At 42.4% G+C, this 57,671-nt stretch carries 43 protein-coding genes, 1 tRNA gene and 2 rRNA genes (2 of these 46 running past the window's edge); 27 read left to right on the forward strand and 19 right to left on the reverse strand.

The genetic code is table 11. The features are described from left to right. On the forward strand, positions 1 to 1,243 hold the 3' portion of the coding sequence (locus NOS7524_RS21800; RefSeq protein WP_015140646.1) for a dipeptide ABC transporter ATP-binding protein. Its footprint begins 413 nt before the window's first position; only the last 1,243 of its 1,656 coding nucleotides appear in the window; its start codon lies off the left edge, out of view; its stop codon occupies positions 1,241 to 1,243. Positions 1,244 to 1,364: 121 nt separating this feature from the next. On the opposite strand, the gene NOS7524_RS21805 is transcribed toward NOS7524_RS21800, so the two are convergent. Further along, positions 1,365 to 2,300 carry a hypothetical protein gene (locus tag NOS7524_RS21805; protein ID WP_015140647.1) on the reverse strand — a complete coding sequence of 312 codons (936 nt, stop codon included), beginning with the start codon at positions 2,298 to 2,300 and terminating at the stop codon, positions 1,365 to 1,367. A 520-nt stretch (positions 2,301 to 2,820) separates the two neighbouring features. Here NOS7524_RS21805 and NOS7524_RS21810 point away from each other — a divergent pair. Both NOS7524_RS21810 and lysS read left to right on the forward strand, forming a co-directional pair. Next, complete coding sequence (locus NOS7524_RS21810; protein ID WP_015140648.1) at positions 2,821 to 3,369, forward strand: GNAT family N-acetyltransferase; 549 nt, start codon at positions 2,821 to 2,823, stop codon at positions 3,367 to 3,369. Positions 3,370 to 3,479: 110 nt separating this feature from the next. Then, positions 3,480 to 5,006, forward strand: a complete 1,527-nt coding sequence (lysS, locus tag NOS7524_RS21815; RefSeq protein WP_015140649.1) for a lysine--tRNA ligase — start codon at positions 3,480 to 3,482, stop codon at positions 5,004 to 5,006. A 231-nt stretch (positions 5,007 to 5,237) separates the two neighbouring features. Here the strand turns inward: lysS and NOS7524_RS21820 are convergent, their stop codons facing one another. The 7 genes from NOS7524_RS21820 to NOS7524_RS21850 form a co-directional block, all read right to left on the reverse strand. After that, positions 5,238 to 6,044, reverse strand: coding sequence for a Tab2/Atab2 family RNA-binding protein (locus NOS7524_RS21820; protein ID WP_015140650.1), 807 nt, complete (start codon positions 6,042 to 6,044; stop codon positions 5,238 to 5,240). 248 nt (positions 6,045 to 6,292) lie between these two features. Continuing rightward, positions 6,293 to 6,874, reverse strand: coding sequence for an RdgB/HAM1 family non-canonical purine NTP pyrophosphatase (gene rdgB, locus NOS7524_RS21825; RefSeq protein ID WP_015140651.1), 582 nt, complete (start codon positions 6,872 to 6,874; stop codon positions 6,293 to 6,295). Between the two features lie 83 nt (positions 6,875 to 6,957). Beyond that, entirely contained in the window at positions 6,958 to 8,394 is a 1,437-nt protein-coding gene (locus tag NOS7524_RS21830) for a phosphoglucomutase/phosphomannomutase family protein (RefSeq protein WP_015140652.1), read from the reverse strand. A 244-nt stretch (positions 8,395 to 8,638) separates the two neighbouring features. Further along, positions 8,639 to 9,139 carry a hypothetical protein gene (locus tag NOS7524_RS21835; RefSeq protein WP_015140653.1) on the reverse strand — a complete coding sequence of 167 codons (501 nt, stop codon included), beginning with the start codon at positions 9,137 to 9,139 and terminating at the stop codon, positions 8,639 to 8,641. Positions 9,140 to 9,144: 5 nt separating this feature from the next. Beyond that, positions 9,145 to 10,290 carry a ParM/StbA family protein gene (locus NOS7524_RS21840; protein ID WP_015140654.1) on the reverse strand — a complete coding sequence of 382 codons (1,146 nt, stop codon included), beginning with the start codon at positions 10,288 to 10,290 and terminating at the stop codon, positions 9,145 to 9,147. Between the two features lie 223 nt (positions 10,291 to 10,513). After that, positions 10,514 to 11,131 (reverse strand): DedA family protein, encoded by a 618-nt coding sequence (locus tag NOS7524_RS21845; protein ID WP_015140655.1) that lies wholly within the window; start codon positions 11,129 to 11,131, stop codon positions 10,514 to 10,516. Between the two features lie 266 nt (positions 11,132 to 11,397). Further along, complete coding sequence (locus NOS7524_RS21850) at positions 11,398 to 12,480, reverse strand: Gfo/Idh/MocA family protein (RefSeq protein ID WP_015140656.1); 1,083 nt, start codon at positions 12,478 to 12,480, stop codon at positions 11,398 to 11,400. A 559-nt stretch (positions 12,481 to 13,039) separates the two neighbouring features. On the opposite strand from NOS7524_RS21850, the gene queC reads away from it, so the two are divergent. Then, positions 13,040 to 13,714: a 7-cyano-7-deazaguanine synthase QueC gene (gene queC, locus NOS7524_RS21855; RefSeq protein ID WP_015140657.1), complete on the forward strand. Its 675-nt coding sequence runs from the start codon at positions 13,040 to 13,042 to the stop codon at positions 13,712 to 13,714. Between the two features lie 100 nt (positions 13,715 to 13,814). Here queC and NOS7524_RS21860 read toward each other — a convergent pair whose 3' ends face one another. Together NOS7524_RS21860 and NOS7524_RS21865 are read right to left on the reverse strand one after the other, a co-directional pair. Next, positions 13,815 to 15,164 (reverse strand): hemolysin family protein, encoded by a 1,350-nt coding sequence (locus tag NOS7524_RS21860; RefSeq protein ID WP_015140658.1) that lies wholly within the window; start codon positions 15,162 to 15,164, stop codon positions 13,815 to 13,817. Positions 15,165 to 15,326: 162 nt separating this feature from the next. Beyond that, positions 15,327 to 16,031: a hypothetical protein gene (locus tag NOS7524_RS21865; RefSeq protein ID WP_015140660.1), complete on the reverse strand. Its 705-nt coding sequence runs from the start codon at positions 16,029 to 16,031 to the stop codon at positions 15,327 to 15,329. Positions 16,032 to 16,234: 203 nt separating this feature from the next. On the opposite strand from NOS7524_RS21865, the gene NOS7524_RS21870 reads away from it, so the two are divergent. Beyond that, positions 16,235 to 16,307 (forward strand) — tRNA-Ile (locus NOS7524_RS21870). Between the two features lie 128 nt (positions 16,308 to 16,435). On the opposite strand, the gene NOS7524_RS21875 is transcribed toward NOS7524_RS21870, so the two are convergent. Continuing rightward, positions 16,436 to 16,870 (reverse strand): hypothetical protein, encoded by a 435-nt coding sequence (locus tag NOS7524_RS21875; protein WP_015140661.1) that lies wholly within the window; start codon positions 16,868 to 16,870, stop codon positions 16,436 to 16,438. Between the two features lie 101 nt (positions 16,871 to 16,971). Between NOS7524_RS21875 and pyrE the strand changes: the two genes are divergently transcribed. From pyrE to NOS7524_RS21900, 5 genes are all read left to right on the forward strand, one after another. Next, complete coding sequence (gene pyrE / locus NOS7524_RS21880; RefSeq protein WP_015140662.1) at positions 16,972 to 17,589, forward strand: orotate phosphoribosyltransferase; 618 nt, start codon at positions 16,972 to 16,974, stop codon at positions 17,587 to 17,589. 252 nt (positions 17,590 to 17,841) lie between these two features. Further along, positions 17,842 to 18,615, forward strand: a complete 774-nt coding sequence (locus NOS7524_RS21885; protein ID WP_041555417.1) for a DUF502 domain-containing protein — start codon at positions 17,842 to 17,844, stop codon at positions 18,613 to 18,615. Positions 18,616 to 18,725: 110 nt separating this feature from the next. Next, positions 18,726 to 19,355, forward strand: a complete 630-nt coding sequence (gene nusB / locus NOS7524_RS21890) for a transcription antitermination factor NusB (RefSeq protein WP_015140664.1) — start codon at positions 18,726 to 18,728, stop codon at positions 19,353 to 19,355. 340 nt (positions 19,356 to 19,695) lie between these two features. Beyond that, a complete protein-coding gene (gene ftsY, locus NOS7524_RS21895; protein WP_015140665.1) occupies positions 19,696 to 21,327 on the forward strand; it encodes a signal recognition particle-docking protein FtsY in 1,632 nt (543 codons plus the stop codon). Between the two features lie 1,003 nt (positions 21,328 to 22,330). Further along, entirely contained in the window at positions 22,331 to 23,722 is a 1,392-nt protein-coding gene (locus NOS7524_RS21900; RefSeq protein WP_015140666.1) for a PP2C family protein-serine/threonine phosphatase, read from the forward strand. A gap of 37 nt (positions 23,723 to 23,759) precedes the next feature. On the opposite strand, the gene NOS7524_RS21905 is transcribed toward NOS7524_RS21900, so the two are convergent. Next, the gene (locus NOS7524_RS21905) at positions 23,760 to 24,764 is read right to left on the reverse strand and encodes a DUF2278 family protein (RefSeq protein WP_015140667.1); all 1,005 of its coding nucleotides are present in this window, start codon (positions 24,762 to 24,764) and stop codon (positions 23,760 to 23,762) included. A gap of 29 nt (positions 24,765 to 24,793) precedes the next feature. Further along, positions 24,794 to 25,420, reverse strand: coding sequence for a hypothetical protein (locus tag NOS7524_RS21910; RefSeq protein WP_015140668.1), 627 nt, complete (start codon positions 25,418 to 25,420; stop codon positions 24,794 to 24,796). 100 nt (positions 25,421 to 25,520) lie between these two features. Here NOS7524_RS21910 and psbP point away from each other — a divergent pair, with 100 nt between their 5' ends. Then, the gene (gene psbP, locus NOS7524_RS21915; RefSeq protein WP_015140669.1) at positions 25,521 to 26,066 is read left to right on the forward strand and encodes a photosystem II reaction center PsbP; all 546 of its coding nucleotides are present in this window, start codon (positions 25,521 to 25,523) and stop codon (positions 26,064 to 26,066) included. A 73-nt stretch (positions 26,067 to 26,139) separates the two neighbouring features. Next, entirely contained in the window at positions 26,140 to 26,739 is a 600-nt protein-coding gene (locus NOS7524_RS21920; protein ID WP_015140670.1) for a Maf family protein, read from the forward strand. A gap of 137 nt (positions 26,740 to 26,876) precedes the next feature. Here NOS7524_RS21920 and NOS7524_RS21925 read toward each other — a convergent pair whose 3' ends face one another. Further along, on the reverse strand, positions 26,877 to 27,398 hold the full coding sequence (locus tag NOS7524_RS21925) for a peptidoglycan-binding domain-containing protein (RefSeq protein WP_083882663.1): 522 nt from the start codon (positions 27,396 to 27,398) through the stop codon (positions 26,877 to 26,879). 891 nt (positions 27,399 to 28,289) lie between these two features. On the opposite strand from NOS7524_RS21925, the gene NOS7524_RS21930 reads away from it, so the two are divergent. From NOS7524_RS21930 to fabG, 6 genes are all read left to right on the forward strand, one after another. Next, positions 28,290 to 31,004, forward strand: coding sequence for a dynamin family protein (locus NOS7524_RS21930; RefSeq protein WP_015140672.1), 2,715 nt, complete (start codon positions 28,290 to 28,292; stop codon positions 31,002 to 31,004). A gap of 633 nt (positions 31,005 to 31,637) precedes the next feature. After that, positions 31,638 to 32,966, forward strand: coding sequence for a hypothetical protein (locus NOS7524_RS21935; RefSeq protein ID WP_015140673.1), 1,329 nt, complete (start codon positions 31,638 to 31,640; stop codon positions 32,964 to 32,966). Between the two features lie 749 nt (positions 32,967 to 33,715). After that, positions 33,716 to 34,165 carry a hypothetical protein gene (locus NOS7524_RS21940; RefSeq protein WP_015140674.1) on the forward strand — a complete coding sequence of 150 codons (450 nt, stop codon included), beginning with the start codon at positions 33,716 to 33,718 and terminating at the stop codon, positions 34,163 to 34,165. Positions 34,166 to 34,615: 450 nt separating this feature from the next. Further along, positions 34,616 to 34,834, forward strand: coding sequence for a hypothetical protein (locus NOS7524_RS21945; RefSeq protein WP_015140675.1), 219 nt, complete (start codon positions 34,616 to 34,618; stop codon positions 34,832 to 34,834). A gap of 202 nt (positions 34,835 to 35,036) precedes the next feature. Continuing rightward, positions 35,037 to 36,428, forward strand: a complete 1,392-nt coding sequence (locus NOS7524_RS21950) for a carotenoid oxygenase family protein (RefSeq protein WP_015140676.1) — start codon at positions 35,037 to 35,039, stop codon at positions 36,426 to 36,428. Positions 36,429 to 36,845: 417 nt separating this feature from the next. Then, positions 36,846 to 37,541 (forward strand): 3-oxoacyl-ACP reductase FabG, encoded by a 696-nt coding sequence (gene fabG, locus NOS7524_RS21955; RefSeq protein ID WP_015140677.1) that lies wholly within the window; start codon positions 36,846 to 36,848, stop codon positions 37,539 to 37,541. 161 nt (positions 37,542 to 37,702) lie between these two features. Here fabG and NOS7524_RS21960 read toward each other — a convergent pair whose 3' ends face one another. Next, entirely contained in the window at positions 37,703 to 38,854 is a 1,152-nt protein-coding gene (locus NOS7524_RS21960) for a homospermidine biosynthesis protein (protein ID WP_015140678.1), read from the reverse strand. Between the two features lie 251 nt (positions 38,855 to 39,105). On the opposite strand from NOS7524_RS21960, the gene NOS7524_RS21965 reads away from it, so the two are divergent. After that, the gene (locus NOS7524_RS21965; RefSeq protein WP_015140679.1) at positions 39,106 to 39,579 is read left to right on the forward strand and encodes a lipocalin-like domain-containing protein; all 474 of its coding nucleotides are present in this window, start codon (positions 39,106 to 39,108) and stop codon (positions 39,577 to 39,579) included. A 523-nt stretch (positions 39,580 to 40,102) separates the two neighbouring features. Then, positions 40,103 to 40,780 (forward strand): cob(I)yrinic acid a,c-diamide adenosyltransferase, encoded by a 678-nt coding sequence (gene cobO / locus NOS7524_RS21970; protein WP_015140680.1) that lies wholly within the window; start codon positions 40,103 to 40,105, stop codon positions 40,778 to 40,780. Between the two features lie 43 nt (positions 40,781 to 40,823). Here cobO and NOS7524_RS21975 read toward each other — a convergent pair whose 3' ends face one another. Both NOS7524_RS21975 and NOS7524_RS21980 read right to left on the reverse strand, forming a co-directional pair. Next, positions 40,824 to 41,462 (reverse strand): hypothetical protein, encoded by a 639-nt coding sequence (locus tag NOS7524_RS21975; RefSeq protein ID WP_015140681.1) that lies wholly within the window; start codon positions 41,460 to 41,462, stop codon positions 40,824 to 40,826. Between the two features lie 599 nt (positions 41,463 to 42,061). After that, positions 42,062 to 42,358, reverse strand: a complete 297-nt coding sequence (locus NOS7524_RS21980; protein ID WP_015140682.1) for a hypothetical protein — start codon at positions 42,356 to 42,358, stop codon at positions 42,062 to 42,064. A gap of 480 nt (positions 42,359 to 42,838) precedes the next feature. Here NOS7524_RS21980 and NOS7524_RS21985 point away from each other — a divergent pair, with 480 nt between their 5' ends. Together NOS7524_RS21985 and dxs are read left to right on the forward strand one after the other, a co-directional pair. Continuing rightward, on the forward strand, positions 42,839 to 43,522 hold the full coding sequence (locus NOS7524_RS21985; protein ID WP_015140683.1) for an S-layer homology domain-containing protein: 684 nt from the start codon (positions 42,839 to 42,841) through the stop codon (positions 43,520 to 43,522). A 443-nt stretch (positions 43,523 to 43,965) separates the two neighbouring features. Next, positions 43,966 to 45,873, forward strand: a complete 1,908-nt coding sequence (dxs, locus tag NOS7524_RS21990; RefSeq protein WP_015140684.1) for a 1-deoxy-D-xylulose-5-phosphate synthase — start codon at positions 43,966 to 43,968, stop codon at positions 45,871 to 45,873. Between the two features lie 113 nt (positions 45,874 to 45,986). On the opposite strand, the gene NOS7524_RS21995 is transcribed toward dxs, so the two are convergent. Further along, complete coding sequence (locus NOS7524_RS21995; protein ID WP_144050901.1) at positions 45,987 to 46,802, reverse strand: M15 family metallopeptidase; 816 nt, start codon at positions 46,800 to 46,802, stop codon at positions 45,987 to 45,989. Between the two features lie 340 nt (positions 46,803 to 47,142). Between NOS7524_RS21995 and mnmG the strand changes: the two genes are divergently transcribed. Together mnmG and NOS7524_RS22005 are read left to right on the forward strand one after the other, a co-directional pair. After that, complete coding sequence (gene mnmG / locus NOS7524_RS22000) at positions 47,143 to 49,065, forward strand: tRNA uridine-5-carboxymethylaminomethyl(34) synthesis enzyme MnmG (protein WP_041555420.1); 1,923 nt, start codon at positions 47,143 to 47,145, stop codon at positions 49,063 to 49,065. A gap of 227 nt (positions 49,066 to 49,292) precedes the next feature. After that, positions 49,293 to 50,654 (forward strand): hypothetical protein, encoded by a 1,362-nt coding sequence (locus NOS7524_RS22005; RefSeq protein ID WP_015140687.1) that lies wholly within the window; start codon positions 49,293 to 49,295, stop codon positions 50,652 to 50,654. 924 nt (positions 50,655 to 51,578) lie between these two features. Here the strand turns inward: NOS7524_RS22005 and NOS7524_RS22010 are convergent. Then, complete coding sequence (locus NOS7524_RS22010) at positions 51,579 to 52,781, reverse strand: phosphoglycerate kinase (protein WP_015140688.1); 1,203 nt, start codon at positions 52,779 to 52,781, stop codon at positions 51,579 to 51,581. Positions 52,782 to 52,871: 90 nt separating this feature from the next. Between NOS7524_RS22010 and NOS7524_RS22015 the strand changes: the two genes are divergently transcribed. From NOS7524_RS22015 to NOS7524_RS22025, 3 genes are all read left to right on the forward strand, one after another. Continuing rightward, positions 52,872 to 53,279, forward strand: coding sequence for a universal stress protein (locus tag NOS7524_RS22015; RefSeq protein WP_015140689.1), 408 nt, complete (start codon positions 52,872 to 52,874; stop codon positions 53,277 to 53,279). Positions 53,280 to 53,737: 458 nt separating this feature from the next. After that, positions 53,738 to 55,225: ribosomal RNA gene (locus NOS7524_RS22020) — 16S ribosomal RNA — on the forward strand. A gap of 275 nt (positions 55,226 to 55,500) precedes the next feature. Next, positions 55,501 to 57,671, forward strand: a 23S ribosomal RNA gene (locus NOS7524_RS22025) (it continues 649 nt past the right edge of the window). The 16S and 23S rRNA genes sit together here, the layout of an rRNA operon.

A 57,671-nucleotide genomic window follows, 5' to 3' on the forward strand; every position in this document is an offset into this window, starting at 1 on the left:
TTTAGAAAAGGTGAAGATTCCCGCTAGTCGTTGGAATCAGTACCCCCATGAGTTTAGCGGTGGGATGCGTCAACGGGTAGCGATCGCCCTCGCTTTACTCCTCAATCCTAAATTAATTGTCGCCGATGAACCCACCACCAGCTTAGATGTCACCGTCTCCGCCCAAATTTTACAAGAATTAACCCGCCTGTGCAGTGAAGAAAATATGGCGTTGCTGCTCATTTCTCATGATTTGGCAATGGTGGCGGAATATTGCGATCGCATTGGGGTGATGTACCACGGCAAAATGGTAGAGATGGGTGCTACAGATGCTGTGTTTAGAAACCCTCAACATGAATATACGCGATCGCTCCTGCAAGCAGCATTACATATTCAATCTGTCGATGAGATAGCAACTGAAGATGTTTCCCAGTCCCCAATCCCTAGTCCCCAATCCCCAATCCTGAGTGTTACGGAACTAAAGCAGTATTACACTATCGAACCGAGTTTTATCGAACGACTGTTTAAAGCAGAAAGTCAAACCATCAAGGCTGTAGATGGAATTAACTTGGAATTGTATCCAGGGGAAATTTTAGGATTAGTGGGTGAATCTGGCTGTGGTAAAAGTACACTATCACGGACAATATTACAGTTAATTCGTCCCACATCTGGTAAAGTTGAGTTTTTAGGTAAAGACTTAACTCAGCTCTCACGTCAAGAAGTGCGCGCTTCCCGGCGACAAATCCAAATGGTGTTTCAAGATCCCCATGCTTGTCTCAACCCAGCGATGACAGTAGGGCAGAGTATTGCTGATCCTTTATTAATCCACAATTTGGCTAATGCAGGCGCAGCCAAAGAACAGGTGTTGTGGATGTTGGAGAAAGTCGGGCTAACACCACCGGAATTATATTACCAACGTTATCCATCAGACTTGTCTGGGGGACAGCAGCAACGGGTGGCGATCGCTCGTGCTTTAATTACTCGTCCTAAACTAATCATCTGTGATGAACCTGTGAGTATGTTAGATGCGAGTGTACAGTCGCAAGTGCTGGATTTGATGTTGCAATTAAAAGACGAGTTTGAGTTAACCTATCTGTTTATTACCCATGACTTGTGGTTAGCCAGATTTTTGTGCGATCGTATTGCCGTCATGCACGGTGGTAAAATTGTCGAACTTGGCCCGACTAAACAAATATTTGCCAATCCACAACACCCATACACTCAAACTCTCTTAGCTGCTGCACCCTTACTAGCACGCACTTAAAATATCAATTGATCACCCCAGTTATTTGAAAAAACTGGGGTTTTTCCACCCTCAACTAAACCATATTGAGCTTTCAAATTACCATCAAAATTCTCCCAATCCCCAATATCCAGTTCCTAGTTCAATCACTGCCTGCAATTAATTTCCTTTTCTCTCTACTTGAACCATATAGTTCTACAAATCTTTTAAAAAGTAACATATTAGCTTGTCTGGGAAACCTACTTACTTTAAATAAATGCTCTATATCGATTTCAGCTAAATTACGTAAATAAGGTAAATCTTCAAAGAGAGTTAAACAAGACGCAAAATGTAATAGGATTTGCAATATTGGTTTAGGCCATTCGAGGTCACTATAAATTTCTATAAATAATTGATGTTCTTTCTCATTTAATGGAAAAGCATAAAATATTACAATTATCCTTTTGTTATCGTAGACTGGAATGCTCAATTCAATAGTATATGGAGTATGTAATATTAAATCCACCTCAACTATAGGTTGTCTCCAAATTCTCAAAGCATTCATGGGAGAATCTAAAAGGGTTTGAAATTTAATGATTCCACCAATATTAGTAGGTCGAAAATCACTAACATTCAAAATTTTCAAATTGTTTAAACTAAAATTATGAACAGTTTCTAAATGTTTCAGATTTAAGAGATGATAAATTTGGCAGAGATAAGGGAAAGGTAAAATATACTCCTGGCTAATCATATGTCTTTTTTTGAGATCAAACTTATTAGTCTGAGCTAGACATGAACAGCCATGATATTGGTTGATACCAGTATTTTCATCTAAATTATCTTCTGGTTTGAGATATAACCAAACTAGAAAAAAGAAAGATGTTGTAAAAATCTGCAAGATTTCTGTTGCTGATAAATACCCATCAGCAAACGCGGCCATACTTCTATCAGTAATCCCAAAAAGCCAGGACGGAATCCCAAAAACCCAAACACCTGTTTTAAACTTATTGATGAATTGATAAAATTCAAATTCTACGGCAGTATTTTCGCTTTGCTTCTCTTGGTGCTTATCATGATCTCTAAAGGTTTTGATAGACATGGAGAATCCTAAGTAAAGATTCATTACCATTCCCATCTTATTTAGAGATAATCTGATAACACTCTGCCTCTAGCTGTAAAGTATGGTGGAAAATATTCTTGTTGAATCCCAAAAAAAAGACAAAATTTTAGGACTTTAGAGAGAGTAAATTATCACTTATCTATTAGTCTATAGTTATATCTTTTGACTAGAGACCTATCATTATGGGGAACACCAAAAAATAAATTATCCCCAATTGACTATATAGTAGGGTGCGTCAGTACGAATAATTTCTAGGTATATCAAGGATTTCTCTGACTGACGCACCCTTGTATGTGAGAAGAAGTAGTAGACCATCGCGCTATAAAATCGCAGTGAATGAAGATAAATTATACTGTACACACGTAAACTACCTATGCTGTTGCCTTAGCAATCCCTTGAGAAGCACCCGTAATAATTACTGTGGGAGACATAGAATTATTACTGTGAACAATGTATTATTTGTGAATGTTTGATCAAAATTCTCTGCAAAACGGCAGTAATGACCATCCGTCATGCGAATGAAACTGATTTGCCTGCAATAGTGGCAATATATAATGCTGCAATCCCTAGCCGTCTCGCAACTGCTGATTTAGAGCCTGTTTCCGTAGAAAGTCGCCGTGCTTGGTTTCAAGCGCGATCGCCTAACTTACGTCCCCTGTGGGTAATTGAACAACAGGGAGTCATAGCAGGCTGGCTGAGTTTCCAATCATTTTACGGACGACCGGCTTATCATACCACTGCCGAAATTAGTATTTATATTGCTCCAGTTTTCCATCGGTGTGGTTTAGGAAAACAACTATTAGCCACAGCCATTCACGAAAGTCCCAAATTAGGTTTAAAAACCTTATTGGGCTTTATTTTTGCTCACAATCAACCCAGCTTAAAACTATTTCAATCCTTCGGCTTTCAACAGTGGGGACATTTACCCCAAGTAGCAAACTTGGATGGAGTGGAACGAGATTTAATCATTATGGGACTACGGATTGGGGAATTGGGCGCAGGAGAGCAAAAATCAGTAAACAGTGAACAGTTATCAAGTGACAGGTAACTGTTAACGCCTATTGCCTATTGCCTATTGCCCAATAACTATTGACTCCCACCCACACCGTCTACTTTTCCAGCATTTATAATTAATCTTGCCCTATTTAGTTCGTTACCATGTCGGAAGAAGATATCCGTGCCGCCAGGCTGGAGAAAGTAGAACAACTCAAGCAGCTAGGGACTAACCCCTACGCCTATCGTTGGGAATCTACCCATCATGCAGCCCAATTGCAAGAAAAATTTGCCGATTTACCCAGTGGCGAAGAAGTTGAATTAGAAGTAGCCATTGCTGGACGCATTATGGCGCGTCGGGTTTTCGGTAAATTGGCTTTTTTCACCTTGGAAGATGAAACAGGCACAATTCAGCTGTATTTGGAGAAAAATCGTATCCAGGAAAATATGGCAGAGGTTGATGCCGATGCCTTCAATCATCTCAAGCAACTCACAGATGTAGGGGACATCCTCGGAGTTACAGGTACTATCAAACGGACTGAAAAGGGCGAGTTATCGGTTTACGTCAAACAATACACCATCCTCACTAAATCCCTTCTGCCCCTACCCGACAAGTGGCATGGGTTGACGGATGTTGCCAAGCGATACCGTCAACGCTACGTTGACTTGATTGTTAACCCCGAAGTCCGCCAAACTTTTCGTCGTCGCGCCCAAATTACGGCGGGTATTCGTCGCTATTTGGAACAACGAGATTTTTTAGAAATTGAAACGCCAGTTTTGCAAAGTGAAGCAGGCGGTGCTGATGCACGTCCGTTCATCACCTACCACAACACCCTGGAAATGGAGTTGTATCTGCGAATTGCCACAGAACTCCATCTCAAACGGTTGATTGTGGGTGGTTTTGAAAAGGTGTTTGAACTGGGGCGAATTTTCCGCAATGAGGGAATTTCAACACGGCACAACCCCGAATTTACCTCAATTGAAATTTATCAAGCCTACGCCGATTACAACGATATGATGGCGCTCACAGAAGGTATTATCACCACTGTGGCGCAAGAAGTTCTCGGCACACTGCAAATTACCTACCAAGGTGAAACTGTAGACTTAACACCACCTTGGCGGCGGGTGACAATGCACGATTTAGTTAAAGAATCTACCGGCTTAGATTTCAACTCTTTCCCAACTTTGGCAGAAGCTAAAGCAGCTAGTAAAAATGCTGGACTGACAGGTATAGAAGATGTAACTTCAATTGGCAAACTCTTAAATGAAGCCTTTGAACAAAAGGTAGAAACCAACTTAATTCAGCCTACCTTTGTGATTGACTATCCTGTAGAAATTTCACCACTCGCCAAACCTCACCGTTCTCAGCCTGGCTTGGTGGAACGCTTTGAGTTATTTATAGTTGGGCGGGAAACTGCCAACAGTTTCTCAGAATTAACTGATCCCATCGATCAAAGAGAACGCCTAGAAGCACAAGCCGCGCGGAAAGCTGCCGGGGACTTAGAGGCTCAAGGTGTGGATGAAGACTTCCTTGCTGCTTTGGAATATGGTATGCCACCCACTGGGGGCTTAGGTATTGGGATTGATCGGTTAGTCATGTTATTAACTGATTCTGCTAGTATCCGCGATGTCATTGCTTTCCCCTTACTCAAGCCAGAAAAATCAGAACCTGCCCCAGAATCAGCACCTTAGTCAATCGAAGGCAGAAGGCAGGAGGCAGGAGGCAGAAGGAGGAAAAAGCCACCCACAAGGGGGAGCTAGTCTCGTGGGCGGGTTTCCCGACTTAAGAGAACTGGCGTTCGGGCTTGAACCCAACAAGCAGTTTTCTTCCTTTCTACCCTCTGCCCTCTGCCCTCTGCCTTTCTTTTGTCAATAGTCGTTAGCAAATTATCAAAACCTGGAGAAACTTGACATTTTCAGTTTCTACAGGTTTTTATCTTCAGCTTGCAATAACCAAAAACCACTGTAAGTCATACCAGAATCATCAGGTTGTACTATCAGAAAATGTAGTCCTCGGCTTTGCTGTTTGCGCTGTTCATAAACTTTCGCCGCCGCCGCTACTTCTGCATCTTCAAAAGTCACAACAATCCATCTATCTGCTAAACCTGCTTCTAGTACCAAACCATCCGGCGCACCAGCTATGTAATTAAGTGATACAGGACGGGTTTGTTGTATCCATTGTGCCAAACGTAGCGATCGCCTACCGCCATAAATGATGACACCAGGAACGGCAATTGTGGAAGCTAAACCCAGGTTAATCGGTTGCAGGGATTCTGGCACAGACAACATGGGAATGGGGCGATCGCTAAATAAATCGACAAGATCACCAGCAGCAATTGTGGCAAAACGCCACTCTTCCCCCCATAAGTTGTCAGGTAATGGCGCTGGGGGTGGCTTATCTATAGCTATAGGATATTTTTTTTCCTGCAACCATTGCTTTAAAGCTGAAGTGCGGCGCTGAGGTTCGACAGTGATACCTAAATTTCGCCCAGCCACTTCCATTAAACTTAAAGATTGAGGACGAAACACCTGTATAACATCTGGTAGGTTTTCACCAGCCGCCTGTTGAATTTGAGCAGTTAACCAGCTAGAATTCGCCTCCGATTGGAAACAAGTGGCAACATATTCAAAGCTGCGATTGACATTACAAATCAACAATTCCCATAGCGCCTGTCCTGCTGCATCTTGTTGGGGACTACGATAAAAATCAGCTTGCCAAACCAGACTCATCTCATACCCCCAGAAGACTCCCGTCACAGTTTACTAAAAAACGAATTAACGCCGTGTGCAACTTTCTCTCAAACCTAACCCCCAACCCCTTCCCTACAAGGGAAGGGGAGCAAGAATCAAAGCCTCTCTCCTTGCAGGGGAGAGGTTTGGAGAGGGGTTTCAAAAATAAGTTGCACATCGCGTAAATTATGTTGATTTTACGATCAACACCGCAATTCGTAACGATGCTCCCGCCACGCTCGTTGTTCTTACTCAAAGGGACATAATGTTTCTAGTTGGGGAAGTAAAGCGGCAAAAGCCTTACCACGATGACTAACTGACTTTTTTAACTCCGGTGTCATTTCGGCAAAAGTCAATTGCTTGTCGGGGACGTAAAAAATTGGATCATAGCCGAAACCACCATCACCACGGGGTGCATGAAGAATTTCACCGGGACAAATACCTTCGGCTTGGATAGCAATATTACCATCAGGAGAAGCGATCGCTACTACACACACAAACTGAGCTTTGCGGTTAACTTCACTACCTAATTCTCTGAGTAATCGCTCAATCCGATCTGAGTCGCTAGTACCGTAACGGGCAGAATATACCCCTGGTGCGCCATTGAGGGCATCTACTTGTAAACCAGAATCATCTGCGATCGCCCAGTTTCCCGTAGCTTGAGCAATTTGTGAGGCTTTCAGGCAAGCATTCTCAGTAAAGGTGTCACCTGTCTCTTCAATTTCTAATTCTTCCGGCTTGAGTTGTAATTCCCAGCCAGTATCTTTGAGGTAAGCTTGCATTTCTCGCAACTTACCAGGGTTACTTGTAGCTACTATGAGGATAGTCATTGCTTAATAGTTTATAGGGATTGGGGATTGGGGACTGGGGATTGGGCTAAAATCTCCCCCGCTCCCCTACTCCTCTACCGTCTTCACTCCGCCCAGTCTTTAGCCCAAGCTAGGGTTTTATGCACTTCTTCAATGGTGGCGGCTTCGCAGTAGAGGCGTAAAACTGGTTCTGTGCCACTGAATCTGATCATTAACCAACTATGATCAGCGAGGCGGAATTTGTAACCGTCGATGGTTTTACAGTCAATTACGGCTTTACCTGTAATTTCTGTTAATGGTTGGGTTTGCAGTTGTTGCAGTAGCTTGGCTCGGACTTCCATGCTAGCTAGGGGCAAGTCAATGCGATCATAAGCAGAAGTAAAGCCTGTCCGTTGTTGCAGGTGGCGATAATAGTCTCCTAAATCTTGCCCAGATTCAACGATCGCTTCTAAAACATATAATGCTGATAATAGGGCATCCCGTTCGGGTATATGGCTACCATAACCAATGCCTCCCGATTCTTCCCCACCTAATAATACTGGTGCGACTAACATCCGGTCAGCAATATATTTATACCCAACTGGTGTTTCAAATACTGACAGGTTATGTAGTTCTGCTACCTTGGGTATTAAATCAGAACCACTGACGGTTTTGACAATTTCCCCTGTAAAATTACGTCTGAGGGTTAAATGGTCTATTAGTATTGGGATTAACACTTGGGAACTTAAGAAATTCGCCTCTCCATCGACGGCGGCGATGCGATCGCAATCGCCATCAAATACTAAACCCACCGTTAAACCTGATTGATTGCGATCTCGATGTGTTTTGATCACATCAAAGAGCTGAGATAGGTATTTAGGTAAGGGTTCTGGCGCACCGCCACCAAATAAGGGATCGCGGTTGCTATTGATTTCTTGGACACGCTCACCTAATAATCTACCTAAACCGCTAGCGGCTGCACCGTGCATCACATCCACGAATACGGTGAGTTTACCAGAGGCGATCGCTTCTCTGAGGTGGGCAATATTAACTTTTCCTTCTAAGCCTTGGATATAACTTGGCCAAGGATCAAACTTTTCTAAATTACCAGGGGTAGCTGCTGCTGGTACACCTGTTGATAACAGTGCTTCTATATCTTTTGTCACTTCTGGTGATACTGAACCACCAAAATAACCTTTAACTTTTAATCCTAAATACGCCCCTGGGTTATGACTAGCTGTAATTACTAGCGCCCCCAAAGCATTGAGTTGTTTAGCTGCCCAACTAAAAGCCGGGGTTGGGGCATAGCTTTCACTTAACAGCACATCAAAGCCGACTGCGGTGACAGCATCAGCCACAACACGGGCAAATTCTTCTGCCATAAACCGGCGATCGTAACCCACAATAATTGTGCGACTACCAACCGTCGAAAAATATGTATCATATAATACTTTTGCTGCAACAGGTGCGACCAAAGCTAGACGTTCAAAGGTGAATTCATCCCCAATTACGCCCCTCCAGCCGTCTGTACCAAACTTGATTATGCTCTCTATAACTGGCATTCAGGTATCCTCAGCATACACTTGAGGATTCTAGCATTTGTACAGTCTGAGAAGTAACAAAAGAGGCAGGGAAGGTGACAGGTTATAGGTGACAGGTGACAGGTGACAGGTGACAGGTGACAGAGGAAGAAAATCCAATGCCCAATGCCCAATTTAAAATCTATAAATATTAATAATCCTTAATAGGTAAACTATTAAGGAATTTTTATAGGAGCAGAATCTGCTCACAATTTATGATTTTTTGTTAAAAATCATCAAGATACTGGCTTAAACGACTGATCAAGGGGTCAACCTCTTCAGGAGGGTTTACAGCATAAGTAGGAGTAGTGGTAGTAGGGTTAACTACTTCTACTGCTGGTGCGGGTGGAGGTGACGAATAAACCACGGGTCGCTCTGTCACCATAATTGCCAGATGCGCCATCTGTTGAGTCAGTTGTAGAATCTGGCGTTCGAGTGCTTCTAGTCGATTTGATTCTTTGGCAAAGAAACGTTCCTCAAGGTCAGCTACTTGACGTTGCAGGTCATCGATTTTTTGTTCAACCGATCCTGTCGCTGCTGCTTTGAGACCAGGTTTTACAGATTCCGGTACGCATAAAGTTTGCCACAAGGCTTCTTTACAGAGGTCGCTAAAAGTTTTATCTGGTTGTTTTTCTAAATAGTTTTCTACAACCGCTAACAAGCTTTCGTCAGCGACCTCTGGGTTGAACGTAACCGATTTAACTACCTTTTTTGACCATTGGAACATTCTGTTTAAGCCCTAGAAGAGCGACTGGCGGATAATTGTGCCTCTCCATAAATATACTGCCCCAAGGCGTTAGCTTGTCGAGAAGGAGCTGATAGGTGGGCGTTAATTTTAGCTTCTTTGAGTAGACGTTGTACATCTTCCCAGAAGAATTCTCCACCGCCACCTGTAATAATTACGTCGGTGACGCGCTCTGGCAACCAAGCTAAAACCCGACTGCAAATTTCCCGTGAGAACTGCTCGATTAAGTTGGGTAGGAAATCATCTAGGTTGGTAGGTTTGCTAGCACCTTTGGGACGGTAGAAGCGATCGCCTTTGGGTTTATTCACCGCAGAAATTAAGGCTAGAGATTGACTATCTGCGCCATCAATTTCGGCAGCTACCATCTCATAAAACTTGCTCATACCGAAGTCTTCACTCTTGGAAGCACCACGAGCAAACCGGAAGTTATCCACCATCAATAAATCGATGGTTTGGTGTCCGATATCGACGATCGCCACGGATATTTTTGTAAAATCAGGGCTACTACCACTCTTTTTAGGTTGGGCTTCTGACCATAACAGACTGCCATAGCCTTCTGGCATTACCCAAACTTTAGAGATATTCAAAGATACAGCTTCGCCCCGGAAGTTCAACACATGAGGCCCGGTAACTTGACTGATTAACTGGGCTTTTTCCCGTTCAAATTGCTCTAAAGAGAGGAAAGGTAGACCCAGCACTACAGAAATTTCATCTCTGAGTTTGAAGTAGCCAGCACAAGCCAAAACTTTCACGAGTGCATCTTCCACTTTGGACTGGCCAACTCCTAAGTTAGCTCCAAAGTCTGCTGCCAATTGACCGACAGCGTAGCCTTTGCCTTGATACTCCAGCCACAAATCCATCAGAGGATCAGTAGCACGAGCTTCAAATACGCCGCCACGTACTTGCTCTATAGACATTTGTTTCACGTTAGCAGGCACGAACATCACATTATTAGGTTCGCGACTCACACAGGTTTTTGTGGAAGTTCTGCCTAAATCAACGCTGAGAATAGATTTGCCCGAACCGTTACTAGCTTTAGGGGTTGTGGCATTAATGGGGGTAGATGCTGACACCCTGTTCAGAGGTATGGCAGCAGCATTCATGGGGGTAGCGGCGGAAGGTTGGTCTGTCATACAAGCTCCTAGTCCTTAACTTAACTGTAAAAAGTTACCATGCCTATCGTACAAATATGCGGGATACCAGAAATTATTGGCTTCGTCAAGTGTAACTACAAATACGCCAAATTTTAAAGTTTTAGTAAAATTTAGGCGATCGTCAATTCAGCATTATTTGGCATAGTGTAGGCGAATTTTTACCAGATGTAACCCCCACAGCCCAATTAAAGGTAAATGTTTTTTAAGTTTTTGTGTTTCTGCGCTTACGTTTGAGTAACCAGACGACAAATGCTATAACCAAACTCCCAAGTACAATTTTAGATACAGGGGCTAGGTACTTATCCACAAGTTCATACTGACTACCCAATGCGTAACCCAAGTATGTTAACAAACCCACCCAAAGGGCGCTACCTAAAGTTGTATAAAATAAAAATGGTAGCAACCGCATATTGCTTATCCCTGCGGGTACGGATATCAAAGTACGAACGCCTGGAACTAGACGACCGATAAAAACCGCTTTGTTACCTTGATGATCAAACCACCGCTTGGCTTTGATGATGTCTTTGCTAGATACACTAATCCATTTGCCATACCTATCGGTTAAATCTCTTAAACGCTTTTCACCTAAAAACTTTCCTGGATAATACCAGATAAGTGCGCCTGTAACAGAACCTAACAGTCCCGCCACAAAAACACCAGTGATATTGAGCTTTGACCCTGGCAGATTGGCTGTATATCCTGCTAGCGGCATGATTAATTCTGAAGGAATTGGCGGAAACAGGTTTTCTACAAACATCAACAGCCCAATTCCCCAATAGCCCAAGGATTCAATAATATTTTTTACCCAGTCAGATGACATGAAATTAGTTGTTCAGACTCTGGACAGTTTTCGTTACCCAGTTTAACGGAACACCAAAAAATAAATCATCCCCAGTTTTCTGCTAGTAGGGTGCGTCAGTACGAATCAACTCCCTGTAATTCAAGGGTTTCTCTAACTGATGCACCCTTGTATATTCAGAGAAGTAGTAGTTTCGAGGACTAAAGTCCTTACTACGAAACAAAAAAAGGTAAAAGTCCAATTTTTTACTGTTGACTTTTACCCTTTATTTTTTAATTTGTAATTTTTTATGCTGTTGGAGTCAATGATTGCACTCTCGATTCAGACTGCCAATCTAATGGATTCCACACACGTTCCTCCAGAGCCATCTGCTCGATTAAACTAGCTAATCTCAAAGCTTTCAGTGCCTGTTCCCCACCCACGGAAGGCTGATTACCACCGTGTACACAGTTGACAAAATGTTCTAATTCTGCATTTAGGGGTTGAATGTTAGTAGTATAAACTTTTTCAATCAAACCATCTTGCCGATACAACACTTGCTTATGGTCATTTAGAGAATTAGCAGGTGTTTGTCGATGAATCAAAATTTCATTCTTGAGAAAATCGGCTTCTGTGAATGAGTTTTTACAGTGGGCAACAATGCGGCGAATTTTTCGGTGAGTGACTTTGCTGGCTGTCAAAGTTGCAACAATGCCATTAGCAAAACCCAAAGTAGCAGTCACATAATCTAAATAACCGGAGTCTAAGGCGCGAGTCCCACTGGCAGTTAAGTTTGTGACCGGCGAAGCAGCCAATTCCAGTAGTAAATCGATATCATGGATCATTAAATCCAACACCACTGAAACATCATTAGCTCGGTTGGAGTAAGGACTCATGCGATGAGCTTCCAGTGCTAGAACTTCTTCTGTTTTCAGCACTTTATGTAATTCCCGGAATGCTGGATTGAATCGCTCAATATGACCGACTTGCAGAATGCACTGAGATTCAGCCGCAGCATTCACTAAAGATTCTGCCTCAGAAATACTAGCAGCGATGGGCTTTTCAATTAAGACATGAATGCCTGCCAAAAGACAGTTGATGCCCACAGCATAATGCAAGCGAGTGGGAACAGCTATGCACACCGCTTCTACATGGGGCAGCAGGTCACAGTAATCTTCAAAAAAACGCACCTTGTATTTACTGGCGGTTTCTAAGCCTCGTTCGACATTAATATCTGCCACGCCGACCAGTTCAACATCCTTCATTGAACTCAGTGTTCGGGCGTGATGCTGTCCCATGTTACCTACGCCGATTACACCTACGCGAATCGGTCGTGGCTGGTTGCGTTGTGTGTATGAATTTGGTTCTGCCACTGACATGCTATTTTGCACTATTGTTCTCTCCTCAACCACCAAATTTAGAGACGCTATGGCCGTTGGCGTTTATACTCGACAGCCGATTATGCTCTGTCTAAAACCATCCAGATGGTAACATAGAGGCCTTGTTTATGAAGAATTTCAAAGTTTGCGTTCAGTTCCCGTAATCTAGCTGTCTTTTGTATAGACATTGTTAAATTGCTCGGTTTTTTCTGCTTTACGCAAACTACAATACGTCTTTACTATGACCTTTAAAATCCTAGTAGTTCTAAGTGGAAATTCTGAAAAGACATTTAGGTAATAAATTATCTGGGTTGAAACTTGACAATCTCATTGTTAAGAAGATTACAAAATAATTATTAAAAATATCATACTGGAATGTTTACATAAAAAAAGATTTATTTGAGACTGCTAGCACTGAATATAATCGGATAATTTTTGCATAATTATGGGCAGCACCCAAGAGTTTTACCGTCCATATGTACGGAAATCAAATTTATGTGTGGTATAGAGAAAACTACCCTTTAATCTGGGGGTATGATTTGGCGTTGGATATCCACAATTTAAACCTGAAATGAAAGCTGTAATTTTGTTATCCGGGGGATTAGACTCTTCGACAATTCTGTACCAAGCAAAGGCCGATGGTTGTGAGTGTTACTCGATGTCCTTTGATTATCAGCAGCGACATCGCAGAGAGTTGCAATCAGCTTTGCTGGTGGCTCAGAAAGCTGGGGTGGTACAACATCAGGTAGTTAACTTTGATTTAAGGCAATGGGGTGGTTCAGCATTGACAGACGATGCGATCGCCTTACCTCAAGAGCGTTCTTTAGAAGAGATGTCACAAAATATTCCCGTTACCTATGTACCTGCACGGAATACCATTTTTTTAAGTTTTGCTCTTGCCTACGCCGAAGCGATCGCAGCTGAACGTGTCTACATCGGGGTTAACGCCTTAGACTACTCAGGATATCCCGATTGTCGTCCCGACTACATCCAAGCCATGCAAGAAGTGTTTCGCCTAGGTACAAAACAAGGACGCGAAGGAAAACCAATTCAAATTATTGCCCCCCTGCTAGATCTAAAAAAAACTGAGATCATTCAACTTGGTAACAAATTAGGTGTCCCTTGGGAACTAACTTGGTCTTGCTATGCTGGCGGTGATGCTGCTTGCGGTGTTTGTGATTCTTGCAGCTTAAGACTCGCAGCCTTTAAGGAATTAGGACTGGTTGATCCATTGCCATATGCTTAAGATGGGCATTAGGAGCAGAGGACTTGGGGTAGGGAGCAGGGGAGCAGGGGAGAATACTAATATTTATCTAGCCCAGTCCCCAATCCCCAATCCCCAGTCCCTATTCCCCAATCAACCGCCGCAACTGAATCTGATGCAAGCGCGGCCCGTCAACAGATACCACTGTAAATTCAAGATTGTCGTAGTGGAAAATTTCGCCTGGGTTGGGCATTTTCTGCCATTGATAAAGTATAAAACCCGCTAGGGTCTGATATTCCTTAGTTAAGGGTAAATTGAGATGTAACACTTCATTCAAGTCTTCTAAGTTGACTTGGGCTTGCACCAAAAATGTTTGTGGATCTAACATCTCAATCAGCAAATCATCGCTGCTTTCCGATTGCCCGGCATCGCCAATAATTTCGGCAATCACATCTTGGATAGTTACTAGCCCTACAGTTCCACCAAATTCATCCACAACTATGACCATAGCTGGCTTTTCTTGCTGCATCATCGGCAGGAGTTCACTCAGGGGGGTGTTTTCTGGTACAAACCGAGTCGGACGCATCCAAGGTTGAATTTGGGTGTCTATATTGAGCTTCCCTAATGCTAAGGGTTTGGCTAAATCCCGAAAGTAAACAATTCCCCGAATGTCGTCTAGAGATTCGCCAACGATGGGATAACGAGAGTGTCCAGTCGTGAGCATTTCCTGGAGTAACGTCTCAAATGTGGCATCTTTGGATAAGGCAACAATACCAGTACGGGGAGTCATCACATCTTCCGCCGTGACATCACCAAATTCAAAAACGTTATTGAGTAATTCTCGCTCTGTTGTTTCTAAACCAGTAGATTCCCGTTCCGTAGAGATAATCAGCTGTAGTTCTTCTGGAGTGACGGGTGGTCTCCAACTTTGACCAGTGTATTCGATGCCAAATAGTCGCAACAGATAACTGGTTGATTGGTTAAGAATCCAGATAAAGGGGCTAAAAAAACGGACGATCGCTTTCATTAATGGCCCTAAAAACCGCGCTAGCTGCTCAGAGTAGAGCATGGCTACTGATTTAGGACACAACTCCCCTAATACGATTTGCAGATAAGCAATTAAAAAAAAGGCGATGGGAATTGCTATGGAATGAGCGATCGCATTACTCATACGGTAGGTTAACGGTAAGGATTTGAGCCATGAACCGATAACCACCACAATAGAACTTTCGCCCATCCACCCCAGAGCCAAACTAGAGAGGGTAATACCCAACTGGGTTGTCGATAACACTCTATCAATACTGCGTTGTAGTGTCTCGACAGCGATCGCCTGGATATCACCAGCCTCAACCAACTGATGAATGCGCGATCGACGCACCGTCACTATAGAAAACTCTGCCGTTACAAAAAAAGCATTGATTGCAATCAGCAGCAGCACTGACAACAACCGTAGTCCCACATCTGTCAAGCTCAAATTAGGAAATTCATTCACCGCCACAACTCATGCTATTGGGGATTGGGTACTGGGAATTGGGTAGTCAGCCGCGTGGTGAGGTGGTGCCAGACTCGCGTGACTGGGTACTGAGAAAAATATTGACTATATTTCTTGTCTCCCTTGTCTCCCTCATCCCCCTCATGTTCCTCATTTCCCTCATCACTGCCTATCTACAGGGATATTCGCTACCTCTAGCTTTAATTTTTGATCAGGATAATCTGTAAGAGCGAGGGAAATTTTCTTCACATCATCCAGTAAAGCTGTAGGGATGCTCACTGTACCAGAAAATGCTGGGCCATTGGCTGGTAATTCGGCTGGTAATCCCTCTGTACTAGCACTCAGGGTTCTACCTTTATCGTCAGTAACATCTAAGAAACTATACAAAAAGCGGACAGAATCAGCACCTTTGTTTTGCATTTTGACTCTTAGTAGTAAATCGCCACCAGAGTAACGAGCGGACTGTACAGCAAAATTTACCCCTGCACTTTCAGCAGCAACAGGAAATCCTGGTTGGAGTTTTTCTGCAACCACTTCCTCAGACTTATTCTCCTGCTTCTGCTTTTTGACAGTAATTTCCTCTTCATCTTCCTCTAGCTTGTCGGATTTAGCGGCTTTAGTTTTACCTTCAATTCGCGATTTGACAATTTTCAGGATTTCTTCCTCTTTTAAGAGTGTTACTTCTCCTGATGGTGAATTAGACGATTTACTGCTAGTAAACTTGCTGGTAGGACGAGCATCTGGGGATGTGACTCCTTTGAGTGCAGAGCTTCCCAAATTAAATCCTAAGAATGCGCTCACAGAGCCTGCGCCTAACATCAGGATTAACAAAACCAAAGTAAGAACGACAGTAGAGTTAATTTTCATTGCTGACAAGCTATTGCATAAGAATGCTGGTCTATCTTAGCCGGAGTATATTAATAGTGTTGAAGCCATATGCGTAAATCTTTAAAATAACTTAATTAAACATAATTTGCACTATCCCATAAATAAATTGTGTAGTATAGAAACTGATCAGATTGTTTCTGATGGTACACAGGCCATAAATATAGGATACAATCTAAATCTAACCAGGGTTGGCCGAGCGGTTGAGGCAGCGAACTCATAATTCGCCCAAGGCAGGTTCAACTCCTGCACCCTGGATTTGATGGAATTCTAAGTTGTGAGTGCTGAGTTATGAGTCTTGAGTTTTAAGTGAGTGCAGTAACAAAACTAGGTCTACAGACCAAATAACATAACTCGTTTTACTTATTACTCAGCACTCAGCACTCCTATGGTTGTAGTGAACTCCCAAAGCGGAATTCTGTCCCTAGCTGTAATTTATTGGCATTCATCCGGGGGGACATGAGCAAGGATGTGTTGTAAGGATTGGGTAAGTCGGGTGTACGAATATAAGGATCATTCATTGCCTGTTGGGTAAGAACATCTCGGTAGAGTGTGTTGACTAACTCAGCATCACGGGCAATTTCATTTTCTGGGAAGGAATTGCGGAAACCAGAACCAGAACCCAAAAATGAGTCTAACTGGCGCTTGGGAGTGGTATTTTCGTAAAAGTTGCGATCGTGCCGAAAATAAGCACGCTCAAACACATCACTCGTGCTTTCATAATTGGGTACTTGTGACTCAGCATTTGCGATCGCTGGCAAAGCAATGCCTGTAGCTAAAAATACTAATAAGCCAGCAAAGGTCTTAAATTTTATACCCATCTTGTTTACTCCTCAATTTTTGGGCAAATCTTAACTTATGCTTAATTTCAGAACTCCCATGAGTTCAACCTTTGGTGTAGCACAACTTTCAATAATTTGTAATGACGTATTCTACTGAAACCCTTACCCAATCAGATATTTGGGCGGCCACTGCCGATATCTCCACTCTGCGCCAAACACTACTGGATTTATTTTGTCAACTTGCCTATCAAGAGGGTGATTTTGTCCTTTCTTCTGGACAACCCAGCTCTTACTATATAAATGGTAAGCAGGTAACACTTCATCCCCAAGGTGCTTTAGCAATAGGTCGTATTCTTTTATCTCTATTACCTTCAGAAACTCAAGCTGTAGCTGGTTTAACACTGGGGGCTGATCCAATTGTGACGGCGGTGAGTGTAGTGTCTGCCTATGAAAATCGACCAATTCCAGCTTTGATTATTCGCAAAGAAGCTAAAGGTCATGGGACTAAGGCATATATTGAAGGTCCCAACTTACCTGAAGGTGCAGAAGTGGTGGTGTTGGAAGATGTCGTCACGACTGGACAATCGGCAATGAAAGCTGTTGAGCGGCTAAGATCTGCTGGTTACGTGGTTGATGAAGTAATTTCGTTAGTAGACAGACAACAAGGAGGAGCAGAATTTTACCAGTCTGTAGGGTTGAAGTTTGAGGCTGTGTTTACGATTAAGGACATTCAGGAACGATATCGGGAATTGCGATAAGATGAGTAATAAATAAGAGATTTGCAACAATCGTTTACAAGTTGTACGAATAAAAGTAACATCCTGAAACACCAACTAGCTTTGAGCTGAGTTGAGGAGTATCTATATGCACTTTTGCCGGAAAATTCTTGGTTTCCCAGTCAATAGTGCGTATCTTCAATGGCAAGGGTTCAACTTATTGTCGTTTTAGACAGGAGCTTGTGGTCAAAAAACTCACAAGCAGTGTCTTCGCAATTGGACAAATCTACTGGAATGAACACTAATAAAGAAAGTTCCACTATCCTAAAAAAAGAGCATAGGGGCTTGAGAATTGACCATCTCAAACAGGACTTAAAGAATGACTTGATTGCTGGGTTGTTAGTAGTGATTCCACTAGCAACTACTATTTGGCTAACAATCACTATTGCTAATTGGGTGATTAACTTTCTCACCCAAGTTCCTAAACAACTCAATCCCTTTGATGGGCTGCACCCGATTTTAGTCAATATCCTAAATTTAGCAGTAGGACTAGCTGTACCCCTGTTCAGTATTTTGCTGATCGGGTTAATGGCTAGAAACATTGCGGGTAGGTGGTTACTAGATTTTGGTGAGCGATTCTTACAGGCTATTCCCTTAGCTGGACAGGTGTACAAAACCCTCAAACAGCTTTTGGAAACACTACTCAAAGACTCCAATAATAGATTTCGCCGAGTCATTTTAGTAGAGTATCCCCGTCAGGGGATGTGGGCGATCGCTTTTGTGACAGGTGTGATTGGTAGTGAAATTCAAGCCCATATGTCTCGTCCCATGTTGAGCGTTTTTATTCCCACCACCCCAAACCCCACTACAGGATGGTATGCCATAGTTCCAGAAGAGGAGGTAGTCAACCTCTCAATGTCTGTAGAAGATGCTTTTAAAGTGATAGTCTCTGGCGGTATTGTCACGCCTAATACTCCTTTACCCCCCCTAGTGATCACCAAAGAACATAGTTTGGAATCACCAACCCGCGACATCAAACGACCAATTGTTCCCATCGAAGAAACCTAAAAACCATCCGGTAAATCGATAGCCAAACAGATAATATTGTTGTTTGGCTCTATCAAAACTGATAGATTTGTAACTCTGAAATTACATTATTACGGAAAAACTTAACTTTTATGCAAGAACGTAAACCTCAACAAATCGCCCGTGAACTGGCACTTTTAAGCCTGAGCCAGTTACCAGTTAACCCCAAAAAGTTAACTGAGGAGCATCTGCCTAAATTGGTACTAGCAACAGTACGTACTCTCAGAGCAGAAGTTCAAGATACCTTAGATAACGCTACTGGTGAACTGCAACGTAGTCATGATCGCCTATTAACCAGTGAAACCCGTGCCTCAGACCTCAATACAGCTAGAACCATGCTCAAAGAGGCAATGGAATATACCCAAACAGCGATTAATCAATTAGGATCTGCCCTTGAATTCCCAGAATTAATTCAGCTAGCCAATCAGGATCGGGAAGTGGGTAGATATGCCATCAAACTTGTCCAAACCATCACTGAGAATCGCAGTATTATTGACGAACAAATTTCCACCGCTTTAGTAGATTGGCAAGTTACTCGTCTAGCTCAAATCGACAGAGATATTCTGCGAATCGCTGTAGCAGAAATGCTATGTTTAAATCTCCCCGACAGAGTGGCTATTAACGAAGCCGTAGAGTTAGCCAAACGCTACAGTGGAGATGAAGGACATCGGTTTATTAATGGTGTTTTACGCCGAGTGACAGAGCAGAAGCAGACTGCTTAGGGATTGGGGATTGGGGACTGGGGATTGGGGACTGGGGACTGGGGAGAAGAAATAAAACCTATTGCCTATTGCCTATTGCCTATTACCTATTGCCTATTACCTATTGCCTATTGCCTAATCAACAATTTTGATTTTGCATTGCTGATGAGTGGTAAGTTTTGAGTTGAAAGTGAAGAGGCGCTAGTTGCATTCAGGGGCTTTTCCTATTGAGCAAACTGGCATTGAGAGGTGAGGATAACCCGGAGGTTTTCACCCCAGGTAAGAGTAAAGAGTTAAATTAAACTCATAACTTAGATACTCATAGCTCATACTCACATAAAAACTAACACCGCTAGCTGCAATGGTTTTTAATTGGTTCCGTCGTCAATATAACGATTCCTCAGATACCCCCTCGGAAACACAACAGGGAGAAACACCACCAGTCACAGAAGAATCTCAGCCAGAGTCAGCCGCAACGTCACCTCCAACAACAGAAACTGCACCAGACTCAACGGCCGACTTGTTGGCATTTGCTAAAGCCGCTTATAAAAATATTCAGGAAAAACAAAAATCCGAAACAGTAGAAACTACAACTGACTCAGCAGATGAGCAACCACCTACTGCAACGGCTGAGGTAGAAACTACAACATCTACAAATGAAGTTATAGAAACTACCCCATTCCCAGAAGCACAAGTAACTACTTCTGTTGCAGCTACTGAAGATGTAGAAGAAGTAATTGTTACTACAACAGAAATAGAAGATACAACTTTTGTTGCCAGCGCCTCAGATGCAGAAACTGAGCCAGAGCCGACAACATCAACAACTACTGAGCCACCACCTGCAACTTTATCCTTTTTAGAACGGGCAGCAGCTGAACAGCAAGCCAAGCAAGAAAGATTAATGGCCAGTGCTATTGAGGTGCCAGAACCAGAAGTAGTACAGCCAGTAGGTACTACCACCGAAGCAGGAGAAGAAACAGGCGGACTGGTTTTTGATGAAGGATTTGTTTGGTCAGCAGAAGTATTAGCAGCTCAAGGTAGACGGCCAGAAGACGTTTCGATTGAAGAAATTACCTGGCTGAAAAAACTCCGGCAAGGATTAGATAAAACACGCCGGAATATCCTCAATCAACTGAAGGCAATTGTAGGGCAAGGGCCTCTCAACCAAGCGGCTGTGGCAGAAATTGAGGCTGTACTCCTGCAAGCTGATGTAGGTGTAGAAGCAACAGATTATATTATCAACGCCCTCCAGAAAAAACTGCGGGAAGAAGTCACTCCACCGGAAGAAGCGATCGCTTTCCTGAAGCAAATCTTGCGGGATATGCTAGAGGCACCCCTGACAAAATCTCACACAGCTAACTTTGCCCCAGACAAAGAACAGCTAAATATTTGGTTAATTACCGGAGTTAATGGTGCTGGTAAAACTACCACCATCGGTAAAATATCCCACTTAGCTCAAAAATCTGGTTATAAATGCTTGATTGGTGCAGCTGACACCTTCCGCGCTGCGGCTGTGGAACAGGTGAAGGTTTGGGGCAGAAGAAGTGGTGTAGAAGTGATTGCTAATCCTGCCAAGAATACAGATCCTGCTGCTGTGGTTTATGATGCGATCGCAGCTGCTCAAGCACGCGGCACAGAATTACTGCTAGTTGACACCGCCGGCAGATTGCAAAATAAGAAAAACTTAATGGATGAACTCAGTAAAATCCGGCGAATTATCGACAAAAAAGCCCCTAATGCCAAAATAGAATCGCTTTTAGTTTTAGATGCCACTTTAGGTCAAAATGGATTGCGACAAGCTGAGGTTTTTTCCCAAGCAGCCCAACTCAGTGGCGTAGTCCTAACCAAGCTAGACGGCACGGCGAAAGGAGGCGTTGCCCTGGCAGTTGTGCAACAGCTAGGCTTACCCATCCGCTTTATTGGTGCAGGCGAAGGAATTGAAGACCTACGTCCTTTTTCTAGTTACGAGTTCGTCGAAGCCCTATTAAGTTAGGGATTGGGGATTGGGGATTGGGGATTGGAGATTGGGGGAGACGGCTCTCCCTTTGCCCCCTGCTTCCTCTGCTCCCCCATCTATCTATCTCGCTTCAACAAAGGGCAGATAATAAATTTTCTACAATATTTGGATATTATTTGCTAAAATTTCACTCTAATACTGCTTTTTCCATTCCCATCGGGATGATTTTAAATACGGTAAAAGCATATCTACTGGTATCCACAAATATTTAAATTGGGGTCAGTAAACTCAAGCAGCACTAATCTATGTTACATTCAGTGTCTACTTTTCAAAGTATATCCTAAATATTCTCTGTAAGAAAATTAGAGGTGAGCAACATGAGGTTAAAATTTAAAACTCGGCAGCAAGCTGGAATTAATTAAATTTCTGAGGAGAGGCTTTTTTTGATTTATGTGTTATCAACTGTATAGTTCTTTTTTGAGTGCGTTAAACACCATCTGTTAGATTGCAGTATGCACATTGATAACTTTGTTGGCTTCTGGCTCATTCTTACCTAGATCAGTCTTAGCCATTAACTTGATCAGATATAGCAGTTCCCAATTACATGAGGTATACACTAGCCTGTAGCCCTTGGCCTCTAGCCTCTGAATTTAATGAGATGTATCTCACTAAAACGAGAAACACCATATACTCAAGTCTTGATGAATGGCATAGAAAAATTTATCTCCCAAAGTATATTTTTATGCCTGAAGATGTATGATTTGCTAATTCAACCATGCAAAGATTAACGTCTTTCTATTTGGGAAGGGAAATTGCTGATTTTGCTACAGCAATTTTTGCCTAAAAATCCATTGATTAAAATTCCTATCTTGAGGTAGAAATTTATAAACAAATACAATACTTGATAGACTTATGTCTTACGTCTTTCTACTCTTGCTAAAGCAACAAATCTTGACCCAATATGGTTTAGCAATATCAAAACAAAAAGTGTATAAGTAATCTAAAATCTGTTTTTTCCAGTGCGATAGTAACTGTAACTGTGTCTCAAGTACCTTCTCAACCTACCGAAAGCAATAATAGTGCTACAACGACAGATGTCACACCAGTCGTAGCACTCAAAGAACTTGTGTCACGACTGCACCGGGAACAGAATAAAATCCAAGATTTACTCAGTTCTCTAGGATTTGCCCTTAGAAGCTTTAATAATTTGAATCAGTTTTTGGAACTGATTCCCCTGATGGCTACAAGAGTAACAGATGCTGATGGGAGTGCTTTATTTCTTTACAAGCCTAACGGTCAAATCAGGTTAGAGCAATTACACTGGCAAGATAGCCGTCAACGGAAAAATATCCGCAAAGCTTTAGAGACAGCCAGCAGTCAAGTGACACTTGCCTCTAACACTGCACCTTTAGCCACGGCTACAGGAATGTTAGATGCACAGATGCACCACCATTTGGGGCCGGATGTGCAAATTTTTGGCACAGCCATTTTGGTTAAGCATACAGAGCGGGGATGGCTATATGTACTCAGTCGAGACCCCCAATATAGCTGGACAGAAACCAGACAAAAGTTAGTGCGGCTAGTAGCAGACCAAACGGCGGTAGCGATTGAAAATGATGAATTAGCAGTAGAACTGAGGAAAAAAGAACGTTTAGACCAAGAATTAGAAATTGGTGCGGAGATTCAAAGGCGACTTTTACCGCGCCAATGTCCTTCTATTCCTGGTGCTATCCTAGCGGCACGCTGTAGACCTGCCAATCGTGTAGGTGGAGACTACTATGATTTTATCCCCACTAATCACAGTCAAATTTACCCACACAACTACAGAGGTAGTCAAGATACTGGACGTTGGGGTTTGGTGATTGGGGATGTCATGGGTAAAGGTGTTCCGGCTGGGTTAATTATGACCATGATGCGGGGAATGCTACGAGGTGAGGTCTTGCATGGCAATTCTCCTGGAGGAGTTCTGCAAAACTTGAATCGAGTCATGTATGCGGATTTGGAAAATTCTCACCGCTTTGTGACGTTATTTTACTCAGAATATAATCCTCAAAATCGCATTTTGTCTTATAGTAATGCTGCACACAACCCCCCTCTGTGGTGGCACGCAGCTACGAAAAGTATTACCCGCTTAGATACTTTGGGAATGTTAATTGGGTTGGATGCGAATAGCCAATATGAAGATGCCCAGGTGCAGTTAGAACCTGGGGACACGGTTATTTATTATACAGATGGCTTGACGGATGCGGCGGCAGCGAGTGGCGATCGCTTCGACGAAGAAAACTTGGTTGCTGCTTTCCATAACGCTTGTAGGTACTGTAATGGGCCGCAAGAAATGGTTGATTACTTATTTGATCAGGTGCAGCAATTTATCGGTTCTGAGAGACAAAACACGGATGATATGACGCTAGTTGTTTTGCAAATTGAATAGTTAATCGTCAATAGTTATCTATTGAGGTTGACTAGGTTCAAAATACAACTGTCCATCCTTGCTTTTGGACATCTGTTTTGGTGTAAGCAACACCGTCAATTTTGATACCTTGGTTATCTAGAAGGGTAATGATGCCTCCATTATTACTTAGTTGAATACTATCTTTACTTATAGAGACCCTGACAACTTCACCTGGGGCAATTATGCCACTGAGGGGCTGTTTACGTTTGACACTATCTGCCAATGCCCAACCACTCAAGTCTATGTTTTGCGGTGAAGTGTTAAGTAATGTGACTGTCTCTTTACCTACATCATCTCCTACAGGATTGACTAAAGCAGCCACAATACGAACCGCCGCAGTTGTGACGATAGGCGTGATGACACTGACATCATCGATTCTGTCACCAGTGGTATCGTTGGTATGGAAAGACTGGGATTGGAAGGCTAAAAATACACCCACCCATTGATTACGCGATGGATAGTGAATCAGCAATCCTCCATCTTGCCAAACACCGTTATCTTTTTGGAATTGGGCAGCGTTACCCTGGTTCATGTGGATGTCATGGATACCATTACCAGGGAGAAAACCAAAATATTTATCTTTAATAGTTGTTTCTGGCCCCCACTTTTCGCCAAAAGGATAGAGGACGGCATCTGGAGAAGCTAGCGATCGCGCGATGTATAATTCCAATAACTCATTCAGGTCATTATCAGGCCCTGGTACGTTGTAGGGCAAAGGTTTCATCTGTTTTGGATCAAACAAATTGCCTCGGATGTAATCTAAAGCCATCCCTTCAGGTTTTCTAGGTAACTCGTGGAAGCCAAAATCTAACTCTTGTAATTCTTTGGTGATGGGGTGTGAAAAATTTTCGTCTACAAAATACAGTAATTCTGATGGACTTTGCTTGGATTTAACGTTGATGGCAATCCGGTGTTTTTGTTTTTCGTCAGTTACTAACACTTGGTAATGAGGAGTAGGGCCTTCGCCTAGCTTTCTATCTAGAGCGCGACTTTTCAAAACACCGTAATTTTTTAAGGGCATTCATTTCTCCTAGATTTCAGGGTGTAAAATTAGTCAGAACATACCAGCCCTAACCAATGGGGATAAGCGTAGGAATTGGCGGCTAGTAATTTTGCACCTTGGTAAGTCCGGAATACCCAATTAGCTGTGGCTTGAAGATTTGCCGCCAATTGCTCATCTTCACCATTGGCTTCCAAGGCTAAACTCCACCAAGCATGATCTTGAACTAGCAATTGCGTAATTTCTACACTACAGCCGTTATTGATACTTTCATCGGCAGCTACTGGTTTTACTGAAAAGTCAGATAAGATTTGATAGTTTTGTAAGCTACGAACTTTGCGTATACTTACCCAGGAAGAAATGCCTACTACGGTGGTAGGTAGAAAACTTTCTCCTGTGGTGTCACTACATGACCACTTACCCCATTTTTCGGCTTTTCCTGCTACTCTTTCGCCCAAATCGATTACACCCAGTTCGGCTTTGCGCCATTTGATTTCCAGCCTGCCTTGTCGGAGTTTAATGCCTAAAAAATCCGAATCAGGGACATATAAATACATATCTTCTCTATCTTCTGGTAGTTGCGACTGGTCATTCAAACAATGTTGCTGGAACCAAATTTGAATATCTTCCGGTATCGTACCAGGATGAAACCAGCGCAATTCGTGAGTTATGAGCATAAATTGGTTAACCTACGCGAAGCGACACAGTTGATGGGACAATGAAAACGTGAAATTATACTTGTCTTGTGTTGCTTCCAGCCTCAAGGAATTGGTAAAAATGTGGAAAAAGATTGTACTTATTTTGCTATTAGTGTTAAGTTTCAGCCTGACTAATCCTGGTGTGGCTACGGCCGCTGGATTCAAAAGCTTTGTAGACACAACTGATGGCTATGAGTTTTTATACCCTAATGGCTGGTTGCAGGTGAAAGTCGCTAACGGCCCTGATGTAGTGTTTCACGATTTAATTGAGATATCAGAGAATGTTTCTGTAGTAATTAGTCCTGTTCCAGAAAACCAATCCTTAAAAGAACTGGGAACACCAACGGAAGTAGGATATAAGTTGGGCAAAGCAGCTTTAGCACCTCCAGATTCTGGTCGTTCAGCTGAATTAGTCAATGCTTTGGAAAAAGAATCAGAAGGGAAAATTTACTATATTCTTGAGTATTTAGTAAAACTTCCTAATCAGCAACAACGGCACAACATTGCTAGTGTAGCTGTTAGTCGTGGTAAACTTTTTACCTTTAACGCCTCGATTCCTGAGAAACGTTGGCAAAAAGTCAAACGGACTATGGAAGATGTTGTAAATTCTTTTTCAGTCTATTAATAGGCAATAGGATTGGGCATCAGCAATACTTTTGCTCATGCCCAATATCTGAAATTCCACTTGTCTGAACATCATGAAAATCCCCCAATTCGTACTCGCCTCTGCTTCCCCAGCCAGACGGCGCTTGTTGCAAACTGTTGGTATTGAACCCATAGTTAGCCCTAGTGATTTTGATGAGTCACAAATTCAAGTCACTGAACCCGGAGCATTGGTGCAAATTCTAGCCCAACGCAAAGCGGAAACTGTTGTACCACAGTTTGCATCAGCTTTAGTGATGGGTTGTGATTCGGTATTGGCTATTGATGGTAAGATTCACGGCAAACCAGCAGATACAGCCGAAGCGATCGCACGTTGGCAGATGATGCGCGGTAACTGTGGCGACCTTTACACAGGTCATGTTTTGATTGATACTTTACAAAATAAAACCCTAGTCAAGTGTCAGGTAACAAGGGTTTACTTTGCACAGATTAGCGATCGCACCATTCAAGCCTATGTAGCTACAGGCGAACCCCTAAAATGCGCTGGTGCTTTTGCTCTAGAAGGCTTTGGCAGTTTATTTATTGAAAAAATCGCAGGTTGTCACAGTAACGTCATCGGACTAAGTTTACCCCTACTCCGCCAAATGTTAGAGGAACTAGGATACAGTGTTACTAACTTTTGGCAAACAACCTAAATCTGCCTTTGTGCTATGTACATTCTGCTCAAAAGCTACATTTGGGCTGAACTTTTGTTTAAGTCCCGCTATCCCTAATTTTGATGAGCAGAAGTTGTCCAGTTTTGGCGTTAATTACTTCTAAGTAATCTCCTTGGTTAAGACCAAACTGTAGCAAATCTGTTGTACATTGTCAGAGAGTCCCAAGTTTGCAATCCCACTATTCCATCTACTTTTAAGTTTTTCTGAGCTTGAAAGGCTTTAACCGCACTCTCTGTTACAGCACCAAAAACTCCATCTACTGGAACAGAATAGCCGTTAGCCACTAACAGCCGTTGTAAAGCTCTAACAGCTATACCCGAACTTTTAAAACGTAGACTGGGTAATGTTTGGTTATTTAAGCTTTGAGAAGTGGCAACAATATTATCATTACTATTTTGTTTGTTTATTAACTTTTGTGTATTAAGAAAACTCACCTTTTGAGATTTTCTAAAAATGAGCTTATCTCTGCGTTGTTTAGCCACTAAGCGTTTTTGTTCAGAAAACTTATCCCTGAGAAAGTTAGAAGAAGATAATTTAGTTAATTTATCTAAATCTTTTGCAAATATTTGCTTGATTGTTGTAATTCGGCTTTTTTGAGGCTTGAACTTAAGAGCTAATGTAGCTGGAAAATTATTCATTGGCCGAATGGCTCGATATGAGGCAAATTTCGCGGCTGAAATTCGTTGAGAGGATTGGCTATTTTGTTCTTGCCTAATTACAGGCAGTTTGATCAAATTAGATGACGAAGGTTGCCTCGTCATTAACACACCCGACATCAGTATTGCAATATCGCTCATTGTAATTGCTATGTAAGTTTTGACTATATAAGAAAAACCGTGGATGATAATGCTTTACAAAAGCATGAAATCTTTGTATCTTCTACTAAAGAATGGTTAAGTGCTAAAGCCATTAGTAAGTGTAACGGCTTAAATATAAATTAATTTATAATACTTTTTAAACAGTATATATACGTAAGAATATCAAGCAAGAGCCTGATTCGCATTTTGATTTAGCAACACCATAAGTGTTACTGTGGGGTTTAACCCCTCTTGCCAATCATTCAGAAAATCATTATGATTGCAGCGCCTACGTAAAGAAATTGATTTTCGCTGTATTTGTTGCAAAATTCGTTACGTTTTTTGGATAAAATTTTTACCAAAAAGAAACTTTTAATATAAAAATATACATTTTAAGATAGAGGAAAGTTTGTAACTATTAATTAATATAAGAAAATTTTATGTTTAATTAACATATTGTATTAATATCTGATGGAAAAAGCCTTAAGTAGTAGGCTTTGTCTAATAGTAGTTTAAGCCTGAGTATAGTTATTAAAAATCACACCAGACTCCTAGACATGGGGTAATCCTCAATGGGAGAATATTCGATGCAGAAAAAAATCTACTAGCAGAAAAATTGGCACTGGCCTATAGGTACGATACATAGCTATTGTATTGATGCGATAATTTTTCTGTTATTTAGAGTATCTAGAACAAAATATATAACAATAATCTAGCAGTTGATAACCATTCATGGATACATCATTAATTGGGAATCAGGTAATTAATTTTTTGTCTACTATTACGGGACAAAAATTGAGTCAACGTGATGTTAAACCACCAGTGATATTCGTAGCTAATTTGATAGCAGTGTTGCTAGGAGTGATGTTTGCTGATGGCATCGTTACTGAAAAGGAAAAACAAAGATTACTGGCAATATTGTATCGTTTTAGTACACCAGAAAGCGATATACGCCAATTGACACATTTATTGATTAAAGGAATTCGGAAATATCACCTTTATCGGCGATTTAATGATTTATTAACTATAATTAATCCCCTTTCAGAATCAGAACGACTGTTTTTAATTGGATTTGGCTATGAAATGTCTACAAGTGATGGCAAAATTGACTTGCGTGAACAAAGATATTTGGAAATTACATCTCATTATTTAAAGATTAAACCGCAACATTTGGCAGTATTAGAATCTGCATTTAGAATAAAAGAAAACTTTGAGATGGACGTTATAGATGAGGTAGATGAATTACTAAATCCAGCAGTTTTAAAAGAAATAAATACTGGTATTATTCAGGCATCATATGAGAATTTAAACTCTCCTCATAATCACTCTACAACTATTCATGAAATAGCAGTTGTAAATGAGGTAGATGAATTACTAAATCCAGCAGTTCTTAAAGAAATAAATACTGGTGTTATTCAGCCATCGTATGAGAATTTCAATTCTCCGCATAATCACTCTACAACTATTAAACCACGCCTTTCTATATACTATGGAGGTTTAAAACAATTTCAAGAATTTAGCAAACAGTTAGGTACATATTGCGATCAGATTTTTCAGATAGTTCAGACTTGTCATGAACGTGGCTTGATATCAAAGGAGTTAATTGATGAAGTTAGTGTAGTATCAACAAAAATCCAATCACATCAATTTCGATTAGCGGTCGTTGGCGAGTTTAGCCAAGGAAAATCGACTTTACTCAATGCTTTGCTGGGTGAAGAAATTCAACCAATGCGAGAGGTTCCCTGTAGTGGTACAGTTGCAGTCTTAAAGTTTGGAACTCAAAAACGAGTAGTCTGTCGTTATAAAGATGGAAGGGAAGAAGAAATACCATTTGAAGAGTATAGGCAAAAAGCAAGTATTTCTGAAGATGCTGCTATTGGTTCTTTAAATGAGAAACTAACACAATCTGCAATTGAGGAAATTATTGTTGAACACCCTAATTTAACATTGTGTAACAGTGGTGTAGAAATAATTGACTCTCCAGGATTGAACGAAAATCCTGAGCTTACAGCTATTACTCAAAAGTTACTTCAAGATATTGATGCTGCTATATTTATTACTAATGCTTCGCGATCGCTAACACAAGGTGAGCGTGAATTATTAGATCAATTAAGAATAAAGCTCAATAGTGGTAAAAATCAAGAACCTGCAAATAACTTATTTATTGTAGGTAACTTTATGGATTTAGTACGTACAGAAAAAGGTCGTGAGCAGGTAAAAAAAAGGATTCAAAACTTTGTTGAAGGTGAGCAACCAATAATTGCAGGAAAAAATCGTGTTCACTTTATTTCAGCCCAAGCTGCACTTAATGCAGTTTTGCATGGATACCAAGATGAATATCAAATATCTTTTGAGAGTTTTATTAAATCACTAGAAAGATTTTTAATGCTTGAACGTGGAAGCTTAAAACTTCAGAATTTATCTGAGCAGCTTAATACATTAATTCTAAAAATCATTAGTGATTTGGCACGATTTAAAGATAGTTTGGAATCAAAAATTGAGATTGCTGAAAATGAAAAGCATAAAATATTAGAGCAAATTGGAGAGTTTAGTGGACGTGATGTTAAAATATGTTTATTAACTATTCAACTTATAGAACAAGCTCTAGAAAAAGCTAATGTTTCTTGGAATGAGTGGTATGTAGATTTAGATGAACGCATGGCGTTAAGAAGTGAGCATTGGCATTCTGAGCATAAGCTACTGTGGAATCAAGACAAGTTAATTCGTGACTATATTCAGTGCTTTGTTCGAGACTTATCAGATGAAATTGATCAGTGGGTTAATAATCAACTGAAAGATGTAATATTACAAGAAAATTTACAAGATTTAAATATAAATATTAAGTATGAGTTAGATGCTATTCAATCAGAGTTTAATTTATTAGATATGAAAAGTAATACAACATTCAGCGAAGAGCTAAAACTTTCTATTAATGATATTACTGATCAATTGATTGAATTGGATAATATCGATTTTAGTGCGGCTTTACAGGAAGAACTACTGGTGTTTACAGGAATTGGTTTTATACCAGTTGCCTTAGCTAATGTTACTGCTGTTATTGGTAGTTCTTTTGGTTCTAGAATGTTGGATAGCGATAGATTTCATCATCAGCTTAAAATGTCAGTTTTAGAAATAGGATTACAAAAATTTGATGAATCTGTAGATAAAATTTACGAAAAACTACAGGAAAACATTGAAAGGTTTTTTGATACTAAAGTCGAATCAGTAAGCCGAGTTATTGAAGGAGCTATATCTGTGTATGAAAAACTTCTAGAACAGCAGGAAAAATCACATCAAGAAATGCTAGAACAACATTATGCAACTAAATTTTGGATTCTGCATAAATGCAAAGAACTTGAGCAAATAAATGACAGCATTAGTACAAATATTTCACGCTGGTATTCTGAAGTGATTAATAAAGTAATTATTAAGAGAGAGTATGATTAACTGCTTAACTTGATAGATAATAAGACAAAAGCAGCATCTGAATGTGAAACAGAACCCTAGGACAAATAGGGAAGCTCAAGTGCAAGCATCTTGTAGGGAAAGTGGTTTACCGATATTGACATTAGCCTAATCTACAAAAGTAACTTTAGGTGCAACTGGCGGTGAAGCTTTAATAACATGAGGAGTGTTATCCGCAGGGTATCAATGCTGAAGTTAGGAATATTGTGTATAATCTTTAACCTGCTAAAAATTTTAAAATATTCTCTAAGGCTGATAAAAATAATCTCAAATAATCTCAACATAGCTTCACAATTATTTTTTGAATAGTGGGCATAAACTCATTTATATGTAAGCTAGTGATTAGAAATTAGTAAGCATTATTACGGCGGTTTATCGACAGACATTTCCAGCAGTATCTCTCATATTTTGAGCCGATTCAACAAAAATATCCATGATAGAGCCAGAAACTTCTTGCATTGTCAAAATGATGCTAATCCAGTGGTAATACGGAGGTTTTTATTTTTATTGATAATTATTTTATTTATTTATTGTTATAGTTTTGTACTATCTCTTTCTTTACTTTTTCAGGGTTTCTCCACTTAGGTGCAACATCTACCTTTTACAAAGTACAGTATGCTGTTTGAATTTACACCCACCATTAAAGCTGGCATTGAAGCTGGTAACTACGCACCAATCTTTAGTAATGGCATCCCTATTGGCATAGTGCAGGAGACTGCAACGGGGCGCTCTTTTGCCCATGCTATTGGTGTTTTAGTCGATCATTATCCGTTATCACCGTTTATTCTACCTGTTCAGTTCCTAATGACAAGAGCAAACATGGTACAAAACCATGTAGCTTTACCTCAAAGATATCAACAAAATAGTTTTGTAGAAACTGGGTTACAATCGCTGCAAACAACCGTAGGGGTTCTACAGGCAACTACAGCCTTGATTGAGTTAGGAAAGATATCGAATATTGCATTAGAAGCAGTCAACTTGCATCAGACGCTCAAACTTAAAAAAGAAGTTGAGCAAATGCGATTTGAAGTTAAAGACGGCTTTATTGATTTGCAACAAGCTCTCAAAGATCAAGGAGCTGAAGTTCGACAAATTGTTAAGGAAGTAGCCCACGATATTAATTTTGAGCAGCATCGCATAGTTTTAGTGCGCGCATATGGACTGTTTATACAGGCGATTAATCGTTTAAGACTAGCATTAAAATTACAAGATATTAGCCAGCGAAATTTTGAAATCGATAGTGCTAGAAAAACCTTACTTGAGGTATTAGCAGAGTATATTAATCCTCGGCTAATGCCAAAAACCTCTGCACCTGGTCAACTCCGCAGATTTGAATGTGCTTGGGCAATTGAACAAGCAATTATTATCACATATCAAGTACAGAACGAGATGTTAGCTGTTAGCGATCGCCTATGCCATCTCCGCACTAAAATTAAGGAACAAATTTGTACTGTGATTAGCAATTGTGAATCATATGATGAATTGAATTTTCTCTTTCCTGAAATTAGCCGGATTTGCAAACACGATTTAGCTATTTTGGAGATATGGCAGGCGCGGGTTGATTGGATACGCTCACTTTCAGCAATGGACATGAAACTCTTAGCTAGCAGTAATGGCAACACGTCAGAATTTGCTGATATCTTGGATACTAATCAAGCGGCCACTGTGCAATCAGTACCACCCGAACAACTAGCATACGAAAATTTAGCGGAAAAATCACATTTCTATTCTCTACTTGATCAGTTGATATTTATGTTCAAACCTGTTTTACGTAAGGAGTACGAAGTTTATATCAACCAACAAGCTCATGTTGCAGGACACAAGATATTAGTTCCGAAAAACTTACAACAAGCCTCTGATTTAACAGTTGCCAATCTTTATTACTATTTTAAAGTCAGAGACGAATCCAACACACAGCAAACTTTAGAGGTAATCACCGCGTAATTGTCCTGTCTATACAAAAGACTAATTCGGAAATTAGGTTTTGGCCATTACTAAACAAGACCTCAATGATCATTGATGGACAAGTCTCTATATCTAGGTTGGACACATAATTCTGATTAGCCCTCAAGCTTTAGCTTGAGGATAAACAAACAATTCTAGCCTGCCTCCACAGGCTAGGATTGTGTAGCTGAATTGGTAAGCCATTGGGTATTTCTTAACTTGTCGTAATTGCGGTATAGACTCACAGTCTGAAGGGGTTGAAGAGATAAGTTAAGATTTTTGTCAACTTGTGTACAAGGTCAGCACAAAGACTAAGGTATGTTTGTGAACGAGTGTAGCTGGTAGTGTAAGCAGAAATCTGACTCACGCCAGTGTAAACGCAGACAATCGTTATGACCACTGTCAAAATCACACGAAAATCTGCTCACCAAGTATACTGTAATATCGTTAATTGAGTTTTATGGTCTAACTAGAATTTTTCACCTGTGAAAAATCCGGTTTGATATATTGAATGAATTGGGAAATTTTTATCTGTGAGTAGGCAACTACCCCTGATGAATGAGAGACATAGAGAATATCCTGATCTCAGGATGTACTACTATGAGCTAATATATTAGCAATGGATTGTTAAAAAGATTTAAAAATAGCTCAGATTTTTGGATTGGAACTAATTTACATTTCCATCCCTACGGAAAGTTTTCTTCAGAAAGTTAGCCAATAATTTACCAGCGAAGTTTTAGGGAGGCAGCATGAAAAGGGCTATATTGAAAAATACCTTTGCAGGTATTGCTGCAACAGTCGCTGCGGTAAGTTTTGGCTACTTGGCAGTTCAGTATTTGGGGCGATACATTATGTTTGCTCTCGGTGCTGGGATGTTTGGTTTAGGTGCAGCAGTACATCGAACTCAGCAATCGCTACCCCAAACATCTCGACCAGACACACTGATTTTAACTGAAATTCAACCCCAGGTAACACAATCAGAAAAAGAGCTAGAACAGCAGCATCAGAATTTTAAAAACCATAATCCTGCTACGGCTAGTGGTCACTCAATTACAAATACTTCAAGATTGGTTAAACCTGGAGTCAAGATTACCAAAGTTGCAAGTACATCTCAATCTGATGGCTACTGCCGTAAACGTCTTGCTCTATGTCATAAGGCTAAAGCTGAGAGTTCAACAAAGATTATTCCAAAAAAATAGATCCTGTGGAGCAATGGCTACAGAATAAATCATCTTGTGTCCAGTTAAAGATTGAACATGAAGGTAGCAGTAGAACAGTACCGCTTCGCAGAACCCGCAGGTTGGAGAAGTGTTTTTTGAAGGAACTTGATATTAACTGAAAAAGAGAGACAGATTGTTTGAATAATCTTAACTACTATTAGAAGAGACCAAAAATAGTAGTAAGCGTTTATACACCTATTTTTTGTTGATCATGTAGATTGATTTCCATAATTCGGATCTATTGAAAAAATTTATTTACTTTTTCATTCTTAAAAAAAGTGCTACTATCAGTAGAATCTACCAAGTATTTCTACTTGATAGGAAGCTAAAAATTAAACATCTGTTATAAGTAAGCTTGTAATCTGAGGGTTATAAGTGTAACAGAGTTTTTCTTAGTAGAACAATTTCAAAATATTTTGGGTGCGGCTGATGGGTTTAGATCAGGAGTTATTAACAAAGTGGCGATCGCTTCCTCAAGATAAACAGAAGCAAGTTTTAGATTTTCTGGATTTTCTTCACTGGCAAGATGTACCCAATAAAGCTATCTTGGAAGAACGCCTCCAGCAAATTCGGAATAAGATCGTCAATTATGGTAAAGATTTATACACTAAATCTAGTGTAAATCAAAAGAAAACTCCATACTCATGAAGGATTTCTACTTCCGAAGCACAGGGGAACTAACGATTTGGAACGTCAGAGTGCCAGTGGTCACTGTGGTATTCTAATACGATTTTTGAGAATAGTCTGGGGAATTTAATCAGCAACTGCGATCGCTTCTCTTAGTTCATCACACAGTATAGGTGAGGCGATCGCTAATATAGATATATTTACTCATCTTCAATTCCACACCATGACAACAACAGCAGTCAATCCCTATTTGGATGGTAACTTTGCCCCTGTACGGGAAGAAACTACTACTGATACCTTAAAAGTAATTGGTGAACTACCAACAGACTTATCAGGGATGTTTGTCCGTAATGGCCCGAATCCTCAGTATGCACCGATTGGTCATTATCACTGGTTTGATGGTGATGGAATGTTACACGGTGTCAGAATTAGTAACGGTAAAGCTACTTACCGTAATCGCTATACCCGCACCCAAAAATGGCAAATGGAGCATCAAGCTGGTAAAGCTATCTGGACTGGGCTAATGGAAGCACCAAAACCAGACCTACCCAGTGGAAATACTGCTAATACTGCCCTCATTTGGCACGCCGGACAACTATTAGCACTGTGGGAAGGCGGCGCACCTCACGCGATTAAAGTTCCAGAGTTAGAAACTCTTGGGGAATTTACCTATAACAACAAACTGACTTCTGCTTTTACAGCCCATCCGAAAGTAGATCCGGTGACAGGTGAGATGATGTTTTTTGGGTACTCATTTGCATCCCCGTTTTTAAGCTACGGTGTTGTGTCAGCCCAAGGCGAATTACTACGGACAGTACCAATCGATTTACCAATGGCTGTGATGATGCACGACTTTGCCATCACCGAAAACTATACAATTTTCATGGATTTACCGTTGACTTTCAGTCCAGAACGGATGCAACGGGGAGAACCTATGCTGATGTTTGAGCGCGATCGCCCCAGCCGTTTCGGTATTTTACCGCGTCATGGCGACAACAATAATATTCGCTGGTTTGAAAGTCCCTCTTGCTATGTCTTCCACACCCTCAACGCCTATGAAGACCAAGACGAAGTAGTGTTAATTGCTTGTCGCATGAGTTCCACCACTGTCTTAGCTATTGACAATTCACAAACAGATCCACAAGCAGATATCCCGCTTTTACATCGCTGGCGATTTAACCTCACAACTGGGAAAGTAACTGAAGAAGTGCTGGATGATGTCGCCGCAGAATTTCCCCGTGTCAATGAAAACCTCTTAGGACGATTCACAAGCTACGGTTACGCGGGCAAAATGGCGAAAGGTTCTTTACCTTTATTTGAAGGTGTAATTAAATATGACTTCGATAGTGGTAAATCCCAAATCCACACATTTGGTAAAGGACGTTATGGTGGTGAGAGTGTATTTGTACCCCGTCCTGGTGCAACTGTTGAAGATGATGGTTGGTTAGTTACTTACGTTCATGATACTGCTGAAGATAGTTCAGAATTAGTAGTAGTAAACGCCCAAGATGTGAGCAGTGAACCTATAGCTAGGGTGTTAATTCCCCAACGAGTGCCTTATGGTTTTCATGGTGCTTGGGTGACTGAAGCACAATTGAATTCTGAGGCTGAGTGAGAGAATGTCACAGAATTACCGCAGGTAACAGGTGATACCAATTCACAACGATGCTCCCGCCCCGCTCCGCTCTAAGCGTAGCTATGCCGTAGGCTTTACGCAATTAAAAAACTTAGATGCAGCAAAGCTTTCAGGGTTTACATCTGTATCAGGTTTTTCGTGAAATGGTATGACAGGTGACAGACTTGAAAGCTCATTAGGGTAAGGGTTTTATCCAGTTTTTGAGGAGGAGGAATCCGTTAGTTCTAATGCAACATTTTAGCTGTGTCAGTCCAGTACAAGCATATTTGAGTTCGTTTTAACGGAATTACGCTATAAGACTCGGAATTTATTCCGAGGCACACTTCAGTAATTTCTTCCCGCTCAATACCTGCTCGCGGTATCTTAATCGTGGATACTCTGAGGAGTTCATGTTTCATGAAAGGGAAGCAAGTTTTACTCACAGGCGGTACTGGTGGGCTCGGTTTAGGTGTCACACCAGCAGTTCTCGCCCAAGGTGCAGATTTAACCATCACTTACCGCAATCCTAAAGAAGTCGAACGCCTCAAGGAAATCCTTCCCCCCGCAGACTTCGCCAGGGTGAATTTTATCCCCGCTAACCTGGAAGAAGAATCTTCGGTAGACAATCTCATTAGCCGTATGGGAAGGGTAGATGTGTTAATTCATCTCGTGGGAGGATTTTCAATGGGTAAAACCCATGAATACAGCTTTTACAGTTGGAAACGCGAGTTTGAATTAAACCTGAATACCACTTTTTTAACTTGCAAGTATAGCCTACAAAAGATGCTAGAACATGGCTATGGGCGCATTATCACCATTGGTTCTAGGGCAGCTTTAGAACCGGCGGGACAGCTAGCAGCCTACTCGGCGGCGAAAGCTGGTGTGGTAGCCTTAACAAAAGCGATCGCAGATGAAACCAAAGGCACAAATATCACCGCTAATGTTATCTTACCCTCGGTGATTGATACCCCCGCCAACCGTCAAGCTATGGGTACAGAAAACGCCGATAAGTGGGTAAAACCTGAAGCCATAGCCCAGTTAATCTGCTTTTTAGCCTCAGATGCAGCTAAAGATATTCGCGGCGCGGCGATTCCCATTTATGGAAGTGTTTAGGGGATGAGGGGATGAGGGAGATGGGGGAGATGGGGGAGCAGAGGAGCAGAGGAGCAGGGGAGCAGAGGAGCAGGGGAGCAGAGGGGAACAAGAATAATTTTTTACTCAGTACCCAGTACCCAGTCCCCAGTCCCCAATCCCCAGTCCCCAATCCCCAATCCCTATTTCCGAATTGGTGTCCCACAGGGATAAGTAGCTACCTCTGTATCAGTGGCAACTTTCTCTACAGGCTGATCTTTAGCGGCTAAATAATCTGTGCGGAGTTTATCGTACAGTGCTGGCATCTGGTCATACAATCGCTTTAGGGGGCGAGGTTCGCACTGGTTGAGAACATAAGCTGTTACCAAAGGTAAGGCGATTGTACTATCGGTATAACAAACGATGGTGCTGGGTAATTCATCTGGGTCAATCTTACCCCAGCTTACCGCCTCCGAAGGAGTCGCCCCGGATAAACCACCGGTATCCGGACGCGCATCGGTAAACTGGACAAAGAAATCATGTCCCCTTTCTTCTAATCCCAAAACCTCGTGAATCTGCGGTTGGGTTTGTAGCAAGAAGTTTTTGGGACTACCACCACCCAAAATTACAGCTGCGCTTCTACCTTCTCCTTCTCTAGCATTGTAGGCGATCGCAGCTGTTTCATTCACGTCAATTGCTGGATCTAATACTAATTTTGAACCTTCCAACGCTAACGCCGCTACGTTCATTCCAATGGAACTGTCACCAGGAGAAGATGTATAGATGGGTACGCCGCATTCATAGGCGGTAGCTAGCAAACAGGAATTTTGGACTCCCAATTGCTTCTCAACTTCCCGCACATACTTACCCAGTAAATAGTGAAACTCAGCCGTACCCATCCGTTTTTGAAATGGTTCTGCTTGCAAAATCTTGCGGATAAATGCGTCGGTTTCTAGCAACACATCATAACCAAAGATGATGTCATAAATTCTGATTGTGCCTTCCTCACGCAGCTTCACATCATCTAAGAATGGGTTTCCTGCGAACAACTCAAAACCCAAGCCATAGTGCATATCATGGTAAAGATTTGCACCAGTGCTAATCATCCAGTCAATAAAGCCGTGGCGAATTAAAGGCGCAAGTGCAGATACGCCAAACCCGGCTGGTGTCATGGCACCGGAAAGGCTAACTCCCACAGTGACACCATCTTTGAGGACATCACGACTCATGAGTTGACACACTTCCCGCAACCGCGCCGAGTTGTAGGCGGTGAAGTAATTGTCAATCAAATCCACCACACTGATATCAGTTGACATCGGTACAGGTGTAATTTTCTTACCCAAATGTTTTGCCATTCTGAGATTCCCAAACAGTAAACACGCACGAATCTAATGTTAACTATGTTTCAGCAATTTCTGACATCGCCAGAATGTACGAATTATAGGCGCGGGTGAAGTGATGTAGGGGAGTCAGGATGTAGGGGTATCAACTTCAGTTCAAACGCCTGTCCCACATACATTTTACCTTACCTCTGTTTTCACTCTGCTCTGCTGTTAGCTGGTACATTCTATTAGAAAATTAAAATACCGTATTTGAGAATTGGCACATGGACAAAAAAATGTTTATTGGAACGTGGAAATTAGTGTCTTGGGAAACACAAACTGCGGATGGACAGATAATTTACCCGTTTGGAAATCATCCTATTGGTTATATTACATACACCGAAGATGGATATATGAGTGCAAATATTATGAGGTCTAATCGCTTGAATCTTGGGGTTGCTTTTGAGGAATTATTACGAGCCAGACAACTATTATTAAAACCGTGGTTATTACTAACTGCTGGGAAGTATGTTAAAGCTATTTTTAGGTATTTTCAAGCATCTGCTAACTATGTTTCCTATGGCGGTAGATATGAAATTCAATCCGAAAAAGTAATTCATTATGTTGATATTAGCTTAATTCCTGATTGGACAGGTACTTATCTGGAACGTACCTTCAAATTCGTAGACAATAAGCTAGTATTAATTACTCCACCTATGAGTGGAAATGCTCAATATTTGACTTGGGAACGTGTCTAATATCAATTATTTGTAACGATGCCATTAATTCTAGATGATTGGTATAACTTTAATAATTTTTGAAGTTTATGCTAGTCATCAGCAGATTCTGCCCGCTGTTTTTTTATACTGAATTTAGCAGATTTAATAGCAAATTTCCATTTAATGAAATAAAATTTTTGGGCGATAAAATTATAAAAATAATCTAAATTGTCAGTAACAACTTGAGTTTATTGTTTAAATGATACTGCTCATCTTGTCTATTGCCATTGTTACAAGAAAATATAAAATTTCCGTGATGAATAATCATCTCATTTTTAGCAAATTATTTAGAATAAAAATAGATAATTATATTAAGCATAGTTTGGACTTTATATATCGTGTAGATTAGCTTTCTCCAAAGCTGATGTTAATGAAGTCCCAGCTATATCACTAGCTATACCAGTAGTTTTCAGCATGATTTAACTAAGTAGGTCTGATCATAGCGTCTCAGGAAAATCAGGTAGTTATATTTGGCTGCAAAATTTATTTTCAGGCGAGGTTGATGAAAAGCGATACACCAGAAGCATTAGAATCAGATAAGGAAATTGAGCGTTTAATTGATGAAATAATGTCAGCTAATCTGACTAATGAACAATACAGGGAAAAAATGCAGCGCCGAAAAGCAGCACAGGATCGGCGCATAGCAGAGGCTTTACCAGAAAAAGGGTTAATTATTGTTAATACTGGTAACGGTAAAGGCAAAACCACAGCCGCACTAGGGATGGTGTTACGATCGCTTGGTCACGGTTACAGAGTAGCGATTGTACAATACATCAAAGGCTCGTGGGAACCCTCAGAAAAAAGAGTATTCAGCCTTTGGAAAGACCAAATAGAATTTCACGCGATGGGGGAAGGCTTCACCTGGGAAACCCAAGACCGCGATCGCGACCTCGAAAAAGCCAGCGCCGCCTGGGAAAAATCACTAGAATACATCCGCAACCCAGATTTTCAGCTAGTGCTGCTAGATGAAATCAATATTGCGCTCAAAATGGGATATTTACAAGTCGATGACGTACTAGCCGGTCTAGCAGAAAAACCAGACAATAAACACGTCATCCTCACCGGTAGAGGCGCACCAGCAGCTCTCATTGATCGTGCTGACTTAGTTACAGAAATGACTCTAGTGAAGCATCCCTTCCGCGATCAAAACATCAAAGCACAACCGGGGATTGAATTTTAATTAAGGCATGGGGCATTTTCCCCAGTCCCCAATCCCCAATCCCTTATCGACTACACATTTGGAGAATGCGGTGATCATCGCTGCTGATAGCGTTAATTTGATGATAGTCTTGCAGTGTTACAGAGTGAGCATAGTTAACTGGCTCATCTGCTGAAAATCTAGGTATTCTACTAGCTGTAGCTACATCTGGTGAAATACCTGCATCTGGTGTAGCAGTAACAGTCATCGCCAATTCGCCGGATTTGTCGAGTGTGCCTTGGAAGCAGCTAAACTCGGATCTAGGCATATACAGCGCACCGACTATCCTACCTTGCCGTTTTTGGAAGACAACATACCCTTGGCCTATCTGGTTTGGTTGAGGTGATTGACCATACAGATATACACCATCTCTTGTAGGTAAGTTAACTTTGCGGTGAATTCCTGAATCTTTTGCAGCTTTTTGAGTGTTTGTTAGCAAAGCTGTAGTCACAGCATCATCATATATAGATGTGTCGGAACTGTTTTGTTGTTGATGCGTCAATCTGGGAAGAGAAGCGGCGATCGCTGTCGAGTTAGGTACTGCAATTTGATGACTGAGTACAGGCGTTGCTTGTTCGCCCACCATGCTAAGGGTGAAGAGTAAGCCAATAGCGGGAATTCTCAACTGGCGTAAAGGGGAAAATTTAGAATTGTTGTTAAGCACCCGACTCCTCCTGTTAAAACCTAGCGACTTCCTCTGTCACATGACTTAAACCATAATAAAATTCCTATCGTTTAAGGCTCGGTCAAAGGTTTGATTTATGTCTTGGAAAATAAAAATTGCTAAAAAATGAAGCTTTGATTGAATTTTGCGGGATAATCAAACCCTACCATTAATTAAAAAATTTCTGCTTCACCCAGGAGATTCATACTATTGGGTGATGCTACTCAGAGATTCTCTCCCTGAGCGGGTTTGGCATCTCACTGTGATACTTGATCCTGTTCAAAAAAATTGATGTTTAGCTTCAAAAACATCTCGCTTTGTTAAGTACATAGGAATCTACAACCGCTACTGATTCTATTTCGGAAAAGTCACAATCTTTTTTTGGGACTGCTCTACAAAGTTAAGTTTTTATACTCATTCAACTCTATATGCAGATAATTCGAGGTAAATACTTTTGGTGCTACAGATGAAGATCAAAGTGCGATCGCCAAGGCGGGGCGGAGCATCGTCGCGCTATGACATCCACAAAGAAAATCCCCACATTTGAGGCAGGGACTATAGACTCTAAGCAGCTATTAATACAATTGTACTATATAGATTTACCCAAGGCAAGCATCGCCTGGCTCTGATACTTTCAATTGCTGCCAGAGAATGAGTTGCAATTGAGAACAGTAGCAAGCTCCATTAATGATTTCTGGTTCAGTTTCAGCTATCCAATCATAAATTTTTGCAGCTTTTGCTAATGCCAGTTGTTCTGAACGATAAAGCTGAGGAGTAGGACAGAAAGCTTGGCCATTGATGTGTATAGCTGCAATATGCCAATAATCGCTGTCTTCACCCTCCGGTACAACTTCTAAAAATCCGTTACTGTAAGGCTCGATTATTCCTATATTCATCCGCAACCATCAAACTTTCAACAAAAGCCACAACATTTAGATGCCAGCCATTCAAGGGAAGAAAAGCTAGAATCGCGAGGGAATGCAGTTGCACCCCTGCTAATGATTTTGTGTTGATAGTCTATGGAAATCTGATTGATTAGCTACTTTTTAGCTAGTTGGATTGCTGCTTTTTTGCTGAGATAGTTAATTGTCTTTGTCTTCAGTATCAAAATAGCAACCTAGCAAAAAATAGCAAAAAATAATGTGTATATAAATGCCATAAAAATCTACCTTTGGCTTTGGATAAACATTTCAATTCATCCCGCAAATACGCAAACCTGGGCTGAGAAAGAAAAAATTTTCTAAACTCCCCAATCCCCAATCCCCAACCTCGGCAACCTTACTCAGTAAAAATGTGTCAACATAGTCAGTGCGTGATGGGCTACATCCCGCCAGTTGTTGTCTATACAGAGAAGCAGATTTATAGTGGTCAGAACTATGCGCCCTTGGCTCAGTACATTGTCTTTAGTGCTACTACTCCAAAGCTTCCCGGTAATTGTGCAAGCGCAAACCACCGAAACTACTGCGGGAGCAACATCAGCAGCAATTCAACAGGTAGTTGCTGCGAGATTAATGACTAATTCACCGGATGGTAATTTTCATCCAGAACGGTTGATGAGTCGTGCAGAATTAGCCACGATTTTAGTCAAAGCCTTTCATTTAGATAAACGAGAAGCAGCTAAACAAGAAAAATCTATATCTGTACCGGATGTTCCCCCTTCTCACTGGGCATATCGAGATATTCAGATAGTTCTAAAAACAGATGTGATGAGAGGTTATCGAGGGAATTTGTTTTTCCCTAATCAAAGAGTGACAAGGGCAGAAGGTTTGGCTATTTTCGCTCAAGCTTATGGAGTGTTTCAGTTTGGTGATGATACTGTGAATGAAATTCTGGCATCATACCCAGATGCGACATCTATACCCAATTGGGCAAGAAGAGCGATCGCTACAGTAGTGACAGAAGGCTTCATCAACACAGATAATCAACAAAATATATCCCCCTTAAGACCGATGACTCGTGGGGATATGGCTCATGTTTTGAGTAAATATTTGCAAAGACAGCAAAAGCAACCGGAAATGCCGATAGTTCCCGGTGCTACTAACCCTCCAGATTCTCTTTAATCTCAAACTGCATCAAATTAAAAAGCAGAAGTGAAAATATTACATATCTAGACTGCGGGGTTTGACAGTGCTGTTAGCTTTCTTCGGGGCGTAGTCCGATAATAGTAATTACTCATTAGTTCTTCTCCCCTGCTCCCCTGCTTCTTACCCAGTCCCCAGCCCTTGCCAATCTTTCTTTGTCATCGGGACTGCCTTGGCTGAATAACTGTCTATTTTGTTACTTTTAAAGTATGCAACTAATTACATACTGTAAAGTGATTTCGCGGTATGAGCTTACCAGCATACTTACTCAGAATAAATGCTTAAAGCCTTGTGCCTAATTACCCACTTCTGCCAATTAAATTTTAGACTGCTACTTAGTAACAGTCTCATTCTGCCGGCAACCCGACCGTGGGAAAATCAGAATACCAAAAGTTAGAGATTAGAGAGGAAAACACTATAATATGCATCTGAGTGAAATCACCCATCCTAATCAGTTACACGGTTTATCTATCCGGCAACTGCAACAGATTGCCCGCCAAATTCGAGACAAACACTTGCAAACTGTAGCTGCAACTGGTGGACATCTGGGGCCTGGCTTGGGTGTTGTAGAGTTAACTCTAGGGCTTTACCAGACTTTAGACTTAGATCGGGATAAAGTAATTTGGGATGTAGGACACCAAGCTTATCCCCACAAACTCATCACAGGACGCTACAGCGATTTCCACACTCTCAGACAAAAAGATGGAGTTGCTGGTTATCTCAAGCGGTGTGAGAACCAATTCGATCACTTTGGTGCAGGTCACGCTTCCACCAGTATCTCCGCAGCCCTTGGCATGGCTTTAGCACGAGATATGAATGGGGAAAAATTTAAAGTTGCGGCAGTAATTGGTGATGGTGCTTTAACTGGTGGTATGGCCTTAGAAGCTATCAACCACGCTGGACACTTACCCAAAACTAACCTGCTGGTGGTTCTCAACGATAATGAGATGTCCATCTCTCCCAATGTGGGTGCGATTCCTCGCTACCTGAACAAAATGCGCCTCAGTCCCCCGGTGCAGTTTATTAAAGATAATTTTGAGGAACAATTCAAACATATTCCCTTCGTTGGTGAATCTTTATCACCTGAACTAGGACGCATCAAGGAAGGGATGAAGCGTTTGGCTGTTCCCAAGGTAGGGGCAGTGTTTGAAGAACTGGGCTTTACTTACATGGGACCAGTAGATGGACATAATTTGGAAGAATTAATCACCACCTTCCAACAAGCGCATCAAATTGCTGGGCCAGTTTTAGTTCATGTAGTTACAGTCAAGGGCAAGGGTTATGAAATCGCTGAAAAAGACCAAGTAGGCTATCACGCCCAAAACCCATTCAACTTGACAACAGGAAAAGCAATTCCTTCCAGTAAGCCCAAACCCCCCGCTTATGCGAAAGTCTTTTCCCATACTCTCGTCAAACTCGCCGAACAAAACCCCAAAATCATTGGGATTACGGCGGCGATGGCGACAGGAACAGGCTTAGACAAACTGCAAGCTAAGTTACCCAATCAATACATTGATGTCGGCATTGCAGAACAACACGCCGTTACCCTAGCTGCGGGTTTAGCTTGTGAAGGTATGCGTCCTGTAGCGGCGATTTACTCGACCTTCCTACAACGGGCATACGACCAGATTATTCACGATGTCTGTATTCAAAATCTACCCGTCTTCTTCTGCTTAGATAGGGCAGGAATTGTCGGTGCGGATGGCCCTACCCACCAAGGGATGTATGACATTGCTTATCTGCGTTGTATTCCTAATATGGTATTGATGGCACCGAAAGACGAGGCCGAACTACAACGCATGATCGTCACTGGTATTAACCATACCAGTAGCCCGATCGCTATGCGTTTCCCCCGTGGTAACGGCTACGGTGTACCTCTGATGGAAGAAGGTTGGGAACCTTTGGAAATCGGCAAAGGTGAAATTCTCCGCAATGGCGATGATGTGTTAATCGTCGGCTACGGCACTATGGTATACCCCAGTCTGCAAGCGGCGGAAATTCTCAGTGAACACGGTATTGAAGCAACTGTGATTAATGCCCGGTTTGTTAAACCTTTGGATACAGAGTTGATTGTGCCTTTGGCTAAGAAGATTGGGCGCGTAGTCACTCTGGAAGAAGGTTGTGTGATGGGTGGCTTTGGTTCAGCTGTGGCAGAAGCCTTGTTAGATGCCGATGTTGTAGTTCCTGTGAAGCGCATTGGTATTCCTGATGTGCTGGTGGAACACGCTACACCAGATGAATCAAAAGCAGAATTAGGGTTAACTAGCCGTCAAATAGCAGAAAGAGTTTTAGCAGCTTTCTTTGAGCAAAAAATATCTGCTGTTGTGTAGTTAATTCCTCCTAGATATCCTCTGTTTTCATCAGTTATTATCATCAAATAACCCCTATTTTGAGGGGTTATTTTTATATTGATTAATATATGACAAGTGTAATTTCTCAATTATTAAATCGGTGTCACCCAATAGCTAATACCTTTCTCAACTTGCTTTTTTAACCCCAATGCAAGTAAATCATCTTCGGTTAAACCGAGATAAGTCCAGTGAGGTATATCATTAACCACGGTTTGAAACCAACCATTTTCATAGAGTGCTTGTCTTTGTTTTGGCTGAGATACCCGTAAATCAATTGCTAATCCCCAAAGATGTTGTGAGGTTCCTGGTGGTGCAACTACACTCAGAATTGCTGTTTCTTTTCCTGCTCGAACTTTATCTAAAGTATTCTGGTTAGCATATTGATTCCAAAATCTTAAGTTAGTCGCAAAACTGCGAGTACAATCACCAGAACCATAGCCCGATTTTAAAGGAATATTTTGTTGCGATCGCGCTTGATTTAAAGCTGCTGCTGCTGCTGCTTGTAAGTAACAGTCATTAGTACCATTGACTTTTACCATTGTCAAATTTTCTTGAAAGGCTTGCGTCTCCTCCTCATTATTAAACAAAACTTTTACAGGCAATTGCACTGCTAAATTGTGATTTACAAAAGCAGCACCATAAGCACGCAGCAAAATATATTCATAAGTTCCGGGCTGGGGAATGTTTGTTAAATTAGTGGCGATCGCAGACAAAAATCTTTCTATCTCAGTTCCATTTATTTCCGGGATAGGTGTAGGTAACTGTGGCGTTATCGAAAGTGTCTGACAGTCTGCCGTACCTGTAATTAAACAATCATGTAATGCCTGAGTATTAGCATCTAACAAGGTATCATTGATAGTATTACTCCCAACCAGCAGAACAACCATCAAAATAGAAAGAACAATCATTTTTATTCTGTTGGTAATGCGCCATATGACATTAATTCTTCTAGTAAAATAGCGTTTAATCATTTTTAAAACACCGCGCACCTTTGCGTATACCTCTGCGTACCTCTGCGTTTAAAATAAACCTTTATGAAGCTCCTCAACCCAAAATTGCTTTTATTCTAAAACAACCATCAAAAATAATTCATCTCACAAAATAATCAATAAAACCTGAATTAAAAATCTCATATATGTTTCAGGATTATCAGTTAACTTGATTACCATTTAATGAGTCAGTCACAACCATGAAATCACTGTATCGGTTAAAATTGAAAATAACTCTCAGCTTGCTAATCCTGTAAGTATGACCATGCACAATTCCGTTGAATTCCAAGACGCTTTTGATGTCATTGTCGTCGGTGCAGGTCACTCCGGTTGCGAAGCAGCTCTTGCTACTGCCCGCCTCGGCTGTCGTACCCTGCTATTGACACTCAACTTAGATAAAATTGCTTGGCAACCCTGCAACCCAGCCGTGGGTGGGCCTGCCAAAACTCAGTTGACAAATGAAGTCGATGCCCTAGGCGGGGAAATCGGCAAGATGGCAGACCGCACATATCTGCAAAAGCGCATCCTTAATTCTTCACGAGGCCCGGCGGTGTGGGCATTACGCGCCCAAACTGACAAGCGGGAATATGCGGCTGTGATGAAAAATATTGTGGAAAACCAAGAGAACCTGAGCATCCGGGAAGGGATGGTGACGGACTTGGTGTTGGGTGCTAACGATGAAGTAATTGGTGTAGAAACCTACTTTGGCGTAGCCTTCCAATGTCGAGCCGTAATTTTAACTACTGGTACTTTCCTCGGTGGGAAAATTTGGGTAGGTAACAAATCCATGCCTGCCGGACGCGCAGGAGAATTTGCGGCAGAGGGATTAACCCAAACCCTGAATCGTTTAGGATTTGAAACTGGTCGGCTGAAGACTGGTACACCAGCACGGGTTGACAGGCGATCGGTAAACTATAGCAAAATGGAACTTCAGCCAGGAGATGCTGAAGTGCGGTGGTTTAGTTTTGACCCCCAAGTGTGGGTAGAACGGGAACAAATGCCGTGTTACATGACCCGCACCACTGCCGAAACCCATCATTTAATTAGAGAAAATTTACACCTGTCGCCTGTGTATGGCGGCTGGGTAGAAGCCAAAGGGCCACGTTACTGCCCCAGTATTGAAGATAAAATTGTCCGCTTTGCCGATAAGGAAAGCCATCAAATCTTTATTGAACCCGAAGGGCGCGACATTCCCGAACTATATATTCAAGGGTTTTCTACAGGATTGCCAGAAAACTTGCAACTGCAAATGTTGCGGAGTCTCCCAGGTTTAGAAAACTGCGTGATGTTGCGTCCAGCTTACGCAGTGGAATATGACTACTTACCCGCAACCCAGTGTTATCCCACAATGATGACCAAAAAAATTGCCGGGTTATTTTGTGCGGGACAAATCAACGGCACAACAGGCTATGAAGAAGCCGCAGCCCAAGGGATTGTAGCGGGAATTAATGCGGCGCGGTTGGTGCGTGGTCAGGAAATGGTGATTTTACCCCGTGAGCAAAGTTACATTGGTACATTGCTTGATGACCTGTGTACCAAAGATTTACGGGAACCTTACCGGATGCTTACCAGTAGATCAGAGTATCGCTTGTTGCTGCGGTCTGATAATGCTGACCAACGGTTGACACCTTTGGGACGAGAAATTGGTTTAATTGACGATCGCAGATGGGAACTATTCAGCAACAAGCAAGCCCAGATTATATTAGAAAAAGAACGGCTGTATGCCACCAGAGTCAAAGAACATGATGACATAGGTAAAGCGATCGCCTCTGATACCCAACAAGCCATCAAAGGTTCCATTACCCTAGCTGACTTATTGCGTCGTCCCGGATTCCATTATATTGACCTCGACAGATACGGACTTGGCAATCCTACTCTCTCCCAATGTGAAAAAGAAGGCGCAGAAATTGACATTAAATACTCTGGTTATTTGGCAAGACAACAAAGCCAAATTGAACAGATTGCCCGTCAAGCCAACCGCCAGTTACCTGCGGATTTAGACTACACAAAAATTGATACTCTTTCTAAAGAAGCACGGGAAAAACTCAGTAAGGTAAAACCCCTTACCATCGGTCAAGCAGCCCGTATCGGTGGTGTCAATCCGGCTGATGTCAACGCCTTGTTAATTTTCTTAGAATTACGTCAATCAAAGAGCCAATCAGGGTTTGCGGCTTTATCTTAACTTCACCTTCATGAAGGGTGAGTATAGTAGTAGGGGGGATGGGTATGATAGATGACAAGAATTCAGCCCTGGCATCATCAACGATCCCCAACAGGGAGTTGAATTTAATACACTCAACAATCAACTCGTCTAGCGTGGACGGAAGATTGCATATTTTTAACAATTCCTGATACCCAGGTGAACGGGGCGGCGTTGCCCCATCCTGGCAACTACCACCCAAAATGCTTATGTTACAAGAAGTTAGCACCCATCTCATTATTCCAGAACCATCAGAGGACTTAATTGTTAACGAGCCTTGGTCCATAGAATTCTATGCTGATGGCTTGATGGATGAACTTTTTGCCGATATCGACGATATTCTGGATTTGAGTAACAATCTGCCTCATCTCCGTAGCAGGCAACCACTACGGCAAGCTGCTCCAGTAGCAAGCGATTGGTCGTATAGTTCAGGTAGTCAGCAACGCACCCTAGAATATGAACATCTGCAAACCCTAGATTTGCCGCAGATTATTTTACCCAACACACTCAACCGTCCCGTACAGACTGTTTCAGCTATCAGGAACAAACAGGTTAGCGCCGTTGTAGTTGATCAACCTCAAGTTAAATCAATCCGTAAAACTACGCAAAAAGCTCAATTAACTTTGGGCAAACTGTTGATTGTGGGTACAACTATCGGTGTGGCGATCGCAGGTGCATTATATATAGTGCAATCAGGGGTATTAGTTCTCATCACGTCTAGACTCACCCAACCAGCTATTTATGTATCATCGGCACAATTGCCTACCCAACCAGATGTCCAGACAGAGTTAGTCAATTACATGATGGGAGCATTAGCTATCATCGATAAACAAAATGGCACAACTCGCCAGCCAGTCCGTTCTCAGGTAGCCAACCAAGTCATTTCCCCATCAACAGCCATTGCACTCAACAACAATCAAGCTGTTGACAATCTCCCATCACCCCTAACCGCTAACAATACCCCACCCAACCCTAGCAAAGCTACAAACGTTGTCGAGCGTATCTATATTCCCGTTTACCAAGCGCCATCACCCATGCGCTACGCTCCGCCATCTATTCCTGGGATTGCTTCACCTTTACCACCATTAGCTAAATCTCCGACTGCTCAACCTAACGCGGTTAAAAATGCCTTGAATCAAATCCCGCCATCTGCTAAACCAGCAACAGTCAATATGTTAGCGGCGGCTGTTCGTTCCGACATGAAACCTGTAGCTGTGCATTCTGCACCTATCAAAGTTCACAAGTCACCTAATTCTCTACCTAACTTACCAGTGATTCCTTTTGGTGCAACCTTACCTGACGCACCCACAAATGCAAATGTAGGAGCAGTACCAGTCGCATCACTCACTGTCACCCCGCCTGCACCCGCTCCTACCCATACTCTCGAAGGATTGCTAGAACTGGGTAATAAATCAGTGGCACTATTTCAAGTCAATGGTGTGAGCCGTCGCTTTAACATCGGTGAAAGCATTGGCGCTAGCGGTTGGACATTAGTAGATGTCAGTAACGGAGAAGCTATAGTTCGACGTAACGGTGAAGTGCGCTCTATTTTTGCAGGTCAAAAACTGTAGCAAGATTAGATATCATACTTGATTGTACTCAGACAGAATTCATCACACGGATTGTTTTTCTGTCCCCTGTTTCCTATTCCCTGACTCAAGATGTAGATTGGCTACGTTCAGATTTATGGTGCATCTCATTTCGGAAAAATAATAAAATCAAGCACAGAAAAACAACAAGCTAAACCGGGATAATCATGAGTCAAGCTGTTGGGGGAGTACGCTGGACAATCCATGATTTAGAAAATGTAGCTTGGGTAATTCGAGACCGACTAGCTTAAATAGAAGATGAAGTTGGACATTTTACAGGCGCACCAGAGTTATACCAATTCAAAATTTACGCATAGCCTATGGCATCGCGTAGCGTCTCGTAGAGAAGGCTTACGCCTACAAAACTCAAAATTAAGAAAGTGAGACTCAGCATACCTTGCATACCTTTTAGCGTTTGCATCTGTATCAAATTTTTTGTGAATTGGTATTAGTCATAGAAGTTTTATCCCCTGGTAGAAAAAATGAACTTCGAGATAAGAAAGCAAAACTAAAGCTTTATTCAGTTCAAGATGTAAGTGAGTATTAGATTGTGAATCGCTTCAGCAAACAAGTGGAAGTTTATCGGTGGGAAAAAGCACAACTGGTATTAGTTGCAACATTATTTAGATAGTGATGAAATCACATCGCCACTTTTACCAGGATTTTGTTGTGCTATCCGTTGCTGTTTTCCTGAATAAGAGGTTAATTTCTTTCTCTTGTTTCTCTCTATAGAGATGAGGGGATAGAGGCTAGAGACTAAAGGCTTCTAGTACCCTGCCCGAAGGGTAACGCCAACATGGGGAAACCTCCTTATCTACGAGAGGTTACGTTTTGGCTTAACCTCTCGTAGATAAGACCACGCCACGCTGGCTCACCAGTCGCCAGTCCCTAATCCCCAGTCCCTAATTACGCTTCATCTAAAGCAGCGATACCGGGCAATACTTTACCTTCAAGTAACTCCAAGCTAGCGCCGCCGCCGGTGGAGATGTGGCTCATTTGATCAGCCAAACCTACCTTTTCAACAGCCGCTACAGAGTCACCACCACCGATAATGGTAGTTGTACCTGTTTTGCTAATGTCTGCTAAAGTATGAGCGATCGCTTCTGTACCCACAGCAAACTTATCAAACTCAAACACACCCATAGGCCCATTCCAAATCACAGTCTTACAATCAGCTAAAGCTGCTTGGAAGACTTTCACAGAGTCAGGACCAATATCCAAACCCATACCATCAGCAGGAATATTTTCAATGCTAACGGTAGTTGCATTGGCATCAGGGGCAAATTTGTCAGCCGATACGATGTCTGTAGGTAGTAGGAAAGTAACACCACGTTCTTTCGCCTTAGCTTCCAAAGACTTTGCCAATTCCAGCTTGTCTTCTTCTACCAACGATTTACCCACATTTAAACCACGAGCTTTGTAGAATGTGAAGATCATTCCACCACCGATGATTAGCTTGTCGCACTTCTCCAATAGGGTTTCGATTACGCCGATTTTACTAGAAACCTTAGAACCGCCAATAATCGCAGCTAAAGGACGTTGAGGCTCTTCAATTGCGCTTTGCAAATACTGCAATTCCTTCTCAATCAAATAGCCACCAACAGCAGGACTTAAATAATGCGTCACACCTTCAGTAGAAGCATGGGCGCGGTGAGCAGTCCCGAAAGCATCATTGACGTAAAAATCAGCATTAGCTGCCAGTTTTTTGGCAAATTCTGGTTCGTTCTTTTCTTCTTCCTTATAAAAACGGACATTTTCTAATAACAGCACTTGGCCATTTTGCAAAGCAGCTACTTTTGCCGCTACTTCATCACCAATGCAGTCATCAGTTTTAATCACTTCTTGCCCCAACAACTCAGAAAGACGCTTTGCAACCGGAGTTAGGCGCAGTTTGTCATCCACACCCTTGGGACGACCAAAATGGCTTGCTAGAATGACCTTAGCACCCTTCTGCGTTAAATCATTAATGGTTGGTAGAGCAGCGCGAATGCGAGTATCATCAGTGATGTTGCCTTGGTCATCCACAGGTACATTAAAGTCAACCCGCACAAAGGCGCGTTTACCGGAAATATCAGCCGCAGATAAACTTGCTAAAGTTTTTTTGGACACAGCCAAACCCTCCTGATTGCCTTTTTGTTATCGTTTTGAAAGTATAACCATCAAGATTTTACCGGAGTACGGGGTGCTGAGGAGAGAGATATGTTCAAGACAGTGTTATTTCCAATTGATCAAAGTCGGGAAGCACGGGAAGCTGCTGATGTGGTTGCTAACGTCGTGCAGAAATATAGTAGTCGCCTAGTTCTACTGTCTGTAGTAGAAGAACCGACCTCAGATGAAGCCAATATTGATCCAATGGTGTCGCCTGAAGCGGTTGCTAAACTCTTGGCAGATGCCCAAGCTTTATTTTCTCAGCAAGGTATCCCATCGGAAATTATGGAAAGACAAGGCAAACCAGCCTTTACTATCTGTGATGTCGCCGATGAAATCGGGGCAAATTTAATCATCATGGGTTGTCGGGGACTCGGTTTAACTGAAGAGGGTGCAACTGATAGTGTCACAACTCGTGTGATTAACCTGTCACCTTGCCCAGTGTTGATTGTGCCTTAGTCATAATCATGAGTAGCTAATACTTGTCATGACTTTGGCACAAAGGTCTAAAATCAATCCCATTGCTCCCATTTCAAATGGTTAGGTTATGCTTCACTCATTCATTTGCTCACAAGGTGCTGAAACATTAAAGGTATCAGCTTAAGCTTTGTAAACTTTCAAAGAACCTCTAACCTTGTATATTAAGAGAAGTAGTAGACCGTCGCACTCTTGGGTTGGTCACAGAAAAAAAAGTGAATTTACCCCTTGACGAAGTTAGAAATATTCGCTAATCTAGATAAAGTGTCAAGGCGAGAGAGCTAAGACCACTGAACCGAGAAAAAAGAATACTTTGAAAGCGAAGAAGTAACCAACCTCGTCAAATAAATTTGGTTTTGGGAGTTCCCAAAAACATTAAAAAATTATAGCAAGGAATCTGAAAGACAAGTTTTTTTCAGATAACAAACTCGAAACACAACAAAACGGAGAGTTTGATCCTGGCTCAGGATGAACGCTGGCGGTATGCTTAACACATGCAAGTCGAACGGTCTTTTCGGAGATAGTGGCGGACGGGTGAGTAACACGTGAGAATCTGCATTCAGGTCGGGGACAACCACTGGAAACGGTGGCTAATACCGGATGTGCCGAGAGGTGAAAGGCTTGCTGCCTGAAAATGAGCTCGCGACTGATTAGCTAGTTGGTAGTGTAAGGGACTACCAAGGCGACGATCAGTAGCTGGTCTGAGAGGATGATCAGCCACACTGGGACTGAGACACGGCCCAGACTCCTACGGGAGGCAGCAGTGGGGAATTTTCCGCAATGGGCGAAAGCCTGACGGAGCAATACCGCGTGAGGGAGGAAGGCTCTTGGGTTGTAAACCTCTTTTCTCAAGGAATAAGATATGAAGGTACTTGAGGAATAAGCATCGGCTAACTCCGTGCCAGCAGCCGCGGTAATACGGAGGATGCAAGCGTTATCCGGAATGATTGGGCGTAAAGAGTCCGTAGGTGGTTGTGAAAGTCTGCTGTTAAAGAGCAAGGCTCAACCTTGTAAAGGCAGTGGAAACTACACAGCTAGAGTGCGTTCGGGGCAGAAGGAATTCCTGGTGTAGCGGTGAAATGCGTAGAGATCAGGAAGAACACCGGTGGCGAAAGCGTTCTGCTAGGCCGTGACTGACACTGAGGGACGAAAGCTAGGGGAGCGAATGGGATTAGATACCCCAGTAGTCCTAGCCGTAAACGATGGATACTAGGCGTGGCTTGTATCGACCCGAGCCGTGCCGGAGCCAACGCGTTAAGTATCCCGCCTGGGGAGTACGCACGCAAGTGTGAAACTCAAAGGAATTGACGGGGGCCCGCACAAGCGGTGGAGTATGTGGTTTAATTCGATGCAACGCGAAGAACCTTACCAAGACTTGACATGTCGCGAATCTTCTTGAAAGGGGAGAGTGCCTTCGGGAGCGCGAACACAGGTGGTGCATGGCTGTCGTCAGCTCGTGTCGTGAGATGTTGGGTTAAGTCCCGCAACGAGCGCAACCCTCGTTTTTAGTTGCCAGCATTAAGTTGGGCACTCTAGAGAGACTGCCGGTGACAAACCGGAGGAAGGTGGGGATGACGTCAAGTCAGCATGCCCCTTACGTCTTGGGCTACACACGTACTACAATGCTACGGACAAAGGGCAGCAAGCTAGCGATAGCAAGCAAATCTCACAAACCGTAGCTCAGTTCAGATCGCAGGCTGCAACTCGCCTGCGTGAAGGAGGAATCGCTAGTAATTGCAGGTCAGCATACTGCAGTGAATTCGTTCCCGGGCCTTGTACACACCGCCCGTCACACCATGGAAGCTGGCAACGCCCGAAGTCATTACTCCAACCATTCGTGGAGGAGGATGCCTAAGGCAGTGCTGGTGACTGGGGTGAAGTCGTAACAAGGTAGCCGTACCGGAAGGTGTGGCTGGATCACCTCCTTTTGAGGGAGACCGAATCCACTCACAAATCGAAAGCGAAAGTGAATAGATTTGGAGATGGTCTACTCTAGGTCGGTCGCAGAGATTGGTAAAAGCTTTCAAAGTATTACTCTTCCGGTTTAACGTGATTGGAAAAGTCAGCAACTAACTATGGAGTTAGACTGCTGGGTGAATACCAGCCAGAACCTTGAAAACTGCATAGAAACGCGATTGAAAGCAGGCAGACACAGACATCCGAAGGATAAAAGTGTTTGCAATGGAGAAACCAATGAAATTGTGGTCAAGCTAATAAGGGCTCATGGTGGATACCTAGGCACACAGAGGCGAAGAAGGACGTGGTTACCGACGAAATACTCCGGGGAGTTGGAAGCAAACTATGAGCCGGAGATGTCCGAATGGGGCAACCCTAAATACTACCTGTTGAATATATAGACAGGAAAGAGCCAACCCAGCGAACTGAAACATCTTAGTAGCTGGAGGAAGAGAAATCAAAAGAGATTCCCTCAGTAGTGGTGAGCGAAAGGGGAAAAGCCTAAACCATTTGGTTTACCGAATGGGGTAGTGGGACAGCGATATCGAATCTAGAGACTAGACGAAGCAGCTAAATACTGCACCAGAGGAGGTGAAAGTCCTGTAGTCGAAAGTTAAAGGATAGAAGCTGAATCCCGAGTAGCATGGGGCACGAGGAATCCCATGTGAATCAGCGAGGACCATCTCGTAAGGCTAAATACTACTGTGTGACCGATAGAGAACAAGTACCGCGAGGGAAAGGTGAAAAGAACCCCGGAAGGGGAGTGAAATAGAACATGAAACCATGAGCTTACAAGCAGTGGGAGTCCGATTAAACGGATGACCGCGTGCCTGTTGAAGAATGAGCCGGCGACTTATAGGCACTGGTAGGTTAAAGCGAGAATGCTGGAGCCAAAGCGAAAGCGAGTCTGAAGAGGGCGATAATCAGTGTTTATAGACCCGAACCCTGGTGATCTAACCATGTCCAGGATGAAGCTTGGGTAAAACCAAGTGGAGGTCCGAACCGACCGATGTTGAAAAATCGGCGGATGAGGTGTGGTTAGGGGTGAAATGCCAATCGAACCAGGAGCTAGCTGGTTCTCCCCGAAATGTGTTGAGGCGCAGCGGTAATGAATATAGTCGGGGGGTAAAGCACTGTTTCGGTGCGGGCTGGGAGACCGGTACCAAATCGAGACAAACTCAGAATACCCGATGGACACATTGCCAGTGAGACAGTGGGGGATAAGCTTCATTGTCAAGAGGGAAACAGCCCAGACCACCAGCTAAGGTCCCCAAATCATCGCTAAGTGAGAAAGGAGGTGAGACTGCATAGACAACTAGGAGGTTTGCCTAGAAGCAGCCACCCTTGAAAGAGTGCGTAATAGCTCACTAGTCAAGCGGTCTTGCGCCGAAAATGAACGGGGCTAAGCGATGTACCGAAGCTGTGGGATTAAGTAATTAATCGGTAGGGGAGCGTTCCGTAGTAGGGAGAAGCAGTAGCGGCGAGCAGCTGTGGACGAAACGGAAGTGAGAATGTCGGCTTGAGTAGCGCAAACATTGGTGAGAATCCAATGCCCCGAAACCCTAAGGGTTCCAGAGCCAGGTTCGTCCACTCTGGGTTAGTCGGGACCTAAGGCGAGGCCGAAAGGCGTAGTCGATGGACACAGGGTCAACAATCCCTGACTACGATATGGGAGCATTGCTAGGGACGCATGAAAGATAGCTACACCCTGATTGGTTTGGGAGGGGTTTACGAACTCCGAGTAGTCAAGGATAGTGCCAAGAAAAGCTAGGAATGTGATGAAGATATTGTACCCGTACCCGAAACCGACACAGGTAGGGAGGTTGAGAATACCAAGGGGCGCGAGATAACTCTCTCTAAGGAACTCGGCAAAATGGCCCCGTAACTTCGGAAGAAGGGGTGCCCACTCTTGGTGGGTCGCAGTGAAGAGATCCAGGCGACTGTTTACCAAAAACACAGGTCTCCGCAAACTCGTAAGAGGAAGTATGGGGGCTGACGCCTGCCCAGTGCCGGAAGGTTAAGGAAGCTGGTCAGCGAAAGTGAAGCTGGCGACCGAAGCCCCGGTGAACGGCGGCCGTAACTATAACGGTCCTAAGGTAGCGAAATTCCTTGTCGGGTAAGTTCCGACCCGCACGAAAGGCGTAACGATCTGGATGGTGTCTCAGAGAGAGACTCGGCGAAATAGGAATGTCTGTGAAGATACGGACTGCCTGCACCTGGACAGAAAGACCCTATGAAGCTTTACTGTAGCCTGGAATTGTGTCCGGGCTTCGCTTGCGCAGGATAGGTGGGAGGCGAAGAGATATTCCTTGTGGGGAATATGGAGCCAACGGTGAGATACCACTCTGGCGAAGCTAGGATTCTAACTTGCTACCGTTACCCGGTAGAAGGACAGTTTCAGGTGGGCAGTTTGACTGG

The sequence above is a fragment of the Nostoc sp. PCC 7524 genome (assembly GCF_000316645.1).
Lineage (GTDB): Bacteria > Cyanobacteriota > Cyanobacteriia > Cyanobacteriales > Nostocaceae > Trichormus.

Coding starts and splice junctions, on each gene's coding strand:
- NOS7524_RS21805 (WP_015140647.1), bottom strand. CDS start 2,300: ATGTCTATCAAAACCTTTAGAGATCATGATAAGCACCAAGAGAAGCAA.
- NOS7524_RS21810 (WP_015140648.1), top strand. CDS start 2,821: ATGACCATCCGTCATGCGAATGAAACTGATTTGCCTGCAATAGTGGCA.
- lysS (WP_015140649.1), top strand. CDS start 3,480: ATGTCGGAAGAAGATATCCGTGCCGCCAGGCTGGAGAAAGTAGAACAA.
- NOS7524_RS21820 (WP_015140650.1), bottom strand. CDS start 6,044: ATGAGTCTGGTTTGGCAAGCTGATTTTTATCGTAGTCCCCAACAAGAT.
- rdgB (WP_015140651.1), bottom strand. CDS start 6,874: ATGACTATCCTCATAGTAGCTACAAGTAACCCTGGTAAGTTGCGAGAA.
- NOS7524_RS21830 (WP_015140652.1), bottom strand. CDS start 8,394: ATGCCAGTTATAGAGAGCATAATCAAGTTTGGTACAGACGGCTGGAGG.
- NOS7524_RS21835 (WP_015140653.1), bottom strand. CDS start 9,139: ATGTTCCAATGGTCAAAAAAGGTAGTTAAATCGGTTACGTTCAACCCA.
- NOS7524_RS21840 (WP_015140654.1), bottom strand. CDS start 10,290: ATGACAGACCAACCTTCCGCCGCTACCCCCATGAATGCTGCTGCCATA.
- NOS7524_RS21845 (WP_015140655.1), bottom strand. CDS start 11,131: ATGTCATCTGACTGGGTAAAAAATATTATTGAATCCTTGGGCTATTGG.
- queC (WP_015140657.1), top strand. CDS start 13,040: ATGAAAGCTGTAATTTTGTTATCCGGGGGATTAGACTCTTCGACAATT.
- NOS7524_RS21865 (WP_015140660.1), bottom strand. CDS start 16,031: ATGAAAATTAACTCTACTGTCGTTCTTACTTTGGTTTTGTTAATCCTG.
- NOS7524_RS21875 (WP_015140661.1), bottom strand. CDS start 16,870: ATGGGTATAAAATTTAAGACCTTTGCTGGCTTATTAGTATTTTTAGCT.
- pyrE (WP_015140662.1), top strand. CDS start 16,972: ATGACGTATTCTACTGAAACCCTTACCCAATCAGATATTTGGGCGGCC.
- NOS7524_RS21885 (WP_041555417.1), top strand. CDS start 17,842: ATGAACACTAATAAAGAAAGTTCCACTATCCTAAAAAAAGAGCATAGG.
- nusB (WP_015140664.1), top strand. CDS start 18,726: ATGCAAGAACGTAAACCTCAACAAATCGCCCGTGAACTGGCACTTTTA.
- ftsY (WP_015140665.1), top strand. CDS start 19,696: ATGGTTTTTAATTGGTTCCGTCGTCAATATAACGATTCCTCAGATACC.
- NOS7524_RS21905 (WP_015140667.1), bottom strand. CDS start 24,764: ATGCCCTTAAAAAATTACGGTGTTTTGAAAAGTCGCGCTCTAGATAGA.
- NOS7524_RS21910 (WP_015140668.1), bottom strand. CDS start 25,420: ATGCTCATAACTCACGAATTGCGCTGGTTTCATCCTGGTACGATACCG.
- psbP (WP_015140669.1), top strand. CDS start 25,521: ATGTGGAAAAAGATTGTACTTATTTTGCTATTAGTGTTAAGTTTCAGC.
- NOS7524_RS21920 (WP_015140670.1), top strand. CDS start 26,140: ATGAAAATCCCCCAATTCGTACTCGCCTCTGCTTCCCCAGCCAGACGG.
- NOS7524_RS21925 (WP_083882663.1), bottom strand. CDS start 27,398: ATGAATAATTTTCCAGCTACATTAGCTCTTAAGTTCAAGCCTCAAAAA.
- NOS7524_RS21930 (WP_015140672.1), top strand. CDS start 28,290: ATGGATACATCATTAATTGGGAATCAGGTAATTAATTTTTTGTCTACT.
- NOS7524_RS21935 (WP_015140673.1), top strand. CDS start 31,638: ATGCTGTTTGAATTTACACCCACCATTAAAGCTGGCATTGAAGCTGGT.
- NOS7524_RS21940 (WP_015140674.1), top strand. CDS start 33,716: ATGAAAAGGGCTATATTGAAAAATACCTTTGCAGGTATTGCTGCAACA.
- NOS7524_RS21945 (WP_015140675.1), top strand. CDS start 34,616: ATGGGTTTAGATCAGGAGTTATTAACAAAGTGGCGATCGCTTCCTCAA.
- NOS7524_RS21950 (WP_015140676.1), top strand. CDS start 35,037: ATGACAACAACAGCAGTCAATCCCTATTTGGATGGTAACTTTGCCCCT.
- fabG (WP_015140677.1), top strand. CDS start 36,846: ATGAAAGGGAAGCAAGTTTTACTCACAGGCGGTACTGGTGGGCTCGGT.
- NOS7524_RS21960 (WP_015140678.1), bottom strand. CDS start 38,854: ATGGCAAAACATTTGGGTAAGAAAATTACACCTGTACCGATGTCAACT.
- NOS7524_RS21965 (WP_015140679.1), top strand. CDS start 39,106: ATGGACAAAAAAATGTTTATTGGAACGTGGAAATTAGTGTCTTGGGAA.
- cobO (WP_015140680.1), top strand. CDS start 40,103: ATGAAAAGCGATACACCAGAAGCATTAGAATCAGATAAGGAAATTGAG.
- NOS7524_RS21980 (WP_015140682.1), bottom strand. CDS start 42,358: ATGAATATAGGAATAATCGAGCCTTACAGTAACGGATTTTTAGAAGTT.
- NOS7524_RS21985 (WP_015140683.1), top strand. CDS start 42,839: ATGCGCCCTTGGCTCAGTACATTGTCTTTAGTGCTACTACTCCAAAGC.
- dxs (WP_015140684.1), top strand. CDS start 43,966: ATGCATCTGAGTGAAATCACCCATCCTAATCAGTTACACGGTTTATCT.
- NOS7524_RS21995 (WP_144050901.1), bottom strand. CDS start 46,802: ATGATTGTTCTTTCTATTTTGATGGTTGTTCTGCTGGTTGGGAGTAAT.
- mnmG (WP_041555420.1), top strand. CDS start 47,143: ATGACCATGCACAATTCCGTTGAATTCCAAGACGCTTTTGATGTCATT.
- NOS7524_RS22005 (WP_015140687.1), top strand. CDS start 49,293: ATGTTACAAGAAGTTAGCACCCATCTCATTATTCCAGAACCATCAGAG.
- NOS7524_RS22015 (WP_015140689.1), top strand. CDS start 52,872: ATGTTCAAGACAGTGTTATTTCCAATTGATCAAAGTCGGGAAGCACGG.